The sequence below is a fragment of the Sinomonas sp. RB5 genome (assembly GCF_054063535.1).
In genome coordinates, this window is the sequence record NZ_JBSSGJ010000004.1 from 56,097 (window position 1) to 111,329 (window position 55,233).

Genomic DNA, 55,233 nt, shown 5'->3' on the forward strand with positions numbered 1-55,233 from the left:
GGACGACCACCGGTGCGGGGGCCGCGGCCGGCTGCTGGACGGCGGCGGCGTTCTGCTGTGCGACGGCCTGCTGCTGGGCCTGCTGCTGGGCTGCGAGCTGGGCCTGCTGCTGCGCCCGCTCCGCGGCGGCCTGGGCCGCGGCCCGGCGCTGGGCCTCGAGGGCCGCCTGTTCGGCGGCGCGCCGCTTGGCCTCCTGGGCGGCCTCGTAGGCGGCCTGCGCCGCCTGGCCCTCCCGGTAGCCGCGTTCGACGTTCGCAGAGGTCCCCTTCAGGTCCGCCAGCTGCGCGACCAGCGTGTCCTCGTGCTGCTGCGTCTGGGCGACCGCGTCCTCGGCCTGCTTCTGGGCGTCCTGGGCGGCGCTGAGCTGCTGGGCCGCGGTGGCGGCGAGGTCGGCCAGGGCATCCTTGGCCGCCCGCGACTTGTCCTCGGCGGCGGTCGCCGCGTTGGCCGCCACCCGGTAGTCCGTGACAGCCTGTGCTTCCTGGTCGCCGAGCACCTGGAGGGTCTGGAGCCGGCCGATGCCGTCCTGCTGCCCCAGCACGGAGAGGGTCTGGATGGGGTCGCTCGGTGAGCCGCCCATGTAGGAATCGGCGGCGAACTGGCCGGCGGTCCGCTGGGCAGCGTCCCGCTCCGACGCCCTCTTGGCCGCTTCCTGCTCGAGGGCGGCGACCACCTGCTCCTGGTCCTTGACGGCCTGCGCGGCCCTCGCGTACGCGGCACCGGCGGCCACGGCCTTGGCCGAGGCATCGGCGGCGCTGGATTCCACAGTGGTCAGCAGGGACGCGATCCGGTCGCTCTCCGCCTTCGCGGAATCGACGTTCGCCTTGGCAGCCTGGACGTCGGCCCACGTCGGATAGCCCGACGGGGGCGTGTTGTCATCCGCCGTCGCACTCGGGGCTGCTGCCGGCACGACGGAGGCCAGGCAGAGCGCTAGGACGAGCGCAGCGCGGGCTGCGCCGGCGCGGCCGCCCGCGAGGACACCTCGTTCAGATCGCACCCGTCAGACGATACCGCAGTAATCCCATTTGTCACTCTAGTCACAGGATTCTCAGGAACCACACAGACACGCCGCCGCCCTCCTGGGCGCCGCGGCCGCCCCTCGCAACCGTGGGTGCAGGGGCCTCAGTCTTCCCCGTGTCCCAGGCTGTCGAGGGCCTCCGCGGCGATCCGGAAGGCCGCACCGGGGGCGTGTCCCTTGCGGGCGAGCATCGCCACCAGCCGCCTCAGCTCCTTGTCCCGTGCCGCAGGATCGTCGCGGTCGAACGGCCGGACGCGGCGCGCGAGCAGCCGACGCGCTGCTTCCTCCTCAGCCTCGGGCGAGAGCTCATCGAGCGCCTCCTCGGCCGTGTCGCCCGTGATCCCCTTCTCCCCGAGCTCGCGCCGGAGGGCCGCCCTGCCGAGGGACTTCGTCTCGCCGCGGCTGCGCACCCAGAGGCGGGCGAACTCCGCGTCGTCAACCAGGCCCACCTCTTCGAAGCGGTCCAGGAGCCTCGAGGCGAGGGCGTCCGGCACATTGCGGTCGCGCAGCTTCCGTTCGAGCTGCTGCCGGCTGCGCGGGCCGAGGGTCAGCTGGCGGAGCAGGATGGCCCGGGCCACCGACTCGGGGTCGGGCTCGGGATCCTGCTCCGCCTGCGGGGGCACGGGACGTCCGCTGCGGGCCGCCATGCGCCTACTCCCCGTCGACAGCCTTCAGGCGCGGCTGCTCCTCGCCCGACTCCGGCTTCACGCCGACGCCGAGCTTCTCCTTGATGAGCCGCTCGAGCTCCGCGGCAAGTTCGGGGTTGTCACGCAGGAACCGACGGGAGTTCTCCATGCCCTGGCCGAGCTGGTCGCCGTCGTAGGTGAACCAGGAGCCGGACTTCTTGATGATGCCGTGCTCGACGCCCATGTCGATGATGCCGCCCTCGCGGGAGATGCCCTGGCCGTAGATGATGTCGAATTCGGCCTGCTTGAAGGGCGGAGCCATCTTGTTCTTGACGATCTTGGCCTTGGTACGGTTGCCCACCGAGTCGGCGCCCTCCTTGAGGGTCTGGATCCGGCGCACGTCGATGCGGACGGACGCGTAGAACTTGAGCGCCTTTCCACCCGTGGTCGTCTCGGGGGACCCGAAGAACACGCCGATCTTCTCGCGGAGCTGGTTGATGAAGATCGCGGTGGTCTTGGTCTGGTTGAGGCGGCCGGTGACCTTGCGCAGCGCCTGGCTCATGAGGCGGGCCTGGAGTCCGACGTGGCTGTCGCCCATCTCGCCCTCGATCTCCGCGCGCGGCACGAGCGCGGCCACGGAGTCGATGACGATGATGTCGAGCGAGCCCGAGCCGACCAGCATGTCCATGATCTCGAGCGCCTGCTCGCCGGTGTCCGGCTGCGAGACGAGCAGGGCGTCGGTGTCGACGCCGAGCTTGGCCGCGTACTCGGGATCCAGGGCATGCTCGGCGTCGATGAACGCCGCGATGCCTCCGTTCCGCTGTGCGTTGGCGACGGCGTGGAGCGCGACCGTCGTCTTGCCCGAGGACTCCGGGCCGTAGATCTCGACGACGCGTCCACGCGGAAGGCCGCCGATCCCGAGAGCGACGTCGAGCGCAATCGACCCGGTCGGGATGACCTCGATCGGGGCGCGCGTGTCATCCCCGAGGCGCATGATCGATCCCTTGCCAAACTGCTTGTCGATCTGCGCGAGCGCTGCCTCGAGTGCCTTCTGGCGCTCTGGCGTTCCTGCTGCCATGTCTACCTCCGGGTCTGGTCGTTCGCGGCAGCGCCCTGTCCTGCCCGCCGCTCTTCCATGCCGCTCACGCTACCGATGCCCACCGACAGTCGAACGCGTCGACCCCGCTATGTGCACATCTCGGCGCGCTGCCGCGCGTGGAATCCTCTGTGGAGGACATTACCCCTCTCCCGAACACATCTTCGAATCCGGCCCCGGCGTGTCGCAGATCCCGCGCGTCAGTCCTTGAGCGGGCGGTCCTTCCCGAGGCGGCGCTCGTCGGGCACATCCTGCAGGTCACAGACGGCGAGCCACACGGTGCGGGGGTGCACGCCGGCCTTGAGCGCCTCCTCGGCCGTGCGGCCTCCGACGGCGGCGAGCACGGCGGACGAAGCCAGGACATGGGCGTACCCGCTGCCGAATTCGTCTTCCATGAGCCGCCAGAAATCGCTGTTCCTCACTAGTCCATTCTCCTCTCCGCCGCTGTGGCGGCCACGCGCCGCCCGCACCGGCGCACCTAAGATGGTGGCATGCCTTCTCCGCCTGCCTCCGCCGGGTTCGACGCCGCCCTGGTCGACGTCGAGCAGCAGCTCGGCCTGTTCTGGAGGCGCGGGCGCGCCGCGTCCCTCGGCCTGTCGAAGGACCTGCATCCCGAGCTCGACCCGGCAGCCTACGGGCTGCTGACGATCCTCTTCGGCGAGGGGCCGCGGCGGGTGACGGACCTCGCCGCGACCGTCGGCGTGGGCAAGCCCACCGTGAGCCGCCAGATCGCCCTCCTCGAGGAGATCGGGCTCGTGGCCAAGGAGGCCGACCCCCACGACCGCCGCGCACAGCACGTGGCCCTGACCCCGGCCGGCCGCAGCCATGTCGAAGACCTGAGGGCGCGCAGGCACGAGTACTTCGCAGAGCGCCTCGCCTCGTGGGACACGCGCGAGCTGGCCGAGCTCGCCCGCTACCTGCACCGGCTCAACGAGGACCTGGCACCGCGGGCCTGAGCGGGACTGCGGCCCGGCGTCCGGCCGCATCGCCTCCCGGGCATGACGGAGGGCCGGGCGCTCGGCGCCCGGCCCTCCCCTGCTGATGACGTCAGCTGACCTGGGTCAGCTCGGCGTCGAAATCCGTGTTCATGTCTCGCCCGTACCGCTGGGCGAACTCCTGGGGCACCGTGTCCGGAATGGTGATGCCCTCTGCGACGGCGACCCGGTCGCTGACCTCGCGCAGCATGACCGAGAGCGGGACGTCCAGTGCGGAGCAGATCGACGACAGCAGCTCGGAGGACGCTTCCTTCTGGCCGCGCTCCACCTCGCTCAGGTACCCGAGCGATACACGCGCGTTGTGCGAGACTTCACGGAGCGTGCGGCCCTGGCGCTGGCGGACGTCGCGCAGGACGTCTCCAATCTCATGACGCAGAACAACCATCTTGCGCTCCTTCTGTTCCTGCTTACCGATGTCGGCCAATCCCACATCACGCCAGCGCACTACGCCGTTGACGGATACGGGCTGCTTAACCATGTGTATCGATGCGCTCCTTGGCTCGGGCTCCCCGACGCTCGGGGCTCCGTGTGTGACTCATCCTAGTGGTGCCGCCATCGCTTGACGACACTATCCACAACTCTGGACACGTCTGCATTGTTCCCCGCCGCGCGCCACACCGAACCAATTCACAGCTCGCTCCCAGTTTCTGCGCCGGGTGCTGGGGCGGCGCTCCCGAGCGCAGCGAGGAGGGCGGCGAGGGCCGCCTCGGTCGCGGCGCGGCGGATCGCGGCCCGGTCGCCGTCGAACGCGTAGGCGTGCACAGCGGAGCCCGCCGGGCCGGAGACGCCGACGAACACGGTGCCGACGGGCTTGCCGTCGTGCGGCTCGGGGCCCGCGGCGCCCGTGGTCGCGACGCCGTAGTCCGCGCCGCAGACCCGCCTGGCCCCGTCGGCCATCTGGCGGGCGACCTCTGCGTCCACGGACCCGGCCCGTGCGAGCAGTTCCGCCGAGACGCCGAGCACTGCTGCCTTCACCTCGCTCGCGTAGCTCACGACACCGCCCCGCAGCATCGCGGAGGCGCCGGGAACATCCGCCAGGGCGGCCGCGACGAGCCCCGCGGTGAGCGACTCGGCGGTCGCGGCCGTGGCCCCGCGGGCAACGAAGGCCTCGACCACCTCGCGTGCCGTCACGGGCCTGGCTCGGTCACCGGGCACCGGCTCACTCGCCCTTCTGCGCCGCCGCCCGCAGGCGCACGGCCTTGAGGACGTAGTCGGCGCCGGTGACCACGGTCACGGCGAGGGCGAGGACCATCACCCAGAAGGCGATGGCGGAGAGCACGGCGAGGCCGGGGGTCAGCGGGAACAGGTAGAGCAGGATCGCCACGGTCTGGAGCACGGTCTTGAGCTTGCCGCCGCGCGAGGCGGGCATGACGCCATAGCGGATCACGACGAAGCGCAGGGCCGTGATGCCCCACTCGCGCACGAGGATCAGGGCCGTGATCCACCACGGCAGCTCGGCGAGCACCGAGAGCAGCACGAGCGCAGCCCCGGTCAGGAGCTTGTCCGCGATGGGGTCCGCGATCTTGCCGAAGTCGGTGATGAGGTTGCGCCTGCGGGCGATCGAGCCGTCGAGCTGGTCGGTGTAGATCGCGACGGCGAACAGGCCGAAGGCCACCCAGCGCAGCGGACCGTGCGCCGTGCCGTCGGCCAGCAGCGACCAGATGAAGAACGGCACGAGGACGATCCGCGCCATCGTGAGGATGTTCGGGAGGTTCCAGAGCTGGGAAGGGGACGCCGACGGCGAGGAGGTCACCGTCTCAGCCTAGCGCCCGGTCAGCGACCACGCGTCTTCGCCGCCCTCGTCGTCGTCCCCGTCGTGGTAGTCGACGGCCTGGGGCCGCGAGTCGAGGTCCCTGGCCACGACGTCCTCCGCGTAGGGCGAGTCGTTCTCGTACTGACCCAGATGGTGGTTGGCGCTCGCGTTGTCAGCGAGGGCCTCGTCGGCGGCACTCCCCGACGACGACGGCGCGTCCTGGCCGCGCAGCGCGGCGAGGACCGCCGGCAGGTCGTCCGGCTTGACGAGCACGTCACGGGCCTTGGAGCCCTCGGACGGCCCCACCACGCCACGGCTCTCGAGCAGGTCCATGAGCCGGCCCGCCTTCGCGAACCCGACCCGCAGCTTGCGCTGGAGCATCGACGTCGATCCGAACTGGGTCGTGACCACGAGCTCGGTGGCCTGCAGGAGCACCTCGAGGTCGTCTCCGATCTCCTCGTCGATCTGCTTCTTCTCCGGCTCCGCCGCGACATCGTTGCGGTAGGTGACCTGGAGCTGGCCCTTCACGTGCTCGACGACCTTGTGGATCTCCGACTCGGAGACCCAGGCGCCCTGCACGCGCATGGGCTTCGAGGCGCCCATCGGCAGGAAGAGCGCATCGCCCTGGCCGATCAGCTTCTCGGCGCCGGGCTGGTCGAGGACCACGCGGGAGTCGGTGACCGAAGAGGTCGCGAACGCCATGCGCGAGGGCACGTTGGCCTTGATGAGGCCGGTGACGACGTCGACCGAGGGCCGCTGGGTCGCCAGGACGAGGTGGATGCCGGCGGCGCGCGCGAGCTGGGTGATGCGCACGATCGAGTCCTCGACGTCCCGGGGCGCGACCATCATGAGGTCCGCGAGCTCGTCGACGATGACGAGCAGGTAGGGGTAGGCGCGGATCTTCCGCTCGGATCCCGGCGGCGGGACGACCTTGCCGGCACGGACCGCCTTGTTGAAGTCGTCGATGTGCTTGAACCCGTAGTTGGCCAGGTCGTCGTAGCGGGCGTCCATCTCGCGGACCACCCACTGGAGGGCCTCGGCGGCCTTCTTGGGGTTGGTGATGATCGGGGTGATGAGATGCGGGACGCCCTCGTAGGCCGTGAGCTCCACGCGCTTGGGGTCGACCATCACCATGCGCACCTCGTCCGGGGTCGAGCGCATGAGGATGGAGGTGATCATCGAGTTCACGAACGAGGACTTGCCCGCGCCGGTCGCGCCGGCGACGAGGAGGTGCGGCATCTTGGCGAGGTTCGCGACGACGAACCCGCCCTCGACGTCCTTGCCCACGCCCATCACCATCGGATGGTCGGTGCGGCGCGCGTTCTGGCTGCGCAGGACGTCTCCGAGCGAGACCGTCTCGCGGTCGGTGTTCGGGATCTCGATGCCGATGGCGCTCTTGCCCGGAATTGGGCTGAGGATGCGCACGTCGGAGCTCGCCACGGCGTAGGCGATGTTCTTCGACAGGGCCGTGACCTTCTCCACCTTGGTGCCCGGTGCGAGCTCGATCTCGTAGCGGGTCACGGTGGGGCCGCGGGAGAAGCCGGTGACCTCGGCGTCCACGTTGAACTGGGTGAGGGTGCTGGTCAGCGCCGCGACGACGGCGTCGTTCGCCTCGGTCCGCTCCTTCGGCGCCGACCCCTGCACGAGGAAGTCGGAGGACGGCAGCGTGTACGCGACGTCTCCCGAGAGCTGCAGCTGCTCGGTGCGCTGGGGAATGGGCGTGGGCGGCGGCGTGGGGGCCACCGGCGTGGAGGGCACCTGGACGGCCGGGGCGGTGCTGGGTGCCGGCATCCCGACCGTGGGGATGGCCTCCGTGGCACCCTCCACCGGCTTGCCGTCCCCGGCCTGCTCGTTGCCGCGGCCCTGGGCGGCGCGGATCTTCTGGATCGCCGCCTCTGCCTGGGACCGCCCGGCCGGCGGGGCGGCCATGGCCGCGGTCGCGTCGGGGTCGTCGACGACCGCGCGCTCGTAGGGCTCATCGCCCGCGAAGCCGTCTCCGGAACCCTGCTCCTCCTCGAGGTCCTTGCCGAACATGCGGCGCTTCTTCGTGCGGCGCTCCCGCGCGGCCTCCTGGGCGCGGCGCTCGGAGTCGTACAGGTAGCTGCGGTCGTGGGCGTCCTGCTCCTCGGGAGTCAGGTCCAGGCCCATGAGGTGGTCCCACGCGCCCCGGACCCGGCGCGGAATTGCAGCGAAGGGGGTCGCCGTGACGATCAGGACCGAGATGAACGCGAGCGCGGAGTAGACGATGACCGGGATGGCGGGATGGACGGCCGCCAGGAGGGACGCCGCCAGGAAGCCGAGCATGCCGCCGGCGGCGCGGAGGCCGTCGAAGCCCGCGGCGGCGGAGGGCAGGCCGCCCAGGACGTCGGCGATGCCCGTGGCCGCGAACGTCATCACCAGGAATCCGATGCCGACCCGGTTGTTGCCGCGGTGGTCGGCGGGCTTGCGGAAGAGCCGGAAGGCGCAGACGCCGAGCATGAGGGGCAGCAGGAGCGAGACCCAGCCGAACGTTCCGTTGACGACCGCGTAGACGGCGTCCGGGAACCAGCCCTTCCAGCCCCACCACGCGAAGGTCGCGATGAAGACGGCCAAGACGAGGTTGAACAGCGCGGCGCCGTCGCGGCGCTCCTCGGGATCGAGGTCGCTGACATCGGTGCCGATGCGCCGGACCCCGCCGCCGACGGTGTGCGCGAGGGCGCCCCAGGTTCCGCCGATGAGGCGCGCCGGCCACGGCTGGCCCGCGTCGGTCGCGGTCACGCCGCGCGACGACGAGCTCCCCTTGCCGGACGCCTTGGCCCGGGACGCGCCTGCGCCCGACCGGCCGCGGGCCGCGGGCGCGGAGGTCCGGGTGGGTCTGGTCTTGGAGGTGCCGGCCTTTGGCGTGGAGGAGGTACGAGTCGCCATACTCGCCACGCTACCGCGAAAGGCCGCCGCTCCCGCGGATTTCCACGGGAGCGGCGGCCTGCGCGAGGTCCGCCAGGCGGTGCCGTCAGGCCTCCAGGACCACCGGGATGATCATGGGCTTGCGCCGGAGCTTGCGGCTCACCCAGGTCCCGATGACCCGCCGGATCACCTGCTGGAGCTGGTGGGCCGTGTGGTCCGGCTTCGCGAGGATCGCCTCCTCGAGGGCCGCATTGATCTTGGGGATGATGTCGTCGAACACGGCGTCGTCCTCGGCCACGCCGCGGGCGTGGATCTCGGGGCCGGTCACGACCTTGCCCGTCGAACGGTTCACCACGGTGATGACGGAGATGAAGCCCTCCTCGCCGAGGATCCTACGGTCCTTGAGGTCGACGTCGGTGATCTCCCCGACGCTGCTGCCGTCGACGTAGACGAAGCCGACCTCGACCTGCCCGACGATCTTCGCCGCACCGCCCTTGAGGTCGACCACGGTTCCGTTGTCGGCGAGGATGACGCTGTCCGGCTCCATGCCCGTCTCGAGCGCCAGGTTGCCGTTGGCGATGAGGTGGCGGGTCTCGCCGTGCACCGGCATCGCGTTGAGCGGCTCGACGATGTTGTAGCAGTAGAGGAGCTCGCCGGCGGCCGCGTGGCCGGAGACGTGGACCTTGGCCATGCCCTTGTGGATCACGTTCGCGCCGAGCTTGAGGAGGCCGTTGATGACGCGGAAGACGGCGTTCTCGTTGCCCGGGATGAGCGAGGACGCGAGGATCACGGTGTCGCCCTCGCCGACCTGGACCCGGTGGTCGCCGTTGGCCATGCGGGAGAGGGCGGCCATGGGCTCGCCCTGGGATCCGGTGGACATCAGCACGAGGCGGTGGTCCGGGATGTCGTCGATGGCCTTCATGTCCACGAGGATGCCCGGCGGCACGTCGAGGTAGCCCAGCTTGGCCGCGATCCCCATGTTGCGCACCATCGACCGGCCCACGAAGGCGACCTTGCGGCCATGCTGATGGGCGGCGTCGAGCACCTGCTGGACGCGGTGGACGTGCGAGGAGAAGCTGGCCACGATGATCCGCTTGCGCGCCTGGCCGAAGAGCCGGTCCAGGGTGGGGCCGATCTCCTTCTCCGCGGTGGTGAAGCCCGGGACGTCCGCGTTGGTCGAGTCCGCCATGAACAGGTCCACGCCCTCCTCGCCCAGGCGGGCGAAGTGGCGCAGGTCGGTGATCCGGCCGTCGAGCGGGAGCTGGTCCATCTTGAAGTCGCCGGTGTGGAGGACGGTGCCGCCGGCGGTGCGGATGAAGACGGCGAGCGCATCCGGGATCGAGTGGTTGACGGCCACGAACTCCGTCTGGAACGGGCCGAAGTCCAGGACCTGGCCCTCCTCCACGACCCGCAGCACCGGAGTGATACGGTGCTCGGCGAGCTTCGCCTCGACGAGGGCCAGAGTCAGCTGCGAGCCGACGAGGGGGATGTCCCGGCGGTGGCGCAGGAGGTACGGGACGGCACCGATGTGGTCCTCGTGGCCGTGGGTTAGCACGACGGCAAGGATGTCCTGGATGCGGCCCTCGAGGTAGGAGAAGTCGGGCAGGATCAGGTCCACGCCCGGCTGGGTCTCTTCGGGGAAGAGGACGCCGCAGTCGACGACGAGGAGCTTGCCCTCGATCTCGAACACGGCCATGTTCCGCCCGACCTCACCGAGCCCGCCGAGCGGGACGATCCGCAGGGTCCCCGACGGGAGCGGGGGCGGAGTGGTGAGGACGGACAGGGCTCGTTGGGTCATGCTGGGCTGCTCCTAGGCGCCGAAGTCCATTCCGGCTTCGGCGAGATCGTTGCGGATGAGGGCGAGCTCCGCGTCGCCGGGCTCCACAAGCGGGAGGCGGACCACGGAGTTGGGCAGGACACCCTGCCACTTGAGAACCTGCTTGGCGGCGACCGCGCCCTGGACCCGGGTCATGATCCCGCGGATCACCGGGTCGAGGTCGAAGTGGACCTGGCGGGCGGCTGCGAAGTCGCCGGCGAGCGCCGCGTCGACGAGCGACCGGAACTGCTTGGTGGCGACGTGCGCCGTGACGGAGACGACGCCGAGGGCGCCGGCGGCCATCCACGGGAGGGTCAGGCCGTCGTCGCCCGAATAGACGGCCAGGTCAGTCTTGGCGAGCACGCGCGTGACCGAGGCAAAGTCGGCCTTGGCGTCCTTGAGGCCGACGATGCGCGGGTGCTCGGCCAGACGGAGGATCGTCTCGGGAGCGATCGGGATGCCCGACCGGCCGGGGATGTCGTAGAGCATGACGGGCAGCTCGGTGGCCGAGGCGACCGTCTCGAAGTGGGCCTGGACGCCGGCCTGGCTGGGCTTGTTGTAGTAGGGCGTGACGAGGAGGAGGCCGTCGACGCCGAGGGCCTCGGCCCGGCGCGAGAGGCTCACCGAGTGGCGGGTGTCGTTCGTGCCCGTCCCCGCGATGACCTTGGCCCGGCCGCCCACGGCCTCGAGGACGGCCTTGAACATGCCGAGGTTCTCCTCGTCCGTCAGGGTCGAGGTCTCCCCCGTGGTGCCGGTGACGACGAGTCCGTCGCAGCCGTCATCGACGAGCTTGGCTGCCAGGGACGCCGCCGCATCGTAGTCGACCTCGCCGTCGGCAGTGAACGGGGTCACCATTGCCGTGAGGAGCGTGCCGAAAGTGCGCGTGCGGTTCTCGTCTGCCATGTATAGAACGTTACCGTGTACGCTGCCGCTTTGGGCAACGCGTCAGGCCGGGCGGGCGTAGCGCGCGAGGGCCGAGCGGAACAGGATCGCCGTGACGACCTCGGCGCCGGTCCCGGCAGCAGAGGCGATCCGGTGCCCGTCGGGCCCCCACACCCCGCTGTGGCCACACGAGGCACCCAGCGCACTGGATCCCCCGGCGTTCGCGAGCAGGGCGAAGAACCTGCTGTCCATGGCGCGGGCGCCGAAGTGGAGGTCGAGCCGGCGCTCCTCCCCCGCTACATAGACGGCCGAGGCCGCGTACAGGTCCGCTCCCGCGGCGGCCGCCTCGGCAGCGTGGCCCGGCTGCGCCACGTCGAAGCAGACGGCCAGCGCTACCTTCCAGCCGTCGACCTCGACGACCGTGAGGCGGTCCCCGGGCTCGAAGATCTCCCTCTCCCGGCCGTGGAGGTGCATCTTGGGGGCGATCACGGCGGGTGCTCCGGGGCGCACGAGGACCGAGGCGAGATGCGGCGTCCTGTCGGGCTCGCGGACCGCCGCGCCCACGACGGCCGAGATCCCCATGTCCTCGCAGGCCGCCTGGAGCTCGGAGAGCTGGGCCGAGGGGCGGGTGAGCCAGGCGGACTCGTCGGAGAAGAGGTCCAGGTCATAGCCGGTGAGCGAGAGCTCGGGGAAGACGGCGAGCCTGGCCCCGTGGGCGTCGGCGTCCTCGAGGAGCCGCACGTGCTCGTCGATGTTCGCAGCGAGCCCGCCCGGGAGCGCCACGGACTGCACGGCAGAGACGGTCAGCTCGGCGGACATACGCCCATCCTAGGCCAACCGCTCGCACGGGCCGGGGGTCAGGCGCGTCCGTGGGTGCGGGCCGCGCGTTCCCTGCGGGCGGCCTCGGCGCGGATGCGGACCCAGTCCTCGAGGCGGCGGCAGGCCGCCATGAAGGCCTCGAGCTCGCGCGCGGTCAGGAAGGCGAGGTCCGGCTCGGAGAGGCGGCGCGCGAGCTCTCCCGGCGGGGGCTCGCCGGGAAGCAGCGGCCCTCCCGCGCGCCATGCGGGCTGCCACCGCGGCGGCACCGGTCCATCTCCCCGAGGGTCCTGCGGGTGGTCCTGCGCCGTGCTCATACACCCATGCTATTAGAACATATCTTCGAATCGCAACGGGGGCAGGCCGGGATCCTCCGGCGGCGGGCCACCGAAGGGCATGCGCCCGGCACCATGAGAGCATCGGGACCATGGGCGGACAATCGGGGGTGCCCCGCACCCAGCGCAGGCCACGTGACCGCGTGCGTGGGGGCCGGGAGGCACGGCTCCTGGGCATCGACCTGGCCCGCGGGGCGGCCCTGCTGGCCATGATGGCCACGCACATCCTGCCGACCCTCGTCCAGGATCCCGGCACGGGCACCGTCTCCGCCACGTGGGTCGGGACGGTGCTCTCGGGCAGGGCCGCGGCCCTGTTCGCCGTGCTCGCGGGCGTCTCGCTCACCCTGGGACGGGTCCCCGCGGAACGGAACCGGCGCGGACTCGCGCTGCGCGCGGCGGTGATCGCCGCCGTCGGGCTCACCCTCGGGCTCGCGCGCGTCGACGTGGCGGTGATCCTCGTGGTGTACGCGGTGCTGTTCTGGTGCTCCCTCGGGGTGCTCGGACTGCGGCGCCAGACCCTCGGGCTGCTCGCGGTCGCGTGGATCCTCCTCGCGCCCGTCGCGGCCTACCTGCTCCGACCGCTCCTGCTCGCGGCCGCGCCCCCGCTCCGGCTCGGCCACAACCCGTCCTGGCCCGACCTTGCCGATCCGGTGCGCCTCCTCGCCGACCTCACGGTCACCGGCTACTACCCGGCCCTGGAGTGGTTCGGCTACCTCCTGGTCGGCCTCTGGATCGGCCGCGCGGACCTCGCCCGGACCGGGACGCAGGTGTGGCTGGTCCTCGGCGGTGCCAGTGCGGCCGTGCTGGCGAAGGCGTGCGCCTGGGCCTTCCTGGGGCCGCTCGGAGGACTCAACGCCCTCCTGGCCACGCCGCAGGCGAGGGTGTGGCCCCTGCGGGCCATGCTCGATGCGAATCTCACCGGGGTGGACCAGACGGGCACCTGGTGGTGGCTGACCTCCGCGGCGCCGCATTCCGGCACGCCCCTCGACCTCCTGCACACGGCGGGGACCTCGGCCGCGGCGATCGGGGCCTTCCTCGTCCTCGCCCGGATCGGCCCGCTGGCCCGCACCGGACTCCTCGCGCCGCTCGCCGGCGCCGGGGGGATGACGCTGACCCTCTACACGGCGCACGTCGCGGCGCTCGCAGTGCCGCTGGCGGACTGGGCGGGGCCCACGCGCGAGGTGCTCCTGGCCGTCCACGTCATCGCCGCGCTCGCGATCGGCCTCTTCGTGCGGGCCAACGGCTGGCGGGGACCGCTCGAGGCGGTGGCCCATGCTGCAGCTCGGCTCGGCCGCGCCGGCGGCCCGGGCGCCCGCGGTGGGGGCGCCGTCCGCCGGGCCGCGCCCTCGCGCAGGTAGGCCCTCCTCAGCGGCCGCGGTGGAGGGCGATCGCCTGCCGCATGGCGGCGCGCGCCTGCTTGCGGTCACCTGCGGCGTCGTAGGCGAGCCCGAGCCGGTACCACGACCGCCAGTCCTCGGGCGCTCCCTCCGCCTCGGCGCGGTACTGGGCGAACTCGGCGTCCGCGGCCGACCGGACGATCCTGCCGCCGGCCGTGCGCGGCAGCGTGTCCTCGGGCAGGCCGCCCTCGGCCTCGAGCTCCCTGCCCATGCGCTCAAGCCGGGTGCCGAAGGCGAGCTCGCGCAGGAGCGCCCATGCCCCCACGATCGGGAGGACCAGGTAGCCCGCGCCGATGGCCTTGGCCACCGGCTGGGGATCGAGGAGGAGGATCCGCGCGCGGTCGAAGGTGACGACCAGGTAGAACACCAGCAGGACGGTGATGGCGATGACGCCGATCTTGGTCTTGTTCGCACCGACCCACGCCCAGGCACCACCGGCCCGGGGAGGCCGCTGCGGTTCCTGGGGGCCCCCCGGATGCTGGGGATCCGCGGGATCCATGGCGCTCACAGCCCGAGGTCCAGGTAGCCGTCGAGGCCGACGGTCAGGCCCGGGTGCGCGGCGACCTCGCGCAGCCCCACGAGCACCCCGGGCATGAAGGACGCGCGGTCGAACGAGTCGTGCCGGAGGGTCAGCTGCTCCCCCGGCCCGCCCAGGAGCACCTCCTGGTGGGCGACGAGGCCGCGGAGCCGCACGGCGTGGACGCGCACGCCGTCGACGTCGGCGCCCCGCGCGCCGTCGAGCGCGGTCGTGGTCGCGTCCGGGGACGCGCCGAGGCCGGCCTCGCTGCGTGCGGCCGCGATGAGCTGGGCGGTGCGCACGGCCGTCCCGGAGGGGGCATCGACCTTGTCCGGGTGGTGGAGCTCGACGATCTCGACGGACTCGAAGTAGCGGGCGGCCTTCGCGGCGAAGGCCGAGGCGAGCACGGCCCCGAGGGCGAAGTTCGGCGCGATGAGCACGCCCGTCCCGGGGCTGGCGGCCAGCAGGCGCCGCAGTGCGCCGAGCCGCTCCTCGCTCCAGCCGGTGGTCCCCACCACGGCGTGGATCCCGTGCTCGACGGCGAAGCGCACGTTGGCCTCGGTGGCGTCGGGGACGGTGAGGTCGACGACGTACCGGGCGCCGGCGTCGAGGAGGCCCTCGAGCGAGTCTCCCCGTCCGAGCGCGGCGACGAGCTCCATGTCTCCGGCCGCGCTGACTGCCCTGACGGCCTCGGAACCCATGCGCCCATTCGCGCCCAGCACTGCCACGGGAAGTCGTTCTGCCATGGGCCCCAGCCTACTGTCGCGCCCCGCGGTGCTCAGAATCGTGGCACCGGGGAACCCGGTCAGCCGAGCGCCGCGACCCACTCGCTCCCGCCGTCGTCGAAGAACTGCTCCTTCCAGATCGGCACCTCGGCCTTGACCCGGTCCACGAGCTCGGAGCAGAGGCGGAAGGCCTCGCCCCGGTGGGCCGCGGAGACCGCGCAGACGAAGGCGGCGTCCCCGACAGCGAGCTCCCCCACGCGGTGCGCGATCCAGACCCGCAGGGGACGCTCCGGCGCACCGGCCGCCTCGCTGCCGGCGGCGAGCACCTCGCGGACGGTCGCGTCGACGACGGAGCGCAGGGTGGCCTCGGCGCTCGGGTGGGCGGTGTAGGACAGGCGGGCGACACCGCGGCCGTCGTCGTGGTCGCGGACCACACCGGAGAAGAGCACGACGGCGCCCGCGTCCGGCGCGTCGACGGCGGCCCGGGCGGCGGCCTCGTCGAGCGGGAGGGTGGTCACGGCCGCGTGCAGGACCTCGACGGGCTCAGTGGTGGTCATGGCTGGCTCCTCCCCGGCCCGCGGCCTGGTCGCAGATGTGGCCGATGATCGGGTCGAGGACGGCCAGGCCGTCCATGACGCCGGACGGCGAGCCGGGCAGGTTCACGATGAACGTCCGCCCGGCCAGCCCGGCGTGGCCCCGGGAGAGAGCGGCCAGGGGCGTCTTGGTGCTGCCCGCAGCGCGCAGGGCCTCCATGATGCCCGGCACGTCGCGGTCGAGCAGGGGGCCGGTTTCCTCGGGCGTCACGTCGTCCGGGCTGAGCCCCGTGCCGCCGCTCGTGATGATCGCCGCGGGCCCGAGCGCGAGGAGCGCCCGGAGGGCGGCGCCGACGCTCGGGCCGTCCGGGACCACCGCCGGCGGGATGACGTCGAAGCCGTGGTCGGCCAGCCAGTCCGCGACGACGGGCCCGGTGCGGTCCTCGTACACGCCCGTGGCCGCACGCGTGGAGGCGATCACGATGCCCGCCCGGCGCGCCCCCTCGGGCGTGGGCCCGGCGTCGTGCCCACTCATGCCCCGCCTCCGGCACGGACGTCCCAGTCCCCGCTCTTGCCGCCGGACTTGGCGAGCACCCTGATGTCGGTGATGACCGCCTGCTTGTCCACGGCCTTGACCATGTCGTACACCCCCAGCGCGGCCACGGACGCCGCGGTCAGGGCCTCCATCTCCACCCCGGTCACGCCGCGGGTCTTCACCGTGGCGAGCACCGTCACGGCCGTGGGGGCGAGCTCGAAGTCGACCGTGACCTTCGCGATCGGCAGCGGGTGGCACAGCGGGATGAGGTCCGGGGTCTTCTTCGCGGCCATGATGCCGGCCACCCGGGCCACCGCGAGGGCGTCGCCCTTGGGGAGGCCGCCCTCGGCCAGGAGGGCGATGACCTCGCGGGTGGTGTTCACCACCGCCTGCGCCGTCGCCTCCCGGGTGGACTCGGGCTTCGCGCTCACGTCGACCATGTGGGCGCTGCCGTCGGCGCGCACGTGGGTCAGGCCGGGGCCGGAAGGGGGGTGCGGGGTCTCAGTCACGTCAGCCATACTTCCACGTCGTCCCCGGCCGCGAGCGCGGTGACGTCCTCGGGCACCATGACCAGGGCATCCGAGGCGGCGAGGGCCCCGAGCAGGTGGGAACCGGGGCCGCCCACGAGGCCGACCGCGCCGTCGGGCCGCAGGCGCGCGCGGCGCACCTGGAGGGTGCCGGCGGGCGATTCGAGCGGCTCGGCGAGCGGGGCGCGGAGCCGCCGGCGCGCGGGCGGCGCGCCGAGGAGGGCGGACAGGACCGGCCGGAGGAGGACCTCCCAGGAGATCCAGCAGCTGACGGGGTTGCCGGGGAAGGCGATGAGCGGGAGGCCCGCAAAGGTGCCCAGGCCCTGGGGGCCCCCGGGCTGCAGCGCGAGGTGGGCGAATTCGACGTCGTGCCCGTCGAGGGCGAGCTTGGTCGCCTCGAACGCGCCCTTCGAGACCCCGCCGGTGGTGATCAGGAGGTCGGGCCGCTCCGCCCCGCGGGCGAGCCGTTCGAGCGCGCCGCGCAGCTCGGCCGGCTCGTCGCTGCGCACCGCGACCGCGCGCGCCTGAACGCCGGACTCCCGCAGCGCGGCGCGCAGGAGCGCTCCGTTCGCGTCGTGGATCTGGCCGGGCGCCAGGGGCCGCCCCGGCGCCGCGAGCTCGGCGCCGGTGCTCACGAGCACGGCCCGCAGCGGCGGCCGCACCCGGAGCATCGACAGTCCCAGCCCGGCGGCGAGCCCGAGCTGGGCCGGGCCGAGCGCTGTGCCGGCAGGGAGCACGACGGCGCCGGCCGCCACATCGCTCCCGGCCCGCCGCACGTAGGTGCCCGCCTCGACGACGGGAAGGTCCACGCTCCCGCCTTCCGGCGGGTAGGCGGCGGGGACAGCCAGCTCGACCCGCACCACGGCGTCCGCGCCGGCGGGGAGCATCGCGCCCGTCATGATCGGCGCCGCGTGGCCGGGGCGCAGGGGCGGCGGGGCCGCGCCCGCCGGGATCGGCTCTGCCACCGTGAACCGGCGCCGGCCCGGCCCCGCCCCGTCCCCCGTCCCGGGGTCGGAGGAGCACACGGCGAAGCCGTCCATCTGGGAGTTGTCGAACGGCGGGAGGCTGAGCGGGGCCGCGAGGTCGGCGGCCAGGGCGGTGCCCAGGGCCGCGTCGAGGGAGCGGTCCTGGGCGGCCCTGTCCGCGAGCGGGGCGAGGAGCCGGGCGAGACGCCCGCGGTGCTCCTCGACGCTGCGGTGCCCGTGGGCATGCCCCTGACCGTGCGCGGGGGCATGCCCGGGCCGGCCGTCGTGCGGGCGTGCCTCGGCCGGCGCGGCGGCCGCGCCGCCGGAGTCGGGATGCGTCATGTGGCCTCCACCTCGATGATGTCGTATCCCGTCGCGCCGTCGGGCGCGGGCGGGGCGGTCGCTGATGTCTGGACCTGTCCGTCGCCGTCGGTCGCGCGGACGGCGATGCGGTGCCGCCCGGCGGACAGCCGGACGGGTGCGGCCCACTGGTACCAGGTGTCGCGCGAGATGCCGGTGCCGAGCCGCGCCTGCTGCCACGCGCCGTCGTCCACGCTGACCTCCACGCGCGAGATGCCGCGGTGCTGCGCCCAGGCGACGCCGGCGACGACGACCTCCCCGGCGGCGACCCGGCTGCCCCGGCGGGGCACGTCGATGCGCGAGGCGGTCTTGATCGGTCCCTTCTCGCTCCACCCGCGCGTGCTCCAGTAGGCCTGGTCTGCGGCGAAGGTGGTGACCTTGAGCTCGGTGACCCACTTGGTCGCCGAGACGTAGCCGTACAGGCCCGGGACCACGAGCCGGACGGGGAACCCGTGCTCGGGCGGGAGGGGCGCCCCGTTCATCCCGATGGCCAGGAGGGCGTCCCTGCCCGGGTCGGTGAGGGCCTCGAGGGGTGTGCCGGCGGTGAAGCCGTCGACGCTGCGGGAGAGGACCATGTCCGCCCCGGCCCGCGGGCGCGCGCGGGCCAGCAGCTCCCGCACCGGCCAGCCGAGCCAGCGGGCGTTGCCCACGAGGTTCCCGCCGACCTCGTTGGAGACGCACGTGAGGGTGACGTAGCGCTCCACGAGGGGCTGGGCGAGGAGGTCGGCCCACGTGATCGTCACCGGCTGCTCGACGAGGCCGGTGACGGCAAGACGCCAGCTGCCGGGGTCCACCGACGGGACCACGAAGGCGGTGTCGATCCGGTAGAAGCCCTCATTGGCCGTGACGAGGTCGCTCAGGCCCGGCACCCCGACCTCGGCGCCCGCGGGGATGGGCGGGGCGGGCTGGGCCGGTGCGGGCAGCCGGAGGGCGGCGCGGGCCGCGTCCGCGGCCAGCGAGGCGCTGCGCACGACGCCGGTCACCACCCCTCCCAGCGCGACGGCGGCGGCCGTCCCGCCGAGGGCCCGCAGGAAGCCCCTGCGGGGGACTCCCGCCGGAGGCTGCCCGGACGCGGCCGTCTCGCGCCGCAGCCGCCCCACGAGCCAGCGGAGCAGGGACACGGCGACCGCGCCGGCCAGGAGCGCACAGGTCCATGCGGCCGGCGCGCCGAGCGAGCGGGTGGCCACTGCCGCGAGGCCCACGAGTCCGACGGCCCCGGCGAGGGCGGCCCCGAACCCGGGCCGGCGCAGCTCGAGGAGGCCAGCCGCGGCGCCGAGGAGCGCGAGGACGATCCCGATCGCGGTGACGAGGAACGCCTTGTCCCCGGTGCCGAAGGTCTGGATCGCCCAGTCCTTCGCGGCTGGCGGGGCCAGGTCCGTGACCGCGCTGCCCACGGCGGAGACCGGGCTCAGCGACGGGCTGAGCAGGCCGGCGGCGAGCTCTCCGGAGAGCACCCCGGCCGCGCCCGCGACGATGCCTGCTCCCGCGGCGGCCAGCCGGACCCGGGCGGCGCGTCGCTGCCCCGGCGCCGCGGGCAGGGGCTCGGGTCCTGCGCTCATGGGACCAGAATAGGTCCCCCGGGCCCGTCCGGCCCGTGGCGGACGCCACTCGCGTACTGTAGATGCATGGGTGTTGAGCTCGGAATGCCGCAGGTGCGCGCCTCGGACCCGCCGGTCGGGGCGCTGGCGGCGGACCGGCCTGTGGGACTGCCCGGGCTCGAGGACCGTTACGGCCGGGTCGCGACGGACATGCGCCTGTCCCTCACCGACAAGTGCAACCTGCGCTGCTCCTACTGCATGCCCGCCGAGGGCCTCCCCTGGCTCGCCAAGGACGCGCTCCTGTCCGCCGAGGAGATCGTGCGCGTCGTGGGGATCGGCGTCCGCCTGCTCGGCGTGCGGGAGCTGCGCCTCACCGGCGGCGAGCCGCTCGTGCGCGCGGACCTCGTGGACATCGTCGCGGCGCTCCGCGCGGAGCACCCGGACCTGCCGATCGCCCTCACGACCAACGCCGTGGGCCTCGACGCCAGGGCCGCCGCCCTCAAGTCCGCAGGACTGACGCGCATCAACGTCTCGCTCGACACCCTGCACCCGGAGACATTCGCCCGGCTGGCCCGCCGCCCCTTCTTCGACCGCGTCCTCGCCGGCATCGAGGCCGCCGACGCCGTGGGGCTCGGCCCGATCAAGATCAACTCCGTGCTCATGCGCGGGATCAACGACGCCGACGGCCCCGACCTGCTCGCGTGGTGCCTCGAGCGCGGCTATGAGCTGCGGTTCATCGAGCAGATGCCCCTCGACGCCGACCACGGGTGGACCCGCGACGGCATGGTCACCGCCGCCGAGGTCCGCGAGCTGCTCTCCGGGCGCTTCGACCTCTCCCCCGATGCCCGGGACCGCGACGGCGCGCCCGCGGAGCGGTTCGAGGTCCGCGGGAAGGACGACGGCGCGCTGCTCGGCACCGTCGGAGTCATCGCCTCCGTGACGGAGCCGTTCTGCGCCGACTGCAAGCGCACCCGCATCACGGCTGAGGGCAAGGTCATGAGCTGCCTCTTCTCCCACGAGGAGGTGGACCTCCGCGGCCTCCTGCGCTCGGGAGCGTCCGATGAGCAGGTGGCGCGGCGGTGGCAGGAGGCGATGTGGCTCAAGCCGCGCGCCCACGGGATGGACCACACCGGCCTCGGCGCGGACGGCTTCGTCCAGCCGGACCGCTCGATGTCCGCCATCGGCGGCTGACCCGCAGCCCCCGACACACGCTAGGAGAGCCCTTGCAGATCACCCTGCGGTACTACGCCGCGGCCCAGGCCGCCGCCGGCAGGGCCGAGGAGTCGCTGGCGGCGCCCGACGGCGCGAGCCTCGCCGACGCGCTCGAGGCCGCCCTCGCCGTCGTGCGTGTCCCCGCCTCCGCGGGCCCGGGCGCGCCGCCGCTCGCCGAGGTGCTGCGCCGATGCTCCTTCCTCGTGAACGAGGTCGCCGTGCGGGACCGCGCGCGCGTGCTCGCGGACGGCGACGTGGTGGACGTCCTGCCCCCGTTCGCCGGCGGCTGAGCGCGCACCCGGATCCGCCGCAGGGATGAGGACAGGCGCCTGCGGGCGGCGTAGCGTTGAGACAAAGGTTCCTTCCCCGGAGGTCTCGATGAACGCCGACACCCAGCGCCGCTGGCTCCGCTGGATCCCCGCCGCGGCGGTGCCCGCCGTCGTGGCCGTGGGGCTGCTCGCCTCCGGCGCGACCGCCGGGTCCCCGCCCCCGCCCGCAACCCCGGAGCAGGTCCTCGCGCTCGCGGCCGCCCATACCGCGCGGCAGTTCTCCGGCACGATGGAGCAGAGCTCGGACCTCGGGCTGCCCTCGATTCCCGGCCAGGCGCTCGGCGCCGCCAAGGGCAGCGCGTCCTTCGGCTCCGAGGCCGCGCTGCTGGAGCTGCTCACGAGCGCGCACACGGCGAAGGTCTACGCCGACGGTCCCGCCCGCGAGCGGGTGCAGGTCCTCGACCAGCTCGCCGAGCGCGATGCCGTGCGCAACGGCAGCGACCTGTGGACCTACGACTCCGCGGCGCACGCCGTGACGCATGCCACGCTGCCCTCCACGGCGGCCGCCGCCCCGCCCAGCGCCGCCGCCGTCTCCCCGGACCAGCTCGCGCAGCGGCTCCTGGCCGCCGCCGGGCCGAGCACCGCGGTCTCTCTCGCCCAGCCCGCCACGGTCGCCGGCCACAGCGCCTACACGCTCGTGCTCACCCCGAAGGCCGCCGGCACCCTCGTCGCCTCGGTGCGGATCGCGGTCGAGGCCCAGACCGGGCTGCCGCTCGCCGTGGACGTGTACGCGAAGGGCCAGGACGCGGCCGCCTTCCACGCCGCGTTCACCCAGCTCACCCTGGCGGCGCCGGACGCCTCCGTCTTCGCCTTCACCCCGCCCGCCGGGGCGAAGGTCACGCAGCAGCAGCTGCCTTCGGCCACCGGGCAGCATCGGCAGGCCACGGGCCAGCACGCCCCGGCCGCGGGCACCTCGCAGGGCTGGGACTCCATCGCCGTCATCCCGGCGGACAAGGTGCCCGCGGGCCTGAAGGACCAGCCGCTCATGAAGCAGCTCGCCGTGCCGGCCAAGGGCGGGCGTGTGATCAGCACGTCGCTGTTCACCCTCCTGCTCACGGACGACGGCCGGGTGCTCGCCGGGGCCGTCCCCGCGGCGGCCCTCGAGGCAGCGGCCGCCAGGTGACGGCAGGGCCCGACGCTGCGCGGACCCGGCCCGGGGCCGAGGGCGCTGCCATCCGCACCCACGCCCTCACGAAGCGCTTCGGCGCGCACACCGCTGTCGATGCCCTCGCGCTCGAGGTGCCCCGCGGCACCGTGTTCGGGTTCCTCGGCCCGAACGGCTCGGGGAAGACGACCACCATCCGGATGCTCCTGGGGCTGGTGGCGCCCAGCTCGGGCCGCGCCGAGGTCCTCGGCGAGCCCATGCCGCGGGGTGCCCGAGAAGTGCTGCCGCGGGTCGGGGCGCTCGTCGAGGGGCCCGCGTTCTACCCGTTCCTCACCGGCGCCGCGAACCTGGCCCGGTTCGATGCCGCGGACCCGCTGGCGGCCCGGGCAACCTGCCGGGCCCGCGTGGGCGCGGCACTGGAGCGCGTGGGCCTGACCCATGCGGCCGGCAAGAAGGTGCACGCGTACTCGCTGGGGATGAAGCAGCGGCTCGGGCTGGCTGCCGCCCTGCTCGCCCCGCGCGACCTCCTCGTCCTCGACGAGCCGACCAACGGTCTCGATCCCCAGGGGACGCGGGAGGTCCGCGGCCTGATCCGTTCCCTCGCCGAGGACGGCACCACCGTCTTCGTCTCGAGCCACCTGCTGGCGGAGGTCGAGCAGATCTGCACCCACGCCGCCGTGCTGCGGGCCGGGCGCCTCGTGGCCCAGGGGACCCTCGACGCGCTGCGCGCCGGCGCACGCCCGCGCATCGAGGTCCGCACTCCGGACGCGGCCGCCGCCGCGGGTGTGCTGCGCGGCCTGGGCCTCCACGTGGAGCCTGCGGGGCCCGGCACCGTCGTCGCCGTCGTCGGGGGCACCGCGGACGACGGCGGGGACCCGCCCGCCGCTGACGGCCCGCCCGGCGCTCCGGCCGCCGAGGACGTCGTGGCCGCGCTCGTGGCAGCGGGCGTGCGGGTGCGCGGGTTCAGCGCGGAGGCCATGACGCTCGAGGAGCGGTTCGTCGAACTGACCGGGGAGGGCTTCGATGTCGCAGGCTGAGCACACCGGCCGCCGCGGGGCCACCGCCGGCCACACGGGGCGGCTCCTCGCCTCGGAGCTGCGGGTCCTCTTCCGGCGGTGGCGGACGTGGGCGATGCTCGCCGCGCTCGCGGCGGTGCCCGTGCTCATCGGGCTCGCGGTCAAGTTCTCCCCTGGGCGGCCCCCGAGCGGCCGGGGGCCCGCCTTCCTCGACCAGATCACGGACAACGGGCTCTTCGCGGGGGTCGTGGGGCTCGTGGTCTGCACGCCGCTGTTCCTGCCGCTGACGGTCAGCGTCGTCGCCGGGGACACGATCGCCGGGGAAGCGGGCCTCGGGACGCTGCGCTACCTGCTCGTCGCCCCCGCGGGCCGCGTCCGGCTGCTCGTCGTGAAGTACCTCAGCTCTGCCGTCTTCTGCGCGGCGGCGGGGATCGCCGTCGTGCTCGGAGGGACGGCGGTGGGCCTGGCGCTGTTCCCGCTGGGGCAGGCCACCCTCCTGTCGGGGACGCAGATCGGTCCGGCCGAGTCATTCGGGCGGCTGCTCCTCATGGCCGCGTACACGACCGTGTCCCTGCTCGGGCTCGCCGCGATCGGGCTGTTCGCCTCGACGCTGACCGGTGTCCCGGTGGGGGCGATGGCCGCCACCGCGGTGCTCGCCGTCGTCTCCCAGATCCTCGACGCCCTCGACCAGCTCGACTGGCTCCATCCGTGGCTCTTCACGGACCACTGGCTCGGCCTCGCCGACTTCCTGCGCGACCCGGTCTCGTGGGACTCGTTCGGGGCGAATGCGTGGCTGCAGGCCGGGTACATCGCGCTCTTCGGGGCCCTCGCCTACGGCCGGTTCACCACGAAGGACATCCTCGCCTGACCCCGCGGCGCACGAGAGGTGACCCCGGAACGCACAAGAGGTGACCCCGGAACGCGGAAGAGGTGACCCCGCGTCGAGGTATCGACGCGGGGTCACCTCTTCACAGACGCGGGGTCACCTCTTCACAGACGCGGGGTCACCTCTTCACAGACGCGGGGTCAGCTCTCAGGGGACAGGCCGAAGGTCTCGGTCTCCTCGAACGGGCCCACCACGGTCGTGGTGCGCGGAGCGGTCGCGAGGACGCGGGCGAGGTCCTGGACCTCCGCCGCAGTGACGGCACCGATCTGCGCGAGGGTCTCCTCGATGTCCTGGAACTCGCCCGAGACGAGCTCCGCGCGGCCCAGCCGGGACATCCGCGAGCCGGTGTCCTCGAGCGCGAGGACGATCCCGCCCGAGAGCTGGCCGACGGCCTTGCGCAGTTCCTCGTCCGTGATGCCGTGCTCGGCGAGCTTCTCGAGCTCGGCCGCCATGAGGGCCAGGACCTGCGGGACCTTCGCCGGGGCGCAGCCGCCGTAGATGCCGAAGTAGCCGGCATCCGCGTAGGCGGAGGCGAACGAGTAGGTCGAGTAGACGAGCCCCCGCTTCTCGCGGATCTCCTGGAACAGGCGCGAGGACATGCCGCCGCCGAGCACGGCGTTGAGCACGCTCATGACGTAGCGGCGCGGATCCGTCGCGGTGATCGAGGGGCACCCCATGATCACGTTCGCCTGCTCGACCTGCCGCCGGACCACGGTCAGGCCCGGCTGGCCGGTGATGGCCGCCGGCGCCGAGGACCGGCGCGCCACGGGCGCGGCCTCGGAGCCGAGGTCCCAGCCCGCGCCCTGGAGCGCCTCCAGCACGAGCGAGCACACGGCCTCGTGCTCGAGGCCGCCCGCCGCGGTGATGACCAGTTCCTCGGGACGGTAGTAGCGGCGGTAGTGCTCCCACACCGAGTCCCGCGGGACCGCCCTGATGGCCTCGGGCGTGCCGCCGATCGGGCGGCCCAGCGGGTGCTCGCCCAGCACGGCCGCAACGAAGTGCTCGTGCGCCACGTCGGTCGGGTCGTCGCCGTCCATGGCGATCTCCTCGAGGATGACGTCGCGCTCCTGCTCGAGCTCGTCGGGGTCGAGGACGGCGGAGGTGATCATGTCCGCGATCACGTCGATGGCCATGGGCAGGTCGGTGTCGAGCACCCGCGCGTAGTAGCACGTGCTCTCCTTGGCCGTCGCGGCGTTCGACTCGCCGCCCACCTCGTCGAACGCCGAGGCGATCTCGAGGGCGGTGCGGCGCTGGGTCCCCTTGAACAGCAGGTGTTCGAGGAAGTGCGTGGCCCCGTGCTGGCCGAGGGCCTCGTCCCGGGAGCCCACGCCCACCCAGAAGCCGATCGACGCCGACCTCTGGCCGGGCATCGCCTCCGTGAGGACACGCACGCCCCCGGGAAGGATGGACCGGCGCACGACGGCGCCGCCATCCTTCCCGAAGATCGTGGTCGACGCCGGGGCGCCGTCCACGAGCTGGCCGGAGCTCAGCGGCAGTTCGACTGTTGCCATGCGGCTACGCTTCGACCTCCGCAGAGGCCTCGCCCTCGGCGGTGGCGTCGGCCTCGGCCACGACGGGCGCGAGCGAGAGCTTGCCGCGGTCGTCGATCTTGGTGATCTCGACCTGGACCTTCTGGCCGACGGAGACGACGTCCTCGACGTTGTCCACGCGCTTGCCGCCGGCGAGCTTGCGCAGCTCGGAGATGTGCAGCAGGCCGTCCTTGCCCGGCGTGAGCGAGACGAACGCGCCGAACGTGGTGGTCTTGACCACCGTGCCGAGGTAGCGCTCCCCGACCTCGGGCAGCTGCGGATTCGCGATCGCGTTCACGGCGGCGCGGGCGGCCTCGGCCGAGGAGCCGTCGGTCGCGCCGATGAGCACGGTGCCGTCGTCCTCGATCGAGATCTCGGCGCCCGTGTCCTCCTGGATCTGGTTGATCATCTTGCCCTTGGGGCCGATGACCTCGCCGATCTTGTCCACCGGGATCTTGATCGCGATGATGCGCGGCGCGAACTCGGAGAGCTCATCCGGGCGGTCGATCGCGGCGTTGATCACCGAGAGGATGTGCAGGCGTGCCTCGCGGGCCTGCTTGAGCGCGGCGGCCAGGACCGAGGCGGGGATGCCGTCGAGCTTGGTGTCGAGCTGGATCGCCGTGACGAACTCGGACGTGCCGGCGACCTTGAAGTCCATGTCGCCGAAGGCGTCCTCGGCACCGAGGATGTCGGTGAGGGCGGCGTACCGGGTCTGGCCGTCGACCTCGTCGGAGACGAGGCCCATGGCGATGCCCGCGACCGGGGCCTTCAGCGGCACACCGGCGTTGAGCAGGGACAGCGTCGAGGCGCACACGGAGCCCATCGACGTCGAGCCGTTGGAGCCGAGTGCCTCGGACACCTGGCGGATCGCGTACGGGAACTCCTCGCGGGAGGGCAGCACGGGCACGAGCGCGCGCTCGGCCAGTGCGCCGTGGCCGATCTCGCGGCGCTTCGGGGAGCCGACGCGGCCCGTCTCGCCCGTGGAGTAGGGCGGGAAGTTGTAGTTGTGCATGTACCGCTTGTGCGTCTCGGGCGAGAGCGAGTCGATCTGCTGCTCCATCTTGAGCATGTTCAGCGTGGTGACGCCCATGATCTGGGTCTCGCCGCGCTCGAAGATCGCCGAGCCGTGGACCCGCGGGAGCACCTCGACCTCGGCCGTGAGCTGGCGGATGTCCGTCAGTCCGCGGCCGTCGATGCGGACCTGCTCGGTGAGGATGCGCTGGCGCACGACCTTCTTGGTCACCGAGCGGAAGGCTGCGGAGAGCTCCTTCTCGCGGCCCTCGAACTGGCCGGCGAGCTGGGCGAGGACCTCGGCCTTGAGGGCGTCAGACGCCGCCTCGCGCTCCTGCTTGTCGGCGATCTGGAAGACCTCCGCGAGATTGCCGGCTGCGGCGGCCTCGACGGCGTCGTACGCGTCGGCCTCGTAGTCGAGGAAGACCGGGAACTCGGCGGTGGGCTTCGCGGCGCGGTCGGCCAGGTCCTGCTGCGCCTCGCAGAGCGCGCGGATGAACGGCTTGGCGGCCTCGAGGCCCTCGGCGACGACCTCCTCGGTCGGGGCCGTGGCGCCCTCGTCCTTGATGAGGTTCCAGGAGTGGTCGGTGGCCTCGGCCTCGACCATCATGATCGCCACGTCATCGCCGGCGATGCGCCCGGCGACGACCATGTCGAACGTCGCCTTCTGCAGCTGCGAGTGCTTCGGGAACGCGACCCACTGGGCGCCCTGCTCGTCGTGGACGAGGGCCACGCGCACGCCGCCGATCGGGCCGGAGAAGGGCAGGCCCGCGAGCTGGGTGGACATCGAGGCCGCGTTGATCGCGACGACGTCGTAGAGCTCGTCCGGGTTGATCGCCAGAACGGTCACCACGACCTGGACCTCGTTGCGCAGGCCCTTGACGAAGGCCGGGCGCAGCGGGCGGTCCATGAGGCGGCACGCGAGGATGGCGTCCGTCGAGGGACGGCCCTCGCGGCGGAAGAACGAGCCGGGGATGCGGCCCGCGGCGTACATGCGCTCCTCAACGTCCACGGTGAGCGGGAAGAAGTCGAAGCCCTCACGCGGGGACTTGCCCGCCGTGGTGGCGGAGAGCAGGGCCGTGTCATCGTCGATGTAGGCCATCGCCGCGCCGGCGGCCTGCTTGGCGAGGCGGCCGGTCTCGAAGCGGACGACGCGCTGGCCGTAGCGGCCGTTGTCGATGACGGCCTCAGAGAACTGGATCTCGGGACCCTCCATAGGAGAGCACCTCCGTTTCCTTAGATGGCGGAGGCGATCCGGAACCCGGTCTTCGATCGAGGCCCTTGGCGCGTCCGTGCCACGGACGCCCTCAAGGGCCACTACCGAGGACCGCAGGCAGCCGGCGCCTCCTGGTGGTGGTTCAGTTGTCATGCCCCGCCGAACGGGGCCGGGGGAAGCTGGCCGCCCGCCCGCGCCTGGACGCGGACGGGCGGACTGCTCCCAGACTACCGGCGCAGGCCGAGACGCTCGATGAGCGAGCGGTAGCGCGCGATGTCGGTGTCGTGCAGGTAGGCGAGCATGCGCTTGCGGCGACCCACGAGCGCGAGCAGGCCGCGCTGGGTGTGGAAGTCGTGCTTGTGCTGCTTCATGTGCTCAGTCAAGTCCTTGATGCGCTTGGTCAGGACGGCGATCTGGACCTCGGGGGACCCGGTGTCGCCTTCCTTCGTCGCGTATTCCTTGATGATCTCCTGCTTGACGGCGGGATCCAAAGCCATTGGAGCTCCTCGTTTCGTGCCGTGCGGCCCGCTGGACGCTGCGTCCCCGGGGAACACCGGCATGCGTTCCCGCAGCTGCGGGGCCGGTGCGGCCCAGGCCGCCACGGACTGCAGCGAGGGCCACCGAGGATTCTATCGGTTCGGGCCACGCCGTGTCGAAACGCGGATGCCTCAGCGCGCGGGGGCTCCGCCGTGTCCGGAGGTCGCCAGGACGTGCCGGGCCGCGTCGACATCGAGCTTCATCTGTTCCACGAGCGCCTCGGGGCCGCGGTAGGCGACCATGCCGCGCAGGCGCTCGACGAACTCGACGACGATGTTCTGCCCGTAGAGGTCGAAGTCCTCGGGGGCCTCCTCGGGACGGTCGATCACGTGCGCCTCGACCTGGCGGGCGACCCCTGCGAACGTCGGGTTCGACCCCACGGAGATGGCCGCGGGCCAGCGGGTGCCGGACGCATCGATGAGCCAGCCGGCGTAGATGCCGTCCGCAGGGACGTGGCCGGCGGCATCGTGGGAAAGATTCGCGGTCGGGAATCCGAGGGCGCGTCCGCGGGAGGCGCCGTGGACCACGGTCCCGTGCATCGCGTGGGGGCGCCCGAGGATCTCTGCCGCGGTGCGCACGTCGCCCGATTCCAGGGCCTCGCGCACCCAGGTGGACGAGCACCGGCGCTCCTCGGCGTCGTACCCCTCGGCACCGTCCCGCTCGGCGCTGCCGCCCTCGGCGGCGTCCGGCAGCGCCTCCGCGGCGCGGTGCCGGGGGGCCTGCTCGGTGAACTCGTCCACGACGACGACGCCGAAACCGAACCGCTCCCCCAGCTCCTGCATGGCGGCGAGGTCGCCGGCGTTCCCGCGTCCGAAGCGGACATCGTGGCCGACCACCACGTGCGAGGCGTGGAGGGCGTCGACGAAGATGCTGCGGACGAAGTCCTCGGGGCTCTGCTGCGCGAACTCGAGGGTGTAGTGCAGGACGAGGATCGCATCGAGCCCGTACCCCGAGAGGGCCGCGAGCCGGTCCTCGATCCCCATGATGAGGTGGGGGGCGGTGTCGGGGCGGTGCACCTGGGCCGGGTGCGGATCGAACGTCACGGCGACGGCGCGGCTGCCGTTCTCCTTCGCCGTCGAGAGCAGGCGCCCCAAGACCTGCTGGTGGCCGCGGTGGACCCCGTCGAAGTTGCCGATGGTGACCGCCGTCGGGCCGAAATCCTCGGGAATCTCGTCCACTCCGTGCCAGATCAAGCCCATCGTCCTCGCCTCGTCGCCCTGTGCGTGCCTGACAAGACTACCGGCCGCCGTCCGTGTCCACGTCCGCGGCGCCCCTCGGGCGGTGGTACAGGAGCCACGCGAGGCCGAGGAAGGGCAGGGCGAGCGGCACGTAGCCGTAGCCGCGGCCGAACCCGCTCCAGACGGTGTCGTGGGGGAACGCCGCCGCGTCTACCACGCTCGCCGTCCCTACGGCCAGGACGCCCACGAGCTCGAGCAGGATCGCCCCGAGGGTCACATACCAGCTCGTCACGCCGCGGCGCGCGAGCGAGACGGTCGCGACGATGTAGACCACCGCCGCGACGGCGCTGAGCAGGTAGGCGAGCGGCGCCTCGGAGAACTTCGTGGCGATCTGGTACGCGGCGCGCGCCGTCGCCGACAGCGCGAAGACGCCGTACACGGCCACGAGGATGCGGCCGAGGCCCACGTTGCGGGTCCGGGGCGAGTGCTCGGGCGTGCGCGCGGGCCCGGGCGTGGAGGACGGCTCGGCAGGGGTCATGAGAAAGGCGCTCCATTCCAGATCTGCTCCATGCGGAACAGCATCACAAAGATCGTCACCGGCACGGCGGCCAGCACTGCGTTGCTCCACCGGGTGCGGTCCGCGATGGCCCACCAGAAGGCGGCGACCGGCACGATCAGCGCGGTCACCAGATACCCCCAGAACTCCCACGGCTCCCCCCGGACGGCCTCTCCCCCGGCCTGCCGGATGCCGGCTCCGATGCCGAAGACGACGAGGAAGAGCTCGACGACGGCGACCGACACGATCGCCGCGTCCCCTGGATACGTCTTGGTGACGACGGCGGCCACGCACAGGATCAGGGAGAGCGCGCACAGGACGGCCCCCACGAGGAAGAACGGGTCCACGTCAGGCGTCCTCGCCGTGCGCGGCGAACACGAGCTCCGGCTTGGCCTGGCCGCCGACGTCCTTCACGAGGGCGACCAGCTCGCCGTCGGGCGCGAAGGCGGCCGTGAGCTCGGCCGAGCCGGTCGCGGGGATGCGGCGGCCGAAGGAGAGCTCCACGGTCTCGCCGTCGCTGAGCTCGCGGACCGGCAGGAGCGAGCGGGCGGCGTCCGCGAGCGGCAGCACGGTGAGCGAGCCGGCGAGCTCCTCGAGCGTGTGGGCCTGCTCGATCCGGTACGGCCCCACCTGGGTGCGGCGCAGCGCCGTGAGGTGGCCGCCCACGCCGAGGTCGGCGCCGAGGTCACGGGCGAGCGCCCGGATGTAGGTCCCGGAGGAGCAGCGCACCGTCACGTCCACGTCCTGGAGCTTCCCGCCGCGCTCCCGGCGGACGGCGTGGATGTCGAAGGAGTGGATCGTCACGGGCCGGGCCTCGAGCGCGACCTCCTTGCCGGCGCGCACGCGGGCGTACGAGCGCTCGCCGGCGACCTTGATGGCGCTGACGCTGCTGGGGACCTGCAGGATGTGGCCGGTGAGCTTGGCGGCGGCGTCGCGGATCTGCTGCTCGGTCACGGCGGCCGCGATACGCTCCTCGAGGACCTCGCCCTCGGCGTCGTCCGTCACCGTGCGCTGCCCGAGCCGGATGGTGGCGGTGTACGTCTTCTCGGTGCCGACGATGTGCGAGAGCAGGCGGGTCGCCTTGTTGATCCCGACGACGAGCACGCCCGTGGCCATGGGATCGAGCGTCCCCGCGTGCCCCACCTTGCGGGTCCCCGCGAGCCGGCGGACCTTCCCCACGACGTCGTGGCTCGTCCACCCGCGTGGCTTGTCCACGATCACCAGTCCAGAAAGCACGCCTCCCAGTATATGGAGCGCCGGAGGCGGTCCATGCCGCACCATGCGGCGACGGGGCGGCGCCCCCACATCGTGGAGGCGCCGCCCCGTCGGTGCACGGCACTGCTGGCTGCCGCGGGCGTCAGTCCTCGCGCGGCTCGACGTCGTCGAACCCGTCGTCGAACGCGTCGTCGTCGGCCTCATCGGCCTTGCGGTACGGGTCTGCGTCCCCCGCGGGGTGCGCGCCCTGGGCGAGGCGGGCCACCTCGGCGTCGCGCTCGCGGGCCTGCCGGAGCAGCTCCTCGACGTGCGAGGCGTTGACCGGAACCTCGTCGGCCACGAATTCGAGGGTCGGCGTGAGCCGGATCGTGAGGTTGCGGCCCACCTCGCGCCGGAGCACGCCCTTCTTGGTCTCGAGGATCTCGCGGGCTCCTGCCGCCGCGGCGGCGTCGCCCAGGACGGTGTAGTACACCGTGGCGTGCTGGAGGTCGTTCGTGACGCGGGCGTCGGTGACCGTGATCGCCTCGGCGCGCTCGTCCTTCACAGCCCTGCGCAGGGCCTCTGCCACGACCACCTTGATGCGCTGCGCGAGCCGCGCGGCGCGGGCCGGATCGGCCATGGTCCCTCCTATCGTCTCGGGTGCTTGTCGTCTCGGCGCAGCGATCCGCGGACGCATCGCTCGCTGCCGACGTGCGAACGGGGCCCCGGCAACCCGGGGCCCCGCCCGATGGGGCGCGTCAGGCGCGCGGCTTCTCGCGCATCTCGAACGTCTCGATGACGTCCTCGAGCTGGAGATCGTTGAACGAGCCGAGTCCGATACCGCACTCGTAGCCCTCGCGGACCTCGGTCGCATCGTCCTTGAACCGCTTGAGCGACTCGATGCTGAGCCGGTCGCCCACCACGACGCCCTTGCGCAGCACACGGGCCTTCGCGTTGCGGCGGATGATGCCGCTGCGCACGATCGAGCCGGCGATGTTGCCGAACTTGGAGGACTTGAAGATCTCCCGGACCTCGGCGGTACCGAGCTGGACCTCCTCGTACTCCGGCTTGAGCATGCCCTTGAGCGCGAGCTCGATGTCCTCGATCGCCGCGTAGATCACCGAGTAGAAGCGCATGTCCACGCCCTCGCGGTCCGCGAGCTCGGCAACGCGCTCCGCCGGCTTGACGTTGAAGCCGATGATGATCGCGTTGTCGACCGTGGCGAGGTTGACATCGTTCTGGGTGATCGCGCCGACGCCGCGGTGGATGACGCGGAGCTGGACTTCCTCGCCCACATCGATCTTGAGCAGCGAGTCCTCGAGCGCCTCGACGGCACCGGACACGTCGCCCTTGAGGATGAGGTTGAGGGTGTCGATCTTCCCCTCGGCCACAGCCTGGTCGAAGTCCTCGAGGCTGATCCGCTTGCGGCGCTTGGCGAGCTGGGCGTTGCGCTCGGCTGCCTCGCGCTTCTCGGCGATCTGCCGCGCGGTGCGCTCGTCCTCGGTCACGAGGAACGTGTCGCCGGCGCGCGGCACCGAGGACAGTCCGAGGACCTGGACCGGGCGGGACGGCAGCGCGGCCTCGACGGCCTCGCCGTCCTCGTCGAACATGGCCCGGACGCGGCCGTGGGCCGTGCCCGCGACGATCGTGTCGCCGACGTGGAGCGTTCCGGACTGCACGAGCACGGTCGCAACGGCGCCGCGGCCCTTGTCGAGGTTGGCCTCGATGGCCACGCCGCGGGCGTCCTTGTTCGGGTTCGCCCGCAGGTCCAGCGCGGCGTCGGCCGTGAGCAGGACCGCCGAGAGCAGGTCGTCGATGTGCAGGTTCTGGCGCGCGGAGACGTCCACGAACATCGTGTCGCCGCCGTACTCCTCGGGGACGAGACCGTACTCGGTGAGCTGGCCACGGATCTTCTCCGGGTTGGCGCCCTCCTTGTCGATCTTGTTCACCGCGACCACGATCGGCACGCCGGCCGCCTGGGCGTGGTTGAGGGCCTCGACGGTCTGCGGCATGACGCCGTCGTCTGCGGCCACGACGAGCACCGCGATGTCGGTCACCTGGGCACCACGGGCACGCATGGCGGTGAACGCCTCGTGGCCCGGGGTGTCGATGAAGGTCAGCTTGCGGTCGCGCCCATCGTGCTCGAAGGCGATCTGGTAGGCACCGATGTGCTGCGTGATGCCGCCGTGCTCGCCCTCCACCACGTTGGTGTTGCGGATCGCGTCGAGGAGGCGGGTCTTTCCGTGGTCGACGTGGCCCATGACGGTCACGACGGCCGGGCGGGCCTCGAGCTCCTCGTCGGTCTCCGCCTCGAGCTCGGCCTCGAGGTCGATGTCGAAGGACTCGAGCAGCTCGCGCTCCTCGTCCTCCGGCGAGACGACCTGGATCTTGTAGCCGAGCTCCTCGCCGAGGACCGAGAAGGTCTCCTCGTCCAGCGACTGGGTCGCGGTGGCCATCTCACCGAGATGGAACAGCACCGTGACGAGCGAGGCGGGGTTCGCATCGATCTTCTCGGCGAAGTCCGTGATGGACGCGCCGCGGCGCAGGCGCACGATCGTGCTGCCGTCGCCACGGGGCACCGAGACGCCGCCGAGCGACGGTGCGCTCATCTGCTCCAGTTCCTGGCGCTTCGCACGCTTCGACTTGCGCTGCTTGCCACGTCCGGCGCCGCCCTTGCCGAAGGCGCCCTGGGTGCCGCCGCGGCCGCGGCCGCCCTTGCCGAAGCCGCCGCCGGCGGGACCGCCGCCGCCACCGGGACGGTTCGGGCCCCGGCCGCCGGTGCCCGCGGGCCGGGCGCCCGGCTGGGGACGCTCGGTGCGCGGGGGCATCATGCCGGGGTTCGGACGGGGTCCGCCGGTGCCGCCGGGGCGCGGGGCGCCCGGACGGGGTCCGCCGGTGCCGCCGGGGCGCGGGGCGCCCGGACGCGGGGCACCCGGGCGGGGTGCGCCGGGGCGCGGGATGCCGGAGGTGCCGCCGGGGCGCGGCGCCGAGGGACGCGGGCCCCCGGGGCGGTCGCCGTCACGGCCGCCGCCGGGACGGGGCATGCCCTGGGAGGACGCGAACGGGTTGTTGCCCGGGCGCGGTGCGCGGTCGCCGTCGCGCCCGGGGCGCTGCATGCCCTGGGAGGACGAGAACGGGTTGTTGCCGGGACGCGGGCCGCTCGGACGCGGACCCGGGGTCGCTCCGCGGCCACCGGCTGCGGGCCGGGGCGCCGGACGGGCTCCGGGGCGCGGGGCCTCAGCGGCGGGACGGGGAGCCTCGGCGGCGGGACGCTCGGCCTCGGCGGCCGGGCGCGGGCTGGCCGCGGGGGCCTCGGCCGCGGGGGCCGGGGCGGGCGACGGCGCAGCGGCCGGGCGCGGGGACGGGGCGGGACGCGACGGTCCCGGCGTCGGGGCACCGGCGGACGGCCTGGCAGCGGGGCGGGACGGCCTGTCGCTGGCCTTCGCCTTCGCACCGTCGGCGGGGTAGGCGTCGCGAAGCTTCTTCACGACGGGCGCCTCGATCGTCGAGGACGCGGAACGCACGAACTCGCCCAGCTCAGCGAGCTTGGCAACGGCGTCCTTGGAGGTGATACCGAGCTCCTTGGCGAGCTCGTGTACGCGGACCTTGGCCACATTTCTCCTGTCTCGGTCCGCGCCGAGCCAGGCACGGACCGTCTACTGCTTGCTGCAGGCTCCCTCTGCACCCGTGTGCATGGGGAAGCCCTCGGCGGTGCGCAACGAGAAGTTCATTGCTACGCACTCATCGGTCGGGGACTCATCGGGTGTCCATCAGATTTCTGACCCGCTTTCAGCTTGGACGGTGTCCGGCCCAGCGGTAGCCGGGACGGAGGTGCTGAAGTAGTCGTCGACGCCGCGGATGTCCGCCGGGCCCCGGAAGGCACGATGGAACGCGCGCCGCTTGACGGCTTGCTTCAGGCATGCCTGGTCGGGATGCAGCCACGCGCCACGACCGGGCAGCCGGCGGCGGGGATCCACGACGACGCGCTGGGCGCCTCCGCGGTCCATCACCAGCCGGAGCAGTTCCGACCGGGCCGCTGTCCGGCGGCAGCCGATGCACGTCCGCAGAGGTTGGCCGGTTCTCCGTTCCATCCCTGCTCTCCTGCATCGAAGGGGCGGGGCCTTCCGAGCTGTCAGCCCGATGCCCTGCCCTGCCGCCGGGCACAGGCCCAGACCTATCTATTCTAGACCCTCTGGGCCCGGATCCCGGAATGCGGCGGCGCGGACGACTCAGGCCTGGGCGTCCGAGCCGATGTCGATCCGCCAGCCGGTGAGCTTCGCGGCGAGGCGGGCGTTCTGGCCCTCTTTGCCGATCGCGAGCGAGAGCTGGTAGTCCGGGACGAGCACCCGGGCCGACCGCGTGGCCTCGTCGACGATGGACACACTCGTGACCTTCGACGGCGAGAGGGCGTTCGCGATGAACGTCGCCGGGTCGTCGCTGTAGTCGACGATGTCGATCTTCTCGTCGTTCAGCTCGGTCATCACCGCGCGCACCCGGGAACCCATCTCGCCGATGCAGGCGCCCTTGGCGTTGACGCCCGGGACAAGCGCCCGGACCGCGATCTTGGTGCGGTGGCCGGCCTCGCGGGCGATCGCGACGATCTCGACGCTGCGGTCGGCGATCTCCGGGACCTCGAGCTCGAAGAGCTTCTTGACCAGTCCCGGGTGGGAGCGGGAGAGCGTGATCGAGGGACCCTTGAGGCCGCGGTGCACGTCCACGACGTAGGCGCGGATGCGGGCGCCGTGCAGGTACTTCTCCCCGGGGACCTGCTCGGGGGGCGGCAGGACGGCCTCGACGGCGCCGAGGCTGACCTGCACCATGTTCGGATTGTGTCCCTGCTGGATGAGCCCAGCGATGAGCTCGCCCTCGCGGCCCTTGAACTCGCCCAGGACGTTGTCGTCCTCCACGTCGCGGAGCCGCTGGAGGATCACCTGGCGCGCGGTCGTGGCGGCGATGCGGCCGAAGCCCTCCGGCGTGTCGTCGAACTCGCCGACGGCGTTGCCCTCGTCGTCCACCTCGGTGGCCCAGATGGTCACGTGGCCGCTCCTGCGGTCCACCTCCGCGCGGGCCGTCTCGATGGCGCCCGGCGACTTGTGGTACGCGAGCAGGAGGGCCTGCTCGATGGTCGGGATGAGCTTCTCGACGGGGATGTCCCGCTCTCGCTCCAGCAGGCGGAGCGCGCTCATGTCGATGTCCACTAGGCCTCCTCGGTCTCGTCAGTGTCGTCGTTGTCCAACCCGTCGGCGGGGCCCAGGTCGGCGTCCTCGAGGTGCGAGAACTCGACCTCGACCTTGCCGCTGCGGATGGCGTCGAAGGCCAGCTCGACGGGCGCACCCGGCTTCGGCCTCACGCCCTTCTTGGCGGGCAGGTCCGGGACGAGGACGATGCCGTCCTCCCTCACCTCGCGCAGCCGGCCCGTGATGTTCTCCTCGCCGATGACGTTGACCCGGACCAGCCGGCCGAGGGCCCGGCGCCAGTGCCGCAGCTGGGTGAGGGGGCGCGAGACGCCCGGAGAGGAGACCTCGAGGTCGTAGGGGCGGGCGTCCGCCGCGGGGTCGGCGTCGAGGGCGTCCGAGAGCTCGCGCGAGAGCTCGGCGATGACGTCGAGGCTGACCCCGCCGGTCTCGTCGTCCTGCAGGTCCACGACCACGCCGACGGTCCGGTGCTTCCCGGCGGCCTTCACGGAGACGCCTTCGAGGACGAGCTGGCGCGCCTGCACGAGCGGCTCGAGGAGCGCGTGGAGGCGGGCTTCCTCCCCGCCCGCGTGCGGATCCTGCTCTGCCGGCGTCGGGGCGCCCCGCGAGGGCAGATCGGGCTCGGACATGGGGGGTCCGCCTCCTTTTGCTCAGTTGTCCTCCTAGACTATCTGCTCGGCGCCCGGCCGCGTGACGGGGGCTGGGCCCATGGCATCATCGAGACCGTGAAATCCACCACTGCGCCCCCGGACTCCTCTGCGCGCCCGCGGGGCCGCAGGGGCCGCCGCGCCGAGCCGCCCTGGGTGTGGGCCGCTGTGCTGGTCCTCGCCCTCGCCGCGGGTGCGGGCGGTGCCCTGCTGGCAGCGCCGGCCCCCCCGGGGCGGCTGCCGGACCCCAGCGCGGCGGCGCTCGTGCAGGCGCACGACGGCGCCGCGCGCCTCGCCGCTGCAGCCCGCGGCCTGGCGGGCGGCCAGGAGGGAGACGGCACGCCGTCGCCCTCCGCGTCACCCTCCGCCGCTGCCGCCGGTCCCGTACGGCAGGCTGCCACCTCGGCGGCCGACGTGCTCGAACTCCAGGCGCGCCTCCTGGGCGCGTCGACCCCCCGGTCCGCCTCGGCACCCCAGCCATCGCGGACGGCCTCTCCGGCGTCCACGGCGACGGCCCCGGCCGACGCGTCCGGCTCCCCCGCGTCCCTCGCAACCGCGCTCTCGCAGAGTGCCGCCACGCTGCGCGGGGACCTGGCCCGGGTCGACGGGCCTACCGCCTCGCTCCTCGCCTCGGCCGCGGCGGGCCAGCAGCTCCAGTCCGAGCGGCTCGCCCTGGCGGCGGGCGCGGCGTCCCCCGGTCCGGGCCCCTCCCAGGCCCCCTCGCCCTCCCCATCCGCCTCCCCCTCGGCAGCGGCTGCGAGCGTCTGCCCGTCGCCGTCCGGGTCCTCGACTGCAGGTGACGCGGGCGGCGCCGCCACGCCGTCGTCCGCGGCGGCGTCCGCCGGAACCTCGGCCTCGTCGCTGCCCGCCACGGCAGCGACACCGTCCGGGCGCGGCCCCGCCACGGAGTTCGCGGCCGTCCAGTCCGCCGAGGAGGCAGCGGTTTGGACCTACACCGTCCTCGCGGCCCGCGCCGGCGCCACGGAGCGCCCCGCCCTGCTCGCGGCGGCCGGCATGCACCGGGACCAGCTCGATGCGCTCGAGGGGGCCGCCGCCGGCGCATGCGCGGCGCTGCCGCCCGCCCAGGCCGGATTCGCGCTGCCCACCGACGCCGGCAGCCCGGCGCAGGTGGCGGCACTCGAGGCCTCGGCCGTGGCGCGATGGTCCGACCTCGTGGGGGTCGTGGAGGCCCCGACCCGTGCTGCCGCCGCGGGAGGACTCGAGCGGGCGGCCCGGCGCGCCGCCGCCGTCGGGGCGCTCGGCTCGGCCGCGGCCGCGGCCTTCCCCGGCCACCGCGCCGCCCAGTCCGCGGCAGCCTCTCTGGCCGCCCCCTCTTCCAGTACCGGCCCCTCGACCACCGCCTCCCCCACCCCCGCCTCGTCAGGCAGGGACACCGCGACGACCACCCCGCCGGCCACGGCCTCCGCCCCGTCATCGGCCGCCCACTGAGCGACGCGCCGTAAGGAAAGCCTTGTCTCGCTGGCAGGGTGCGGCTGCCGATGCCACAGTGGTCCCATGAGCAGCAACACCCAACTCCACCCCGAGCCGCAGGGCACCGACCTCGCGGCCAAGCTCAACTGGCTCCGTGCCGGTGTGCTCGGCGCGAATGACGGCATCGTCTCCGTCGCCGCCGTCGTCGTCGGCGTCGCCGGCGTCACCAGCGAGAACGGCCCGATCCTCGCCGCCGGCATGGCCGCCGTCGTCGGCGGTGCCATCTCCATGGCGCTGGGCGAATACGTCTCCGTCAGCAGCCAGAGCGACAGCCAGAAGTCCCTCATCGCCAAGGAGACCGCGGAGCTGCGGGACCAGCCGCAGGAGGAGTTCGCCGAGCTCGTCTCCCTCTACCGGCACAAGGGCCTCTCGGAGGAGACCGCCACGACGGTCGCGAAGGAGCTCACGGCCAAGGACGCGCTCCGGGCCCACCTCGACATCGAGCTCGGCATCGACCCGGACGAGATCGTCAGCCCGTGGCACGCTGCCCTCGCCTCGGCCGTCTCCTTCCTCGCGGGCGCGGTCCTGCCGATGCTGACCATCCTGCTGGCGCCGCCCGCCATCCGTGTGCCCCTGACGTTTGTGATCGTGCTGGTCGCCCTCGCGGTCACCGGGTGGATCGGGGCGTGGATCGGCGGCGGGTCGCGGGCGCGCGCCTCCACGCGTGTGGTGATCGGCGGGGCAATCGCCCTCGCGGCGACGTTCGGGCTCGGCAGCCTGCTGGGGACCACCGGCATCGCATGACCCTTTCCGGAATCGTTCCGGACGCGCTGCTCAGGCGCTGTCTGCGCAGTCCCGGAGGCCGGGCATGGCTCGACGCCGTGCCCGGCCTCCTTGCCGCGCGGCTCGCGGCATGGGGCCTCACGCCGGACCTGGTCCCGGGGAGCGCCGCGCATGCCGGGATGTGGGCCCTCGTGGTCCCCGTCCGGCGCGTCAAGGAGCGCCTGGCGCTCAAGCTCTCCAGGCCGTTCCCCGAGGCGGCCTCCGAGGCGCCCGCCCTGCGGCTCTGGGGCGGCCGCGCCGCGGTGCGGCTCGTCGACGAGGACGCGGAGTCCTCCGCCCTCCTGCTCGAGCGGCTCGACGCGGGCCGCCGCCTGCAGGACGTGCCCTTCCCCGAGGCCGCGCAGATCTGGGGCGCGCTCCTGCGCGAGCTCTCCATCGCCCCGGACGACCGGCCGGGCTGGGACCGGTTCGAGCGCATCGATGCCATGGCCGAGCGCTGGAGCGACGAGCTGCCCGAACGCTGGGAGCGCCTCGGCCGGCCGTTCCCCCGGTGGCTGCTCGAGGCCGGCCTCGAGCTCGCATTCACCCGCGGAGCCGTGGGCCGGCGGGGCGGCCGGGACGTCCTCGTGCACACCGACCTGCACGGCCTGAATGTGCTCGCGGTGCCGGAGGGTGAGCCAGCGGCGTCCGACGGCGGTCCCTCCTTCCGCGCGATCGACCCGCAGGCCTCCCTCGGCGAGGGCGAGTTCGCGGTCGCGCCGATGCTGTGGAACCGACTCCCCGAGCTGGCGGGCGCGGACGCTCCCGCCGCGCTCGCGGAGCGCTGCAGCCTACTGGCCCGCGAGGCGGGGCTGGAGGAGGAGGCGGCCCGGGGCTGGGCGGTGCTGCGCGAGGTCGAGAACGCGCTCTGGTACGCGGAGCGGCCGGGGCACGGAGGCGATCTCGAGCGTTCCCTCTGGGTCGCGAGCGCGCTGTGCGCGCGGCTGCTGCCGGGGCTTCCCGCGGTCGAGGACCTCGCGCGGCTCGGCTGAGGCCAGCCGGCGCGGAATCCTCAGGCGAAGTCCTCGGCCCACACGTCGAGGCCTAGCTTGACCGCGAGCGCCGCGACGACGGCCAGGAACACCCACCGGATGAACGTATTGCCCCGGCTGACGGCCATGCGGGCGCCCGTGTACCCGCCGAGCATGTTGGCGGCGCCGAGGACGAGCCCGAGGCCCCAGAGCAGGACCCCCGAGGGGGCGAAGAGCAGCAGGGCGCCGATGTTCGTGGCCATGTTGACGATCTTGGCCTTCGCGCTCGCCTCCAGGAAGGCGTACCCCATGCCGGAGACGAGCGCGATCACGAGGAACGAGCCGGTGCCGGGGCCGATGAGGCCGTCGTAGAACCCGATCACGGCGCCGAGCCCGCAGGCGGCGGCGAGGTGGCGCCGGCCCTTGAGCCGCAGCTGGGTGTACTGGCCCATCTGTGGGCGCAGCACCGTGAAGAGGGCGACGGCGATGATGGCCGCGAGGATGATCGGCTTGAAGACGCGCGCAGGCAGGGCGGTGGCCAGGGCGGCGCCGCCGAACGCGCCGCACAGGGCCACGAGCGCCATGGGAATGGCGGTGCGCAGGTCGGGCCGCACACGCCGCGCGTAGGTGACGGCACTCGTCGTCGTGCCGAAGACGGAGCCCATCTTGTTCGTGGCGAGGGCCTGGACCGGGCTGATGCCCGGGACGGCGAGCAGGGCCGGAAGCTGGATGAGGCCTCCTCCGCCGACCACGGCGTCGACCCAGCCCGCGCAGAACCCGGCGACGACCACGAGGGCCACCGTCAGGGGGTCGACGGCCTCGAAGCCGGTGAGCACGCCGGCTGGGCTCAGGCGCCGCGCACGGCGGCGATGACCCGATCGACGACCTCGCGGACCGGCACGTCCTCGGCCGTCCCCGAGCGGCGGTCCTTGACCTCGAGCACGCCCGAGGCGAGGCCCTTGCCGACCGCGACGATGGTCGGGACGCCGATGAGCTCGGCATCTCCGAACTTCACTCCCGGGGACACCTTGGGGCGGTCGTCCAGCATGACGGTCAGGCCGCGCGCCTCGAACTCGGCCGCGACCCGCTCCGCCTCGGCGAAGATCTCCTCGCCGCGCCCGACGGCCACGACGTGGACGTCCGCCGGCGCCACCGCGCGCGGCCAGACGAGGCCGCGCTCGTCGTGGTTGGACTCCGCGAGGGCGGCCACTGCGCGGGTGACGCCCACGCCGTAGGAGCCCATGGTCACCGTGACCTGCTTGCCGTTCGCGTCCAGGACCTTGAGCCCGAGCGCCTCGGCATACTTGCGGCCCAGCTGGAAGATGTGTCCCATCTCGATCCCGCGTGCGGTCTCGAGCGGGCCCGAGCCGTCGGGGGCGGGGTCGCCGGCCCGTACCTCGGTGCACTCGATGACGCCGTCCCAGCCGAAGTCGCGTCCGGCCACGAGGCCGTAGACGTGCTTGCCGGGCTCGTTCGCGCCGGTGATCCAACGGGTGCCGGCCACGACGCGCGGATCGACGAGGTACAGCATCTTGGCCGTGCCCTCGAGACCGAGGACCGGCTTGTCCAGGGCGAGGCCCGGGCCGATGTAGCCCTTGACGAGCGCCGTGTTCGCCTTGAGCTCCTCGTCGCTCGCGGGGTCGAGGCCGATCTCGCCGCCGACCGGCAGGTAGGCGCCGATGTTGGCCTCGACGCGCTTGAGGTCCACGGCGCGGTCGCCCGGCACGCCGATGGCCACGAGTTGCTTCTCGCCGGTGGGCAGCGTGACGGTCAGGACCACGTTCTTCAGGGTGTCCGCGGCGGTCCAGGGACGCTCGGGGTTCGGGAAGATCGTCTGGGAAGCCTCGACGAGCGTCTCGATGGTGGGGGTATCCGGGGTGTCGAGCACCTGCGCCGCGGGCGCGTCGCTGTAGTCGACTGCCTCGGGCACCACCGTGGTGACGGCCTCGACGTTGGCTGCGTAGCCGCCCGGCGAGCGGACGAATGTGTCCTCGCCGATCTCGGTCGGGTGCAGGAACTCCTCGCTCTTGGACCCGCCCATCGCCCCGGCGGTGGCCTTGACCGGGACCACCTCGAGGCCGAGGCGGGCGAAGATCTTCAGGTACGCCTCGCGGTGGCGCGCATAGCTCGCGTCGAGGCCGGCGTCGTCGACGTCGAACGAGTAGGAGTCCTTCATGATGAACTCGCGTCCGCGCAGCAGGCCGGCGCGGGGGCGGGCCTCGTCGCGGTACTTGTTCTGGATCTGGTACAGCGAGAGGGGCAGGTCCTTGTACGAGGAGTACAGGTCCTTCACCAGGAGGGTGAACATCTCCTCGTGCGTGGGGGCCAGGAGGTAGTCGGCGTCCTTGCGGTCCTTGAGGCGGAAGATGCCCTCGCCGTACTCCGTCCACCGGTTGGTGGCCTCGTAGGGCTCCTTGGGCAGCAGCGCGGGGAAGTGCACCTCCTGCGCGCCGATGGCCGCCATCTCCTCCCGGATGACCCGCTCGACCTTCCGCAGGACCGCCAGCCCGAGCGGGAGCCACGTGTAGATGCCCGGCGCGGCGCGGCGGATGTAGCCGGCGCGGACGAGGAGCCTGTGGCTCGCCACCTCGGCGTCGGCGGGATCCTCGCGGAGGGTGCGCAGGAACAGGGTGGAGAGTCGCAGGACCACGCGGGCATCCGTTCTCGTATCTGGGCCGATCGGGCACGCGGGCCGACCGTGCGAAGAGGGCAGGAAAGTCAGCTACCAATGTATCCCAGCCGCGCAGCCCTCACGCCCCTCCCCCACGTCCGGGGGTCACCTTCTGGGGGTCACCTCGGCGGGTGGCGGCCCAGAGGAGTGGTTCGATCTGGCGCACGACGGCGACCACGCGCCGTCGTGCGCCCCACCTCGCCAGCGGGGGCCCACAGAAACTGACCTTCAGGACCTGACCTTCAGGAGGTGACTCACAGAAGGAACGGCGGCTCACCTCGCGGGGGCAACGTCGAACACTCCGTGCGCGCCCCGCTCGGCGTCCACCATGTAGTGGCTCACGAACGGGTAGTGCCCTGCCTCGTCGAACGTGAGGTCCACGAACCCACCCTGGGCGGGCGCGAGGTCCAGGGCCTGCGAGGCCCCCGCCTGCGCGCCGCCGGGGCCCGGGGCGAGCCGGTAGGCCCCCTCGGCCCACACGGCGCCGAACTGGGCGCCCACCACGTGGAACGAGGTGGCGCGCCCGGGCCCGGCGTCGAGCACCCACACGCGCACCCGTTCGCCGGCGCGCACGGCGAGCGGGTCGGCGTCGTACTGGTTCGGGTAGCCGTTGAACACGACCGCGTCCGGCGTGCCCGCGGCGATCTTGGCCGGGTCCGCGATGCCCGGGACGCCGTGTGCGGCGGCGCCGCGGTACTGCTCGCTCTGGACGAGCACGAACTCGTGGTCCACGGCGGGGGCGCCGGGCGGGTCGATGACCACCGCGCCGAACATGCCGTTGGCGATGTGCAGGGACATGGGCATCGTGCTGCAGTGGTACATCCAGATGCCCGGCTGGATCGCGGTGAACGTGTACACGAGCGACTGGCCGGGGTCGATGGTGCGCATCGGCCCGTCCGGGGCGAGGGATCCGGCGTGGAAGTCGACCGAATGGCCGGTGGAGGCGTCGTTGACGAGGGTGACCTCGAACCGGTCCCCCACCCGGCCGTGCAGGACCGGCCCGGGTGCGGTGCCGTTGTACGTCCAGAGGGTCTGGGTGACGCCGGGGGCGACCTCGGTCACCGTGTCGCGCACCGTCAGCGTGACCCGGTGCACCGTTGACGCGGGCACCGGCGGGAGGGCCGCGGGGTAGGGCGTGTGCTGGGCCGCCGGGGCGGCCGAGGGCGCCGCGGACTGCTGCATTCCGGGCATGTCCATGGCGCCCGGGGCCGGCGCCGCGGATGGCCGGGGGTCGCCGGTCACGGTCACGTGGAACACCATGCCCATCTGCCTGTGCCCCACCACCGAGCACCACCCCTCCACCGACTGGGCCACGACTCCGGCGTCGAGCTGTCCGCTCCGGCCGGGATAGACCCGGGAGGAGTCCTGCCCTGTCGCGAGCACGAGGTCGTGGGCGGTCTGGTCCTTGTTGGCCAGGCGGATCAGGAGCCGGTCCCCGGCCGGGACGGTCACCGTGTCGGGGACGAAGCGCATGCCGGACATCGCCACGTCCACCGTCGTGGTGTGGCCGGTGGGCACGACGCCGGCCCCTCCTGCGCCGCCCACGGCGCCTGCGGGGCTCCCGCCGGCGGCGACGGGCAGGACCGAGGGATCGGCGGCCACCCCGGCGACGACCGCCGCGAGCAGGACCGCGAGCCCCACCGCGCCGGAGCCGAGGCGGCTGCGGACGGAAGCGCCCGTCGTGCTCGGCCCGGAGCCGGCGGGACGGCCCTGCCGAGGCTCGGGCGCCTCTGGCCGGTCCGGCGCGGGAAGCGGCCGCGGACGGCCGAGGAAGGCACGCCCGGCGAGCCAGACGAACCCTATGAGGGCCAGCAGCCCCGCCACCGAGGCCGCGACGCGGACGGCGCTGGGCACCGGCAGGAGGTAAAGGCCGAGCGCCCCGTTGGCGAGGACCACGCGGAGCCAGGCACCGGCGTCGAGCGTCTCGGTGCGCCGGCGGACGGCGGCGGGGCCGCCGCCGAGCACCACGGGCAGCAGGTAGGACAGGGCCCCCACGAGGACCTGGGCGGCGAACCCGGCCGCGAGCGCCGGCGTGAGGCCGCCGAGGGCCTCGTGGAGCGCGTCCCAGTCCGGAGCCGTCACGCACAGCCACGCGAGGCGGCCGAGCGCGCCCACCAGCCAGACGAGCGAGGCAACGGCGGACAGCGGGGCGAACGCCACCGGCGCCCTGCGCCGCAGCGCGCGGGCGAGCGGGACGGCGGAGACGAGCACGCCGGCGAGGAAGAGGACGACGCCGGCCCCCGCCGCGGCGCGGACGCCCGCCAACGCTCCTCCCGCGGCGAGGCCGACCCCCGCGAGGAGGACCCAGAGGGCCCGGCGGGCGACCGGCTCCGCGGAGTCGTCGGCGCGCGTGCGCAGCATGGTCGGCAGGAGCGTCACGAGCGTTCCGAGGACGCTCAGGCCGACCCAGCCGAGGAGGTTGAGGGACTCGTGGGCGAGCAGGAGCCGGGCGTGGAGGCCGTCGCCGCCGTCGGTGCCCGGCAGGGCGAGCAGCGCGCCGGCGGCGGCGCCGAAGGGCAGGAGCGCGCACGCGGCGAGGTAGTAGCGCAGGGTGGACCGGAAGCGCGAGGGCAGGGCGCGCCGCAGCCTGAGGAGCAGGGCGGCGCCGTGCCAGGCCGCCGCGGCGCCCACGGCCGCGGCCCCGGCGACGGCGGCGGGCCAGACTCCGGACACGACCCCCGCCATCGCGGCGGCGGCACCGGCGTTCAGCAGTCCGATCCTCGCCGCGAGTGCCCGTCGCGAGGGCACGGGCAGCCGCAGCAGCGCCTCGGCGAAGTGCCACGAGTAGACGAGGATGGCGTTGGTCACGGCACCGAGGAGCGCAAGGTGCACCAGCAGCCACCCCGAGGCCGGGATGCCGCGGTGGATCCCGGAGACGAGCACGATCGCGAGCAGCCACGCGAGCGAGGGCGCGTTGGCCCAGCGGTGCCACGCGGCGCGCCCCGTGCCCGGCCGTGGCCCGGTGCCCGCAGGAGGACGGTGCGCTGAGGGCGCGGCGCCGATGCGGGGCATCACGGGGCGCCCGTCCCGCCCGCGAGCACCCTCGATGCACGGGATCCGTGCGGGTGCCGTGCGCGCGCGGCCGAGTACGCCGCGAGCGCCACGAACGCGAGGACGGCGAGGACGTTCCCGGTGCCGCCCCACTGCCAGGCGGCCGTCTCCCCGCGGGCGTCGCCGAGAGCTAGCCGCAGCAGCAGCGTCGCGTGCAGGAGGGCGGCGGGGACCCACATCACCGGCCGGTACGGGAGGGGGCGGCGCAGCACCGCCGGGAGGATCACCGGCGCGTGGGCCATGACCATGGACATCACGAACCCGAGGAAGACCGCGTGCAGGAACGCGTCGTACGCCGCTCCCGAGGGCGCGCCCGGAACGAGGAGGCACACGCCGGCGGCCACCGCGAGCCACGCATAGCCCGCCAGGAGGCAGGCTGCGACGTACCGCGGCAGCCCCGTGGCGCGGATCGTGGCGCGTGCCACGTCGTAGCGCACGAGCCACGCCGCGAGCGCGAGCACGGCGAGGCCGAAGAGCGGATAGCCCGCGGCGGGCCACAGCAGCGTGGCGGGGCACAGCGCCACGAGCGCGGCGTTCACGGCGACGAGCAGGGGTTCGGCCCAGGGGCCGCGGATCCGCAGGCGCGCGAGCTCGAGCCGCTCCCCCGCAATGGTCGCCAGCAGGAACGCGGCGAACCAGGGCACGACGGCGGGCACGGCCACCCCGGCGGCCAGCAGTCCGGCCGCCCCTGCCGCCGCCACGGCCCCGAGCGCCTGGACGAGGACTGCCGGGTCCCGCTGGCGCCGCCACAGCGGCACGTACACGAGGGCGAACGCGACCGTGCCGGCCAGCAGCGAAAGCCGTGCCGGCCACGCCGCGGCACCCCAGGGGCCGAGCTGGACGAGGGCGCCGCCGCCGAGCAGGGCGGGGGCCGCGTAGCCCCAGGCCCTGCGGAGCGCGACCGCCCGCTCGAGGGCAATGAGCGTGCCCACGAAGCCGAGCACCATGAGGGTCCCGTGGGCGGCGGGCAGGGCGGGGGCCGCGTTCCCGCCCACCGGGGCGGGGAGCCCGAGGAGGACCAGTGCCGCGTCGACGCCCGCGACGAGCGAGGCGCCGCCCAGGACGAGGAGGACGGCGCGGTGCCAGACGGCCGTTCCCGCACGCGGGACCCGCGCCGCAGACGGTCCCTGGACACCGGCGGAGCGGGGACCGGACGCCGGGCTCATGCCGTGCCGATCGTGAGCACGCACGCGCCCGGCTCGGCGAACGGCTCAAGCCGGGCGCGCAGCCCGGGGTGGCCGAGCAGCCTCAGGGACTCCTCGACGAGGCCGGCATGGACGGAGCACACGACCGCAGGCTGGTCCTTCGCGGCCGCCAGGAGCGGGCAGGCGACGAGCCGGACGCGCCTCCCGGAGGGCTCGGCGCCCCCGGAGGACTCGGCGGCGGGTGCCGGTGCGACCGCGAAGCCGAGGCCATCGAGTTCGGCGAGCACGCGGCGTCGGGCGTCCTCGGCCGAGACCGGCCGCGCGGGGGCCACGACGGCCCGCCTCGCCCAGCGGCGGCCGGCCTCGGCCCCCGCCGCCGCGGGATCGGGGGCGAGCCGTGCCACCTCGGCGGCCAGCACCCCGGCGAGTGCGGCGTAGCCCGGCGCCTCGAGCGGCTGCCCCGCCGGCCGGTACCGCTTCGCCGGCCGTCCGCGCCGCCCGTCCCCGGCCGGCGCACCCGCGGCGGCCTCGAGGAGGCCCGCGGCCACGAGCGCCTCGAGGTGCTCGCGCACGGTGTTGGGATGCTGCCCTGTCTCGCCGGCGAGCTGGTCGACGGTGCACGGCGCCCGATGGGCCCTGACGAGGTCGAGCACCGCCGCTCGCGCAGCCGAGAGCGGCAGAGCGGGGCCGGGAGCGGCCGGCTGGGGGCCGAGCTGACTGTTTTCCACGGAATTTATTGTAGTAAAGTTTCAGCCATCAGATCAGACCGGAAGGATGCGCCGTGGAGTACACCGCAGAGAACCCCCTCACCCTGACCCAGAAGTCCGCGTGCGCGTGCGGAGAGCACGACGGCGAGGGGTTCCCCGAGCTCGATGTGCGGGTCATCCCCCACGCGATCCGCCACGCGACGATCTTCGGAGCCCTCGACTCCCTCGCCGTCGGCGCCGGGCTCGTGATCATCGCCAACCACGCCCCGCTCCCGCTCCTGGCCCAGGTCGGGCAGCGCTACCGCGAGGGCGCCTTCGATGTCTCGTACCTCGTCGAGGGGCCCGAGGAGTGGAAGGTCCAGTTCCGCCGCGAGGCCTAGGTGTCCGCTCTTGACGGCGCCCGGGGACGGGCCTAGCCTCCAATTCATCGGTTGATGAATGAGCGTTCCACTCCCGGGAGCCAGCCATGCCGCACACGGCCGCCCACGCCGCCTCCACTGCTCCGGCCATCGAGGCGGACACTCTGTCCGTCCGCATCCGGCGCAGACCCATCCTCCACGAGCTGGACTTCACGGTCCCGGCCGGACGGATCACCGGACTGCTCGGGCCCTCGGGAAGCGGCAAGAGCACGCTGATGCGCTCGATCGTGGGGGTCCAGAGTCTGTGGAAGGGCTCCCTCACCGTCCTCGGCCAGCCGGCGGGCTCGGTGCCGCTGCGCCATGCGATCGGCTATATGACGCAGGAGGCGAGCATCTACCGGGACCTCACGGTGCTCGACAACGTGAAGTACTTCGGGGCCCTCCACGGCAAGTCCGCCGCAGACGCGCGCGAGGCGGTCGGCGCCGTGGGCCTCGCCGATCTGGCCCGCCGCCGTGCGGCAGACCTCTCCGGAGGCCAGTTCAGCAGGGTCTCACTCGCGTGCGCCCTCGTCGGGGATCCCCAGCTGCTCGTCCTCGATGAGCCCACGGTGGGCCTGGACCCCGTGCTGCGTGTGGACCTATGGGACCGGTTCAGGGCGCTCGCAGACCGCGGCGCCACCTTGCTGGTCTCGAGCCACGTGATGGAGGAGGCCGGGCGCTGCGACTCGCTCCTCCTGCTGCGCGAGGGGCGGCTCCTGGCCCAGCTCACCCCGGAGGCCCTGCGCGAGCGCGGCGGTAGCCGCGACCTCGAGCAGGCGTTCCTGGGGATCATCCGGGCGGACCTCGAGCGGCAGGCCGCGGGCCGCCCCCTCGCAACCAAGGAGCATGCCGCGTGAACCCGCGGATGCTGTGGGCCACGACCGCGCGCGTGCTCAAGCAGCTGCGCCACGACCATCGCAGCCTCGCCATGATCGTCGTGGTCCCGTCGGCGCTGCTCGCGATCGTGTACTGGCTCTATGAGAACGAGACCCTCCCGCCGGGCGCGCCCCGCACGTTCGACCGCGTGGGGCTCATCATGCTCGCCATCTTCCCGTTCATCGTCATGTTCCTCATCACGTCGATCACGATGCTCCGTGAGCGCACCACCGGCACGCTCGAGCGGCTCATGACCACGCCGATCCACACGGGCGACCTCCTCTTCGGCTACGGCATCGCCTTCTCGCTCATGGCAGCCGTCCAGTCGGCGATCGCCACCGGCGTGGCCTACTGGGTGTTCAACCTCGACATCAAGGGCAATGGCGGCTTCGTGGTGCTCGTCGCTGTGGTCAACGCAGTCCTGGGCGTGGCCCTCGGCCTGTTCTGCAGCGCCTTCGCCCGCACCGAGTTCCAGGCCGTCCAATTCATGCCCGTGGTGGTGATCCCGCAGATCCTCCTGTGCGGGCTGTTCGTGGCGCGGGACCATATGAACGACGTCTTCGAGGCCGTCTCGGACTGGATGCCGCTGACCTACTCGGTCAACGCGCTCCAGGAGATCGCGAAGAACACCGACCCCACCCCGGCACTGTGGCAGGACTTCGGCATCATGGCCGCGATCGTGGTCGGACTGCTCCTGCTCGCCTCGTTCACGCTGCCCCGCAAGAGCTCATGACCCCGGGGGCCGGGCGCCGGGGCCGACCGGACGACGGCGGGGACCGCCGGGAGCGCATCGTCGCCGCTGCCGCGCAGCTCTTCGCAGACCATGGGTTCGACGCCGTGAGCCTACGGCGCGTTGCGCGCGAGGCCAGGGTGGACCCGGCGCTCGTGCACCACTACTTCGACGGCAAGGACGCCCTGTTCGCGGCAGCGGTGTCCCTCCCCGCGGATCCGGGAGACATCCTGGCTGGCCTCGACACCACGACACCCCAAGGCCGCGGCCGCTACCTCGCGCACGCGGTGGTGGCCCTGTGGGAGGGACCCCAGCGCCCCGTCCTGGCAGCCTTCTTCCGTGCGACGATCGGCTCGACCTCGCGGACGCGCCTGTTGAAGGAGGTGGTCCGCCGCCGGATCCTCGCCCGGGTCGCCGAGGGCCTGCCCTACGACGACGCCGAGCGGTCGCTGCGCGCGTCCCTCGCCGCGACCCAGGTGGTCGGCTTCCTCGTGGCCCGCTACATCGTCGAGCTCGAGCCCCTCGCCTCGCTGGCCGCCGAGCGTGCAGAGGAACTCCTCGCCCCGGCGCTCGAGCGCCATCTCACGGGCCCGCTGCCCGCCCCTCGGGCTTCCCAGCCCTAGAGCGGCAGCCGCGCCAGCGCCATGTCGATGTAGCCGCGGACGGTGGCCGCGGCGTCGTCGGCCTGCGCGTCGACGAGGAGGACCTCGACGACCACGGTCCCCTTGGCCGCCAGCGCCCGCACCACGGTGCGCTCCTGGGGGGTGCCGCCGCTGCCGTCGGGGACCTGCGCCGTGGAGGTGACCATGACCGCTTCCTGGGCATCCGCGCCCGGATCCGCCGCGGCCGCCGTGACGGGGACCCGCAGGCCGCCGAACGAGGCCTGGTAGCGCCCGCAGGCCGCGGCGGCCTTGGCCAGGGCGGCCACCTCGGCGGACGCCTCCTCGGGGGTCGCCCGGCTCTTGAGGCCCACCGCGGTGTGCTGCGCGTGGCTGTCCAAGGGGGCGACCACGAGTGCCGCGGCGGCGCGGTCGAGCCCCGCGGGCGTGGACGTCACGGTGAGCGCGGCGCACGCCGCCGGGGAAGCGTCCGTGAACAGCCCCTGCACGGCGGCCTCCTTCTGCGCCGCGAGCTGGGGCGCGTCCAGCACGGCGCCGCCGAGCCTGAGCGCGGTCTTGGCCGCAGCGGCCGTCCCCACGAGTTCATCGCCGGTGAAGCTGCGCTGCTCGCCAGAGGCGTTGAGGCCCGGGCCCCCCTGCCCCGAGGAGGGCGGGACCTGCACGCCGGCGCGGCAGCCGGCCAGGGCGCCGACGGCGAGCACGGCGGAGGCTGCCGTGGCGGCGCTGCGCCGCCACGGCACTGACAGTGGACCCACGGTGTCCCCCAATGTCCGTTGCGCTGTGTCCTCAGAACAGGACGGTCGCGAAGGTGCCGACCTGCTCGAAGCCGACCCGGCGGTAGCTCGCGCGGGCCCTGTAGTTGTAGTCGTTGACGTAGAGGCTCACGATCGGAGCGGTGCGCTGGGCATGCTCGACGACGGCGGCCATGCCCCCGTGGCTGAGCCCGGCGCCGCGGTGGGCGGGCGCGACCCAGACTCCCTGGATCTGCGAGGCCGCCGGCGAGACGGAGCCGAGCTCGGCCTTGAACACGACCTCCCCCTGCGCCCCGAAGCGGGCGAACGAGTGGCCCTCGGCGATGAGCTGGCGCACCCTGCGGTAGTAGTTGTCGCTGCCGCCGGCCACCGGGGAGTAGCCCACCTCCTCCTCGAACATGGACACGCAGGCCGGGGCGAGCGCGTCGAAGTCCTCGAGGGTCGTGACGCGCACGAGCGGGTCGGCGGGCACCGCGGGGGCGCCCTCCATGGCCAGGAGCGGCTGGGCCCGGCGCACGTCGCGCGCCGGGGGCCCGGACAGCTCGGCGAAGATGGCGAGGGTGGCCTCGGCGGGGCCGAAGATGGAGGCGAACCGGCGGCGCGAGTGCCGGATCACGTCCGCGTAGGCGCGGGCGTGCTCGGCCGGGACCTCCACGGGCACGATGTTCGCCCCCAGCCAGCAGGCGCTCGCGAGCCGCCCGTCGCCGTCGAACGTCCCGACGATCTCCGCGCCGGTGCCCGTCTCCGCGGCGCTGCCGTGCGCGGCCAGGTGCGCCGCGACGAACACGTTCGCGACCGGGTCCACCGCCGCGAGCGCGGCGAGCGCCGGCGTGTCCTCGTCGGTGAGCCGGCGCACCGCCCTCGGGGCAGGGCGGCTACGAGACGGTGACCACGGGGCCGCCTTCGACAGCATCTTCGCCACCGGCCTCCCCCATCTCCTCGGCGATCTTCATCGCCTCTTCGATCAGAGTCTCCACGATCTGGCTCTCGGGGACCGTCTTGATGACCTCGCCCTTGACGAAGATCTGCCCCTTGCCGTTGCCGGACGCGACCCCGAGGTCCGCCTCGCGCGCCTCGCCCGGGCCGTTCACGACGCAGCCCATGACGGCGACGCGGAGCGGCACCTCCATGCCCTCCAGGCCCGCGGTGACCTCCTCGGCGAGCGTGTACACGTCAACCTGGGCGCGGCCGCACGAGGGGCAGGAGACGATCTCGAGCTTGCGGGGGCGCAGGTTCAGCGACTGCAGGATCTGGATCCCGACCTTGACCTCCTCCACCGGCGGGGCCGAGAGGGAGACACGGATGGTGTCCCCGATGCCCTGGGAGAGCAGCGCCCCGAACGCGGTGGCGGACTTGATGGTGCCCTGGAACGCCGGGCCGGCCTCGGTCACGCCGAGGTGCAGCGGCCAGTCGCCCCGCTCGGCAAGCAGCTCGTAGGCACGCACCATGACCACCGGGTCGTTGTGCTTGACGGAGATCTTGAAGTCGTGGAAGTCGTGCTCCTCGAAGAGGCTGGCCTCCCACAGCGCGCTCTCCACGAGGGCCTCCGGGGTGGCCTTGCCGTACTTCTGCAGCAGGCGCGGGTCCAGCGAGCCGGCGTTGACGCCGATCCGGAGCGAGGTGCCGTGGTCCTTGGCGGCCTGCGCGATCTCCTTGACCTGGTCGTCGAACTTGCGGATGTTCCCGGGGTTCACCCGGACGGCGGCGCACCCGGCCTCGATCGCCGCGAAGACGTACTTCGGCTGGAAGTGGATGTCCGCGATCACGGGGATCTGGGACTTCTTCGCGATGATGGGCAGCGCCTCGGCATCGTCCGCGGACGGGCACGCCACGCGGACGATGTCGCAGCCGGCGGCCGTGAGCTCGGCGATCTGCTGGAGCGTGGCGTTGATGTCCGTCGTGGGGGTCGTGGTCATCGACTGGACGCTGATCGGGGAGTCGGAGCCGACGCCGACCGAGCCAACCCTGATCTGCCGGGTCTTGCGCCGGGGCGCGAGGACTGGCGGCGGGGCTGCTGGCATTCCGAGGCTGACCGAGGTCACTGGGGGGCTCCTTCAGGGGTGCTGCTGGGTGGTTTCAGGGCCGGCGGCGCCGGACGCCGGTCAGACCGTTGCGACGTCTGCGAGACGTCCGATGATCGGGTTCCAGGCCGTGGCGGCCGTCTCCGCAATGAGCGAAGCCTGCGCGAAGGGGTCCTCGGCGAGCACGGCGTCCAGCGCGGGGCGGTCCGCCGCCTGGAAGATGAGCAGGGCCTTCCCGCCGCCCTCGTAGGGGCCGCTCGCGAGCAGGTCGCCGGACTCGGCCCGCTCGCGCAGCCACGCGCGGTGGTCGGGGCGCACCTCGTCGAGGCGGGCGGCCTGCTCCGGATCGGACACGTAGCGGTATTCGACGGCGAAGACAGTCATGGGTCCAGACTATCCCCCTCGCGCCGGGTGCCGCTGAACGTCGTCGGCGTCATCCGAAGAGGTTGACCGGCTTCACGATGTCCGCGTAGATCAGCAGCGCGCTCATGACGAGCAGCACGCTGGCCACCACGTAGGTCAAGGGCAGGAGCTTGGCGATGTCGAACGGCCCGGGGTCGGGCCGGCGGCGCCAGGCCGCCACCCGGCGTCGGACGCCCTCGTAGAGCGCGCCGGCGACGTGGCCGCCGTCGAGCGGCAGGAGCGGGACGAGGTTGAATACCGCGAGGGCGAGATTGACTCCGGCGAGGATCCCCACGAGCGTCGCGAGGCGGGCCTGGACGGGGACGTCCTCCATCGAGGCCACCTCCCCGGCGACCCGGCCCACGCCGACGACGCTGATCGGGCCGTTCGGATCCCGCGGGGCGCTGCTGAAGGCCGCCTGCCCGACGGCGACGACGCGGGCGGGGAGGTTGACGACGACGCCGGTCACCTGGGCGATGTTCTCGCCCACTGCGGGGAGGACGCTCGAGGCCGGCTGGGGCACGAGGCCCTGCTGCGGCCCGATGCCGAGGAAGCCGGCCTGGGTGGTCTGGTAGGTGCCGTCCGCGTTCTTGACGGGCTGGCCGTCCGCGCCGAGGACGGGCCGCTGGGTCAGCACGGGTGTGACCTTGGTGGTCACCTCCGCGTCGCCGCGCTTGACCGTCACCTCGACCTCGCGCCCGGCGGAGGCCCGGATCCAGCTGGTGAGCTGGTCCCAGCCGGTGACCTTCCTGCCGTCGAAGGCCACGATCGTGTCCCCCGGGCGGAAGCCCGCGGCGGCCGCCGGGGTCTTGGTGCAGGTGGCAGGGTCGGTGTTCTGGCTCCCGCCGGTCTGGCCGGCGCCGCCCTGGGCGACCATGCACGCCGAGACGTTCGCGATCTGCGTGGTGGGCTGCGGCGTGCCGAACCCCATGAGCAGGATCGCGGTGAACAGGACGCCGAGGATGATGTTCATCGCGGGGCCGCCGAGCATGATCACGGCCTTCTTCCACACGGGCAGCTGGTAGAAGAGCCGCCCGTGGTCCTCGGGTCGGACCTCCTCGTGCGCCTGGTCCCGCGCGGCCTCGGCGAGACTCTGGAACATCCCGGTGCTCGACTGCCGCACCGAGCCGTCCTTCGCGTTCGGGGGGTACATCCCCACCATCGCCACGTAGCCGCCGAGCGGTAGCGCCTTGACCCCGTATTCGGTCTCGCCCCGGCGGAAGGAGAAGAGGGTGGGGCCGAAGCCGATCATGTAGCGGGTGACGCGGACGTTGAACAGCTTGGCCGGGAGGAGGTGGCCTACCTCGTGCAGGGCGATGGACACGGCGATGCCCACGGCGACGAACACGACGCCGAGGATGAACAGGACAGTGGGGTTCACGCGGGAGATCTCCTAAGGCTTCTGGATTCCCAAACGCTCACCGGCCCGCGCGCGTGCCCACTCCTCGGCGGCGAGCACGGAATCCACAGAGAGTTCCGAGGAACCCGAGTGCTCGGCGAGCACGGCCTCGACCGTGTCGACGATGTCGAGGAACCCGATCCTGCCGGCGTGGAAGGCCTCCACGGCCTCCTCGTTGGCGGCGTTGAACACCGCCGGGAAGGTGGTGCCCTGCTTCGCCGCGTCGCGGGCGATCTCCACGGCGGGGAAGGCGCGGGAGTCGAGCGGCTCGAACGTCCACGCCGCGGCCTGGGTGAAGTCGCACGGCCG

The 55,233-nt window shown here is 73.3% G+C and carries 56 protein-coding genes (2 of these 56 running past the window's edge); 14 read left to right on the top strand and 42 right to left on the bottom strand.

What is annotated here, in order from left to right:
* The 4 genes from ACVWWH_RS06495 to ACVWWH_RS06510 all read right to left on the bottom strand — a co-directional run.
* On the bottom strand, nt 1-997 hold the 5' portion of the coding sequence (locus ACVWWH_RS06495) for an aggregation-promoting factor C-terminal-like domain-containing protein (RefSeq protein WP_066497274.1). Its footprint begins 353 nt before the window's first position; the window shows 997 of its 1,350 coding nt (coding positions 1-997); its start codon is at nt 995-997; its stop codon lies off the left edge, out of view.
* Nucleotides 998-1,122: 125 nt separating this feature from the next.
* On the bottom strand, nt 1,123-1,665 hold the full coding sequence (locus ACVWWH_RS06500) for a regulatory protein RecX (RefSeq protein ID WP_457316035.1): 543 nt from the start codon (nt 1,663-1,665) through the stop codon (nt 1,123-1,125).
* Nucleotides 1,666-1,669: 4 nt separating this feature from the next.
* On the bottom strand, nt 1,670-2,722 hold the full coding sequence (recA, locus tag ACVWWH_RS06505; RefSeq protein ID WP_066497272.1) for a recombinase RecA: 1,053 nt from the start codon (nt 2,720-2,722) through the stop codon (nt 1,670-1,672).
* Nucleotides 2,723-2,940: 218 nt separating this feature from the next.
* Nucleotides 2,941-3,162: a DUF3046 domain-containing protein gene (locus ACVWWH_RS06510; protein WP_066497271.1), complete on the bottom strand. Its 222-nt coding sequence runs from the start codon at nt 3,160-3,162 to the stop codon at nt 2,941-2,943.
* A 69-nt stretch (nt 3,163-3,231) separates the two neighbouring features.
* Here ACVWWH_RS06510 and ACVWWH_RS06515 point away from each other — a divergent pair, with 69 nt between their 5' ends.
* The gene (locus ACVWWH_RS06515; protein ID WP_066497270.1) at nt 3,232-3,696 is read left to right on the top strand and encodes a MarR family winged helix-turn-helix transcriptional regulator; all 465 of its coding nucleotides are present in this window, start codon (nt 3,232-3,234) and stop codon (nt 3,694-3,696) included.
* A 91-nt stretch (nt 3,697-3,787) separates the two neighbouring features.
* Here the strand turns inward: ACVWWH_RS06515 and ACVWWH_RS06520 are convergent, their stop codons facing one another.
* From ACVWWH_RS06520 to ACVWWH_RS06555, 8 genes are all read right to left on the bottom strand, one after another.
* Nucleotides 3,788-4,213, bottom strand: coding sequence for a helix-turn-helix domain-containing protein (locus ACVWWH_RS06520; RefSeq protein WP_066497267.1), 426 nt, complete (start codon nt 4,211-4,213; stop codon nt 3,788-3,790).
* 149 nt (nt 4,214-4,362) lie between these two features.
* Nucleotides 4,363-4,866 carry a CinA family protein gene (locus tag ACVWWH_RS06525; RefSeq protein ID WP_066497264.1) on the bottom strand — a complete coding sequence of 168 codons (504 nt, stop codon included), beginning with the start codon at nt 4,864-4,866 and terminating at the stop codon, nt 4,363-4,365.
* Between the two features lie 28 nt (nt 4,867-4,894).
* A complete protein-coding gene (pgsA, locus tag ACVWWH_RS06530; protein WP_169803101.1) occupies nt 4,895-5,428 on the bottom strand; it encodes a CDP-diacylglycerol--glycerol-3-phosphate 3-phosphatidyltransferase in 534 nt (177 codons plus the stop codon).
* A 69-nt stretch (nt 5,429-5,497) separates the two neighbouring features.
* Entirely contained in the window at nt 5,498-8,392 is a 2,895-nt protein-coding gene (locus ACVWWH_RS06535; protein WP_066497259.1) for an FtsK/SpoIIIE family DNA translocase, read from the bottom strand.
* Nucleotides 8,393-8,477: 85 nt separating this feature from the next.
* A complete protein-coding gene (locus ACVWWH_RS06540) occupies nt 8,478-10,169 on the bottom strand; it encodes a ribonuclease J (protein ID WP_066497257.1) in 1,692 nt (563 codons plus the stop codon).
* Nucleotides 10,170-10,181: 12 nt separating this feature from the next.
* Nucleotides 10,182-11,090: a 4-hydroxy-tetrahydrodipicolinate synthase gene (gene dapA / locus ACVWWH_RS06545; protein WP_066497256.1), complete on the bottom strand. Its 909-nt coding sequence runs from the start codon at nt 11,088-11,090 to the stop codon at nt 10,182-10,184.
* A gap of 42 nt (nt 11,091-11,132) precedes the next feature.
* Nucleotides 11,133-11,888: a carbon-nitrogen hydrolase family protein gene (locus ACVWWH_RS06550; RefSeq protein ID WP_066497255.1), complete on the bottom strand. Its 756-nt coding sequence runs from the start codon at nt 11,886-11,888 to the stop codon at nt 11,133-11,135.
* Between the two features lie 38 nt (nt 11,889-11,926).
* A complete protein-coding gene (locus ACVWWH_RS06555) occupies nt 11,927-12,202 on the bottom strand; it encodes a hypothetical protein (protein ID WP_457316036.1) in 276 nt (91 codons plus the stop codon).
* Nucleotides 12,203-12,312: 110 nt separating this feature from the next.
* Here ACVWWH_RS06555 and ACVWWH_RS06560 point away from each other — a divergent pair, with 110 nt between their 5' ends.
* On the top strand, nt 12,313-13,578 hold the full coding sequence (locus ACVWWH_RS06560; RefSeq protein WP_457316037.1) for a heparan-alpha-glucosaminide N-acetyltransferase domain-containing protein: 1,266 nt from the start codon (nt 12,313-12,315) through the stop codon (nt 13,576-13,578).
* A 7-nt stretch (nt 13,579-13,585) separates the two neighbouring features.
* On the opposite strand, the gene ACVWWH_RS06565 is transcribed toward ACVWWH_RS06560, so the two are convergent.
* The 7 genes from ACVWWH_RS06565 to ACVWWH_RS06595 are packed head-to-tail and all read right to left on the bottom strand — an operon-like array spanning nt 13,586 to nt 19,338.
* Nucleotides 13,586-14,125 carry a tetratricopeptide repeat protein gene (locus ACVWWH_RS06565; RefSeq protein WP_229710840.1) on the bottom strand — a complete coding sequence of 180 codons (540 nt, stop codon included), beginning with the start codon at nt 14,123-14,125 and terminating at the stop codon, nt 13,586-13,588.
* Nucleotides 14,122-14,880 (bottom strand): 4-hydroxy-tetrahydrodipicolinate reductase, encoded by a 759-nt coding sequence (dapB, locus tag ACVWWH_RS06570; protein ID WP_066497253.1) that lies wholly within the window; start codon nt 14,878-14,880, stop codon nt 14,122-14,124. The genes ACVWWH_RS06565 and dapB overlap by 4 nt, the downstream gene beginning before the upstream one ends.
* Before the next feature lie 59 nt (nt 14,881-14,939).
* Nucleotides 14,940-15,416 carry a molybdenum cofactor biosynthesis protein MoaE gene (locus ACVWWH_RS06575; protein ID WP_457316038.1) on the bottom strand — a complete coding sequence of 159 codons (477 nt, stop codon included), beginning with the start codon at nt 15,414-15,416 and terminating at the stop codon, nt 14,940-14,942.
* A complete protein-coding gene (locus ACVWWH_RS06580; protein ID WP_066497250.1) occupies nt 15,403-15,927 on the bottom strand; it encodes a MogA/MoaB family molybdenum cofactor biosynthesis protein in 525 nt (174 codons plus the stop codon). Before ACVWWH_RS06580 ends, ACVWWH_RS06575 begins: the two co-directional genes overlap by 14 nt.
* Nucleotides 15,924-16,445: a cyclic pyranopterin monophosphate synthase MoaC gene (moaC, locus tag ACVWWH_RS06585; RefSeq protein WP_066502225.1), complete on the bottom strand. Its 522-nt coding sequence runs from the start codon at nt 16,443-16,445 to the stop codon at nt 15,924-15,926. Before moaC ends, ACVWWH_RS06580 begins: the two co-directional genes overlap by 4 nt.
* Nucleotides 16,433-17,761 carry a molybdopterin molybdotransferase MoeA gene (locus tag ACVWWH_RS06590; protein WP_066497246.1) on the bottom strand — a complete coding sequence of 443 codons (1,329 nt, stop codon included), beginning with the start codon at nt 17,759-17,761 and terminating at the stop codon, nt 16,433-16,435. Before ACVWWH_RS06590 ends, moaC begins: the two co-directional genes overlap by 13 nt.
* Nucleotides 17,758-19,338, bottom strand: a complete 1,581-nt coding sequence (locus ACVWWH_RS06595) for a molybdopterin-dependent oxidoreductase (RefSeq protein WP_457316039.1) — start codon at nt 19,336-19,338, stop codon at nt 17,758-17,760. The genes ACVWWH_RS06590 and ACVWWH_RS06595 overlap by 4 nt, the downstream gene beginning before the upstream one ends.
* 66 nt (nt 19,339-19,404) lie before the next feature.
* Between ACVWWH_RS06595 and moaA the strand changes: the two genes are divergently transcribed.
* The 5 genes from moaA (at nt 19,405) to ACVWWH_RS06620 (ending at nt 23,847) form a co-directional block, all read left to right on the top strand.
* Complete coding sequence (gene moaA, locus ACVWWH_RS06600; protein WP_457316040.1) at nt 19,405-20,508, top strand: GTP 3',8-cyclase MoaA; 1,104 nt, start codon at nt 19,405-19,407, stop codon at nt 20,506-20,508.
* A gap of 38 nt (nt 20,509-20,546) precedes the next feature.
* Nucleotides 20,547-20,819: a MoaD/ThiS family protein gene (locus ACVWWH_RS06605; protein WP_457316131.1), complete on the top strand. Its 273-nt coding sequence runs from the start codon at nt 20,547-20,549 to the stop codon at nt 20,817-20,819.
* Between the two features lie 88 nt (nt 20,820-20,907).
* Complete coding sequence (locus ACVWWH_RS06610; protein WP_457316041.1) at nt 20,908-21,981, top strand: LolA family protein; 1,074 nt, start codon at nt 20,908-20,910, stop codon at nt 21,979-21,981.
* Nucleotides 21,978-23,000, top strand: coding sequence for an ABC transporter ATP-binding protein (locus ACVWWH_RS06615; protein WP_457316042.1), 1,023 nt, complete (start codon nt 21,978-21,980; stop codon nt 22,998-23,000). The genes ACVWWH_RS06610 and ACVWWH_RS06615 overlap by 4 nt, the downstream gene beginning before the upstream one ends.
* Nucleotides 22,987-23,847: an ABC transporter permease gene (locus ACVWWH_RS06620; protein WP_066497235.1), complete on the top strand. Its 861-nt coding sequence runs from the start codon at nt 22,987-22,989 to the stop codon at nt 23,845-23,847. The genes ACVWWH_RS06615 and ACVWWH_RS06620 overlap by 14 nt, the downstream gene beginning before the upstream one ends.
* Before the next feature lie 158 nt (nt 23,848-24,005).
* Here the strand turns inward: ACVWWH_RS06620 and ACVWWH_RS06625 are convergent, their stop codons facing one another.
* The 12 genes from ACVWWH_RS06625 to ACVWWH_RS06680 all read right to left on the bottom strand — a co-directional run bounded on the left by ACVWWH_RS06625 (nt 24,006) and on the right by ACVWWH_RS06680 (nt 36,910).
* Entirely contained in the window at nt 24,006-25,376 is a 1,371-nt protein-coding gene (locus ACVWWH_RS06625; RefSeq protein ID WP_084249410.1) for a M16 family metallopeptidase, read from the bottom strand.
* Between the two features lie 4 nt (nt 25,377-25,380).
* Nucleotides 25,381-27,621, bottom strand: coding sequence for a polyribonucleotide nucleotidyltransferase (locus ACVWWH_RS06630; protein ID WP_457316043.1), 2,241 nt, complete (start codon nt 27,619-27,621; stop codon nt 25,381-25,383).
* Between the two features lie 227 nt (nt 27,622-27,848).
* The gene (gene rpsO, locus ACVWWH_RS06635) at nt 27,849-28,118 is read right to left on the bottom strand and encodes a 30S ribosomal protein S15 (RefSeq protein WP_066497233.1); all 270 of its coding nucleotides are present in this window, start codon (nt 28,116-28,118) and stop codon (nt 27,849-27,851) included.
* Between the two features lie 171 nt (nt 28,119-28,289).
* Nucleotides 28,290-29,357 carry a bifunctional riboflavin kinase/FAD synthetase gene (locus ACVWWH_RS06640; protein ID WP_457316044.1) on the bottom strand — a complete coding sequence of 356 codons (1,068 nt, stop codon included), beginning with the start codon at nt 29,355-29,357 and terminating at the stop codon, nt 28,290-28,292.
* Nucleotides 29,358-29,394: 37 nt separating this feature from the next.
* Nucleotides 29,395-29,874 carry a hypothetical protein gene (locus ACVWWH_RS06645; protein WP_457316045.1) on the bottom strand — a complete coding sequence of 160 codons (480 nt, stop codon included), beginning with the start codon at nt 29,872-29,874 and terminating at the stop codon, nt 29,395-29,397.
* Nucleotides 29,871-30,239: a hypothetical protein gene (locus ACVWWH_RS06650; RefSeq protein ID WP_066497228.1), complete on the bottom strand. Its 369-nt coding sequence runs from the start codon at nt 30,237-30,239 to the stop codon at nt 29,871-29,873. The genes ACVWWH_RS06645 and ACVWWH_RS06650 overlap by 4 nt, the downstream gene beginning before the upstream one ends.
* A 1-nt stretch (nt 30,240) precedes the next feature.
* A complete protein-coding gene (truB, locus tag ACVWWH_RS06655) occupies nt 30,241-31,128 on the bottom strand; it encodes a tRNA pseudouridine(55) synthase TruB (RefSeq protein WP_457316046.1) in 888 nt (295 codons plus the stop codon).
* Between the two features lie 121 nt (nt 31,129-31,249).
* Nucleotides 31,250-31,726: a 30S ribosome-binding factor RbfA gene (rbfA, locus tag ACVWWH_RS06660; protein ID WP_457316047.1), complete on the bottom strand. Its 477-nt coding sequence runs from the start codon at nt 31,724-31,726 to the stop codon at nt 31,250-31,252.
* A gap of 118 nt (nt 31,727-31,844) precedes the next feature.
* A complete protein-coding gene (gene infB, locus ACVWWH_RS06665; RefSeq protein WP_066497226.1) occupies nt 31,845-34,700 on the bottom strand; it encodes a translation initiation factor IF-2 in 2,856 nt (951 codons plus the stop codon).
* Between the two features lie 156 nt (nt 34,701-34,856).
* Nucleotides 34,857-35,177, bottom strand: coding sequence for a YlxR family protein (locus ACVWWH_RS06670; protein WP_066497225.1), 321 nt, complete (start codon nt 35,175-35,177; stop codon nt 34,857-34,859).
* Between the two features lie 138 nt (nt 35,178-35,315).
* Nucleotides 35,316-36,284 carry a transcription termination factor NusA gene (gene nusA / locus ACVWWH_RS06675; protein WP_066497223.1) on the bottom strand — a complete coding sequence of 323 codons (969 nt, stop codon included), beginning with the start codon at nt 36,282-36,284 and terminating at the stop codon, nt 35,316-35,318.
* A complete protein-coding gene (locus ACVWWH_RS06680) occupies nt 36,284-36,910 on the bottom strand; it encodes a ribosome maturation factor RimP (protein ID WP_066497221.1) in 627 nt (208 codons plus the stop codon). The genes nusA and ACVWWH_RS06680 overlap by 1 nt, the downstream gene beginning before the upstream one ends.
* Before the next feature lie 96 nt (nt 36,911-37,006).
* On the opposite strand from ACVWWH_RS06680, the gene ACVWWH_RS06685 reads away from it, so the two are divergent.
* The 3 genes from ACVWWH_RS06685 (at nt 37,007) to ACVWWH_RS06695 (ending at nt 40,173) form a co-directional block, all read left to right on the top strand.
* Nucleotides 37,007-38,377 (top strand): DUF4439 domain-containing protein, encoded by a 1,371-nt coding sequence (locus ACVWWH_RS06685; protein WP_457316048.1) that lies wholly within the window; start codon nt 37,007-37,009, stop codon nt 38,375-38,377.
* Nucleotides 38,378-38,443: 66 nt separating this feature from the next.
* Complete coding sequence (locus ACVWWH_RS06690; RefSeq protein ID WP_457316049.1) at nt 38,444-39,163, top strand: VIT1/CCC1 transporter family protein; 720 nt, start codon at nt 38,444-38,446, stop codon at nt 39,161-39,163.
* The gene (locus ACVWWH_RS06695; RefSeq protein ID WP_457316050.1) at nt 39,160-40,173 is read left to right on the top strand and encodes an aminoglycoside phosphotransferase family protein; all 1,014 of its coding nucleotides are present in this window, start codon (nt 39,160-39,162) and stop codon (nt 40,171-40,173) included. Before ACVWWH_RS06690 ends, ACVWWH_RS06695 begins: the two co-directional genes overlap by 4 nt.
* A gap of 20 nt (nt 40,174-40,193) precedes the next feature.
* Here the strand turns inward: ACVWWH_RS06695 and ACVWWH_RS06700 are convergent, their stop codons facing one another.
* The 5 genes from ACVWWH_RS06700 to ACVWWH_RS06720 all read right to left on the bottom strand — a co-directional run bounded on the left by ACVWWH_RS06700 (nt 40,194) and on the right by ACVWWH_RS06720 (nt 47,747).
* A complete protein-coding gene (locus tag ACVWWH_RS06700) occupies nt 40,194-40,988 on the bottom strand; it encodes a sulfite exporter TauE/SafE family protein (protein ID WP_141305746.1) in 795 nt (264 codons plus the stop codon).
* 11 nt (nt 40,989-40,999) lie between these two features.
* Nucleotides 41,000-42,802, bottom strand: a complete 1,803-nt coding sequence (locus ACVWWH_RS06705; protein ID WP_457316051.1) for a proline--tRNA ligase — start codon at nt 42,800-42,802, stop codon at nt 41,000-41,002.
* 294 nt (nt 42,803-43,096) lie between these two features.
* Entirely contained in the window at nt 43,097-45,835 is a 2,739-nt protein-coding gene (locus ACVWWH_RS06710; RefSeq protein ID WP_084249406.1) for a multicopper oxidase domain-containing protein, read from the bottom strand.
* Entirely contained in the window at nt 45,835-47,040 is a 1,206-nt protein-coding gene (locus tag ACVWWH_RS06715) for a hypothetical protein (protein ID WP_457316052.1), read from the bottom strand. Before ACVWWH_RS06715 ends, ACVWWH_RS06710 begins: the two co-directional genes overlap by 1 nt.
* Entirely contained in the window at nt 47,037-47,747 is a 711-nt protein-coding gene (locus tag ACVWWH_RS06720; protein ID WP_457316053.1) for a helix-turn-helix domain-containing protein, read from the bottom strand. Before ACVWWH_RS06720 ends, ACVWWH_RS06715 begins: the two co-directional genes overlap by 4 nt.
* A gap of 53 nt (nt 47,748-47,800) precedes the next feature.
* Here ACVWWH_RS06720 and ACVWWH_RS06725 point away from each other — a divergent pair, with 53 nt between their 5' ends.
* From ACVWWH_RS06725 to ACVWWH_RS06740, 4 genes are all read left to right on the top strand, one after another.
* A complete protein-coding gene (locus tag ACVWWH_RS06725; protein ID WP_066497212.1) occupies nt 47,801-48,106 on the top strand; it encodes a DUF2249 domain-containing protein in 306 nt (101 codons plus the stop codon).
* Nucleotides 48,107-48,192: 86 nt separating this feature from the next.
* Nucleotides 48,193-48,981 (top strand): ABC transporter ATP-binding protein, encoded by a 789-nt coding sequence (locus ACVWWH_RS06730; protein WP_457316054.1) that lies wholly within the window; start codon nt 48,193-48,195, stop codon nt 48,979-48,981.
* A gap of 8 nt (nt 48,982-48,989) precedes the next feature.
* Nucleotides 48,990-49,733, top strand: coding sequence for an ABC transporter permease (locus tag ACVWWH_RS06735; protein ID WP_084249742.1), 744 nt, complete (start codon nt 48,990-48,992; stop codon nt 49,731-49,733).
* On the top strand, nt 49,730-50,353 hold the full coding sequence (locus ACVWWH_RS06740) for a TetR/AcrR family transcriptional regulator (protein ID WP_457316055.1): 624 nt from the start codon (nt 49,730-49,732) through the stop codon (nt 50,351-50,353). Before ACVWWH_RS06735 ends, ACVWWH_RS06740 begins: the two co-directional genes overlap by 4 nt.
* Here ACVWWH_RS06740 and ACVWWH_RS06745 read toward each other — a convergent pair.
* The 6 genes in view from ACVWWH_RS06745 to dxr are tightly spaced (at most 60 nt apart) and all read right to left on the bottom strand, a layout consistent with a single transcriptional unit that may run on beyond the window.
* Nucleotides 50,350-51,105 carry a hypothetical protein gene (locus ACVWWH_RS06745; RefSeq protein ID WP_457316056.1) on the bottom strand — a complete coding sequence of 252 codons (756 nt, stop codon included), beginning with the start codon at nt 51,103-51,105 and terminating at the stop codon, nt 50,350-50,352. The two genes, ACVWWH_RS06740 and ACVWWH_RS06745, sit on opposite strands and share 4 nt — an antisense overlap.
* A gap of 31 nt (nt 51,106-51,136) precedes the next feature.
* Complete coding sequence (locus ACVWWH_RS06750) at nt 51,137-51,958, bottom strand: GNAT family N-acetyltransferase (protein WP_306505429.1); 822 nt, start codon at nt 51,956-51,958, stop codon at nt 51,137-51,139.
* Nucleotides 51,959-51,977: 19 nt separating this feature from the next.
* A complete protein-coding gene (gene ispG, locus ACVWWH_RS06755; RefSeq protein ID WP_066497205.1) occupies nt 51,978-53,144 on the bottom strand; it encodes a flavodoxin-dependent (E)-4-hydroxy-3-methylbut-2-enyl-diphosphate synthase in 1,167 nt (388 codons plus the stop codon).
* Nucleotides 53,145-53,204: 60 nt separating this feature from the next.
* Nucleotides 53,205-53,507 (bottom strand): YciI family protein, encoded by a 303-nt coding sequence (locus ACVWWH_RS06760; protein WP_457316057.1) that lies wholly within the window; start codon nt 53,505-53,507, stop codon nt 53,205-53,207.
* A 49-nt stretch (nt 53,508-53,556) separates the two neighbouring features.
* Nucleotides 53,557-54,906 (bottom strand): M50 family metallopeptidase, encoded by a 1,350-nt coding sequence (locus ACVWWH_RS06765; protein ID WP_457316058.1) that lies wholly within the window; start codon nt 54,904-54,906, stop codon nt 53,557-53,559.
* 12 nt (nt 54,907-54,918) lie between these two features.
* A protein-coding gene (gene dxr, locus ACVWWH_RS06770) for a 1-deoxy-D-xylulose-5-phosphate reductoisomerase (protein WP_066497200.1) crosses the window boundary here: on the bottom strand, nt 54,919-55,233 show its 3' end. The gene runs 915 nt beyond the window's last position; only the last 315 of its 1,230 coding nucleotides appear in the window; the start codon falls outside the window, past its right edge; it ends in the stop codon at nt 54,919-54,921.

Coding starts and splice junctions, on each gene's coding strand:
- dapB (WP_066497253.1), bottom strand. CDS start 14,880: ATGGCAGAACGACTTCCCGTGGCAGTGCTGGGCGCGAATGGGCGCATG.
- ACVWWH_RS06535 (WP_066497259.1), bottom strand. CDS start 8,392: ATGGCGACTCGTACCTCCTCCACGCCAAAGGCCGGCACCTCCAAGACC.
- ACVWWH_RS06595 (WP_457316039.1), bottom strand. CDS start 19,338: ATGAGCGCAGGACCCGAGCCCCTGCCCGCGGCGCCGGGGCAGCGACGC.
- ACVWWH_RS06610 (WP_457316041.1), top strand. CDS start 20,908: ATGAACGCCGACACCCAGCGCCGCTGGCTCCGCTGGATCCCCGCCGCG.
- ACVWWH_RS06575 (WP_457316038.1), bottom strand. CDS start 15,416: ATGACCACCACTGAGCCCGTCGAGGTCCTGCACGCGGCCGTGACCACC.
- ACVWWH_RS06500 (WP_457316035.1), bottom strand. CDS start 1,665: ATGGCGGCCCGCAGCGGACGTCCCGTGCCCCCGCAGGCGGAGCAGGAT.
- ACVWWH_RS06560 (WP_457316037.1), top strand. CDS start 12,313: ATGGGCGGACAATCGGGGGTGCCCCGCACCCAGCGCAGGCCACGTGAC.
- ACVWWH_RS06645 (WP_457316045.1), bottom strand. CDS start 29,874: ATGACCCCTGCCGAGCCGTCCTCCACGCCCGGGCCCGCGCGCACGCCC.
- ACVWWH_RS06590 (WP_066497246.1), bottom strand. CDS start 17,761: ATGACGCATCCCGACTCCGGCGGCGCGGCCGCCGCGCCGGCCGAGGCA.
- ACVWWH_RS06695 (WP_457316050.1), top strand. CDS start 39,160: ATGACCCTTTCCGGAATCGTTCCGGACGCGCTGCTCAGGCGCTGTCTG.
- ACVWWH_RS06715 (WP_457316052.1), bottom strand. CDS start 47,040: ATGAGCCCGGCGTCCGGTCCCCGCTCCGCCGGTGTCCAGGGACCGTCT.
- ACVWWH_RS06580 (WP_066497250.1), bottom strand. CDS start 15,927: ATGAGTGGGCACGACGCCGGGCCCACGCCCGAGGGGGCGCGCCGGGCG.
- ACVWWH_RS06540 (WP_066497257.1), bottom strand. CDS start 10,169: ATGACCCAACGAGCCCTGTCCGTCCTCACCACTCCGCCCCCGCTCCCG.
- dapA (WP_066497256.1), bottom strand. CDS start 11,090: ATGGCAGACGAGAACCGCACGCGCACTTTCGGCACGCTCCTCACGGCA.
- recA (WP_066497272.1), bottom strand. CDS start 2,722: ATGGCAGCAGGAACGCCAGAGCGCCAGAAGGCACTCGAGGCAGCGCTC.
- ACVWWH_RS06640 (WP_457316044.1), bottom strand. CDS start 29,357: ATGGGCTTGATCTGGCACGGAGTGGACGAGATTCCCGAGGATTTCGGC.
- ACVWWH_RS06680 (WP_066497221.1), bottom strand. CDS start 36,910: ATGTCCGAGCCCGATCTGCCCTCGCGGGGCGCCCCGACGCCGGCAGAG.
- ACVWWH_RS06710 (WP_084249406.1), bottom strand. CDS start 45,835: ATGCCCCGCATCGGCGCCGCGCCCTCAGCGCACCGTCCTCCTGCGGGC.
- rbfA (WP_457316047.1), bottom strand. CDS start 31,726: ATGGCCGATCCGGCCCGCGCCGCGCGGCTCGCGCAGCGCATCAAGGTG.
- ACVWWH_RS06740 (WP_457316055.1), top strand. CDS start 49,730: ATGACCCCGGGGGCCGGGCGCCGGGGCCGACCGGACGACGGCGGGGAC.
- pgsA (WP_169803101.1), bottom strand. CDS start 5,428: ATGGCGCGGATCGTCCTCGTGCCGTTCTTCATCTGGTCGCTGCTGGCC.
- ACVWWH_RS06555 (WP_457316036.1), bottom strand. CDS start 12,202: ATGAGCACGGCGCAGGACCACCCGCAGGACCCTCGGGGAGATGGACCG.
- moaC (WP_066502225.1), bottom strand. CDS start 16,445: ATGGCTGACGTGACTGAGACCCCGCACCCCCCTTCCGGCCCCGGCCTG.
- ACVWWH_RS06620 (WP_066497235.1), top strand. CDS start 22,987: ATGTCGCAGGCTGAGCACACCGGCCGCCGCGGGGCCACCGCCGGCCAC.
- ACVWWH_RS06735 (WP_084249742.1), top strand. CDS start 48,990: ATGCTGTGGGCCACGACCGCGCGCGTGCTCAAGCAGCTGCGCCACGAC.
- ACVWWH_RS06625 (WP_084249410.1), bottom strand. CDS start 25,376: ATGGCAACAGTCGAACTGCCGCTGAGCTCCGGCCAGCTCGTGGACGGC.
- ACVWWH_RS06630 (WP_457316043.1), bottom strand. CDS start 27,621: ATGGAGGGTCCCGAGATCCAGTTCTCTGAGGCCGTCATCGACAACGGC.
- rpsO (WP_066497233.1), bottom strand. CDS start 28,118: ATGGCTTTGGATCCCGCCGTCAAGCAGGAGATCATCAAGGAATACGCG.
- ACVWWH_RS06550 (WP_066497255.1), bottom strand. CDS start 11,888: ATGTCCGCCGAGCTGACCGTCTCTGCCGTGCAGTCCGTGGCGCTCCCG.
- moaA (WP_457316040.1), top strand. CDS start 19,405: ATGGGTGTTGAGCTCGGAATGCCGCAGGTGCGCGCCTCGGACCCGCCG.
- ACVWWH_RS06670 (WP_066497225.1), bottom strand. CDS start 35,177: ATGGAACGGAGAACCGGCCAACCTCTGCGGACGTGCATCGGCTGCCGC.
- ACVWWH_RS06760 (WP_457316057.1), bottom strand. CDS start 53,507: ATGACTGTCTTCGCCGTCGAATACCGCTACGTGTCCGATCCGGAGCAG.
- ACVWWH_RS06730 (WP_457316054.1), top strand. CDS start 48,193: ATGCCGCACACGGCCGCCCACGCCGCCTCCACTGCTCCGGCCATCGAG.
- ACVWWH_RS06515 (WP_066497270.1), top strand. CDS start 3,232: ATGCCTTCTCCGCCTGCCTCCGCCGGGTTCGACGCCGCCCTGGTCGAC.
- ACVWWH_RS06520 (WP_066497267.1), bottom strand. CDS start 4,213: ATGGTTAAGCAGCCCGTATCCGTCAACGGCGTAGTGCGCTGGCGTGAT.
- ACVWWH_RS06690 (WP_457316049.1), top strand. CDS start 38,444: ATGAGCAGCAACACCCAACTCCACCCCGAGCCGCAGGGCACCGACCTC.